This window comes from Natrialba chahannaoensis JCM 10990 (genome assembly GCF_000337135.1).
Taxonomy (GTDB): Archaea; Halobacteriota; Halobacteria; order Halobacteriales; family Natrialbaceae; genus Natrialba; species Natrialba chahannaoensis.
Window position 1 is genome coordinate 1 of the sequence record NZ_AOIN01000099.1, and the last position, 56849, is coordinate 56849.

At 61.9% G+C, this 56849-nt stretch carries 58 protein-coding genes and 2 pseudogenes (1 of these 60 running past the window's edge); 33 read left to right on the top strand and 27 right to left on the bottom strand.

Features of this window, described 5'->3' with window-relative positions; all coding sequences use genetic code 11:
• The first annotated feature begins 47 nt into the window (after window positions 1-47).
• The 5 genes from C482_RS18810 to C482_RS18830 all read left to right on the top strand — a co-directional run bounded on the left by C482_RS18810 (window position 48) and on the right by C482_RS18830 (window position 7685).
• The gene (locus C482_RS18810) at window positions 48-1250 is read left to right on the top strand and encodes a transposase (RefSeq protein WP_006169397.1); all 1203 of its coding nucleotides are present in this window, start codon (window positions 48-50) and stop codon (window positions 1248-1250) included.
• Between the two features lie 888 nt (window positions 1251-2138).
• Window positions 2139-4454 (top strand): methyl-accepting chemotaxis protein, encoded by a 2316-nt coding sequence (locus tag C482_RS18815; protein WP_006169398.1) that lies wholly within the window; start codon window positions 2139-2141, stop codon window positions 4452-4454.
• A gap of 275 nt (window positions 4455-4729) precedes the next feature.
• Window positions 4730-6430: a glutamine hydrolyzing CTP synthase gene (gene pyrG / locus C482_RS18820; protein WP_006169399.1), complete on the top strand. Its 1701-nt coding sequence runs from the start codon at window positions 4730-4732 to the stop codon at window positions 6428-6430.
• On the top strand, window positions 6430-7347 hold the full coding sequence (guaA, locus tag C482_RS18825) for a glutamine-hydrolyzing GMP synthase (RefSeq protein ID WP_006169400.1): 918 nt from the start codon (window positions 6430-6432) through the stop codon (window positions 7345-7347). Before pyrG ends, guaA begins: the two co-directional genes overlap by 1 nt.
• Window positions 7344-7685: a DUF7126 family protein gene (locus C482_RS18830; RefSeq protein ID WP_006169401.1), complete on the top strand. Its 342-nt coding sequence runs from the start codon at window positions 7344-7346 to the stop codon at window positions 7683-7685. Before guaA ends, C482_RS18830 begins: the two co-directional genes overlap by 4 nt.
• A 610-nt stretch (window positions 7686-8295) precedes the next feature.
• Here C482_RS18830 and C482_RS18835 read toward each other — a convergent pair.
• Window positions 8296-9099: a 5-formyltetrahydrofolate cyclo-ligase gene (locus C482_RS18835; RefSeq protein ID WP_006169402.1), complete on the bottom strand. Its 804-nt coding sequence runs from the start codon at window positions 9097-9099 to the stop codon at window positions 8296-8298.
• Window positions 9096-9746 (bottom strand): MogA/MoaB family molybdenum cofactor biosynthesis protein, encoded by a 651-nt coding sequence (locus C482_RS18840; protein ID WP_006169403.1) that lies wholly within the window; start codon window positions 9744-9746, stop codon window positions 9096-9098. The genes C482_RS18835 and C482_RS18840 overlap by 4 nt, the downstream gene beginning before the upstream one ends.
• Window positions 9747-9985: 239 nt before the next feature.
• On the opposite strand from C482_RS18840, the gene C482_RS18845 reads away from it, so the two are divergent.
• Both C482_RS18845 and C482_RS18850 read left to right on the top strand, forming a co-directional pair.
• Window positions 9986-11026 (top strand): zinc-binding dehydrogenase, encoded by a 1041-nt coding sequence (locus C482_RS18845; protein ID WP_006169404.1) that lies wholly within the window; start codon window positions 9986-9988, stop codon window positions 11024-11026.
• A gap of 84 nt (window positions 11027-11110) precedes the next feature.
• Complete coding sequence (locus C482_RS18850; protein ID WP_006169406.1) at window positions 11111-11443, top strand: hypothetical protein; 333 nt, start codon at window positions 11111-11113, stop codon at window positions 11441-11443.
• A gap of 128 nt (window positions 11444-11571) precedes the next feature.
• On the opposite strand, the gene C482_RS18855 is transcribed toward C482_RS18850, so the two are convergent.
• Both C482_RS18855 and C482_RS18860 read right to left on the bottom strand, forming a co-directional pair.
• Window positions 11572-11889: a DUF7853 family protein gene (locus C482_RS18855; RefSeq protein WP_006169408.1), complete on the bottom strand. Its 318-nt coding sequence runs from the start codon at window positions 11887-11889 to the stop codon at window positions 11572-11574.
• Between the two features lie 327 nt (window positions 11890-12216).
• Window positions 12217-12849 (bottom strand): NUDIX hydrolase, encoded by a 633-nt coding sequence (locus C482_RS18860; RefSeq protein WP_049897010.1) that lies wholly within the window; start codon window positions 12847-12849, stop codon window positions 12217-12219.
• A 348-nt stretch (window positions 12850-13197) separates the two neighbouring features.
• On the opposite strand from C482_RS18860, the gene C482_RS18865 reads away from it, so the two are divergent.
• On the top strand, window positions 13198-13998 hold the full coding sequence (locus C482_RS18865; RefSeq protein ID WP_006169410.1) for a CehA/McbA family metallohydrolase: 801 nt from the start codon (window positions 13198-13200) through the stop codon (window positions 13996-13998).
• A gap of 156 nt (window positions 13999-14154) precedes the next feature.
• Window positions 14155-15237 (top strand): GNAT family N-acetyltransferase, encoded by a 1083-nt coding sequence (locus C482_RS18870; protein WP_006169412.1) that lies wholly within the window; start codon window positions 14155-14157, stop codon window positions 15235-15237.
• 11 nt (window positions 15238-15248) lie between these two features.
• On the opposite strand, the gene C482_RS18875 is transcribed toward C482_RS18870, so the two are convergent.
• Window positions 15249-15662 (bottom strand): Lrp/AsnC family transcriptional regulator, encoded by a 414-nt coding sequence (locus C482_RS18875; RefSeq protein ID WP_004215005.1) that lies wholly within the window; start codon window positions 15660-15662, stop codon window positions 15249-15251.
• Between the two features lie 102 nt (window positions 15663-15764).
• Here C482_RS18875 and carA point away from each other — a divergent pair, with 102 nt between their 5' ends.
• Window positions 15765-16841, top strand: a complete 1077-nt coding sequence (gene carA, locus C482_RS18880; RefSeq protein WP_006169414.1) for a glutamine-hydrolyzing carbamoyl-phosphate synthase small subunit — start codon at window positions 15765-15767, stop codon at window positions 16839-16841.
• Window positions 16842-16955: 114 nt separating this feature from the next.
• Here the strand turns inward: carA and C482_RS18885 are convergent, their stop codons facing one another.
• Window positions 16956-17729 (bottom strand): SIMPL domain-containing protein, encoded by a 774-nt coding sequence (locus C482_RS18885; protein WP_006169417.1) that lies wholly within the window; start codon window positions 17727-17729, stop codon window positions 16956-16958.
• 84 nt (window positions 17730-17813) lie between these two features.
• Between C482_RS18885 and C482_RS18890 the strand changes: the two genes are divergently transcribed.
• Complete coding sequence (locus C482_RS18890) at window positions 17814-18752, top strand: universal stress protein (RefSeq protein WP_006169418.1); 939 nt, start codon at window positions 17814-17816, stop codon at window positions 18750-18752.
• Between the two features lie 69 nt (window positions 18753-18821).
• Here the strand turns inward: C482_RS18890 and purH are convergent, their stop codons facing one another.
• Entirely contained in the window at window positions 18822-20513 is a 1692-nt protein-coding gene (gene purH, locus C482_RS18895) for a bifunctional phosphoribosylaminoimidazolecarboxamide formyltransferase/IMP cyclohydrolase (protein ID WP_006169420.1), read from the bottom strand.
• A 176-nt stretch (window positions 20514-20689) separates the two neighbouring features.
• Between purH and purB the strand changes: the two genes are divergently transcribed.
• Entirely contained in the window at window positions 20690-22078 is a 1389-nt protein-coding gene (gene purB, locus C482_RS18900; protein ID WP_006169422.1) for an adenylosuccinate lyase, read from the top strand.
• Between the two features lie 268 nt (window positions 22079-22346).
• Here the strand turns inward: purB and C482_RS18905 are convergent, their stop codons facing one another.
• From C482_RS18905 to dapA, 6 genes are all read right to left on the bottom strand, one after another.
• A complete protein-coding gene (locus tag C482_RS18905; protein ID WP_006169426.1) occupies window positions 22347-23441 on the bottom strand; it encodes a M20 family metallopeptidase in 1095 nt (364 codons plus the stop codon).
• A gap of 1 nt (window position 23442) precedes the next feature.
• Complete coding sequence (gene lysA, locus C482_RS18910) at window positions 23443-24681, bottom strand: diaminopimelate decarboxylase (RefSeq protein ID WP_006169427.1); 1239 nt, start codon at window positions 24679-24681, stop codon at window positions 23443-23445.
• 61 nt (window positions 24682-24742) lie between these two features.
• Window positions 24743-25522 (bottom strand): aldo/keto reductase, encoded by a 780-nt coding sequence (locus C482_RS18915; protein WP_049897001.1) that lies wholly within the window; start codon window positions 25520-25522, stop codon window positions 24743-24745.
• A 74-nt stretch (window positions 25523-25596) separates the two neighbouring features.
• Window positions 25597-26433, bottom strand: coding sequence for a 2,3,4,5-tetrahydropyridine-2,6-dicarboxylate N-succinyltransferase (locus tag C482_RS18920; RefSeq protein ID WP_049897002.1), 837 nt, complete (start codon window positions 26431-26433; stop codon window positions 25597-25599).
• 2 nt (window positions 26434-26435) lie between these two features.
• Window positions 26436-27230, bottom strand: a complete 795-nt coding sequence (gene dapB / locus C482_RS18925; protein ID WP_006169431.1) for a 4-hydroxy-tetrahydrodipicolinate reductase — start codon at window positions 27228-27230, stop codon at window positions 26436-26438.
• Complete coding sequence (dapA, locus tag C482_RS18930) at window positions 27227-28156, bottom strand: 4-hydroxy-tetrahydrodipicolinate synthase (protein ID WP_006169432.1); 930 nt, start codon at window positions 28154-28156, stop codon at window positions 27227-27229. The genes dapB and dapA overlap by 4 nt, the downstream gene beginning before the upstream one ends.
• Before the next feature lie 423 nt (window positions 28157-28579).
• Here dapA and C482_RS18935 point away from each other — a divergent pair, with 423 nt between their 5' ends.
• From C482_RS18935 to C482_RS18945, 3 genes are all read left to right on the top strand, one after another.
• Complete coding sequence (locus C482_RS18935) at window positions 28580-29404, top strand: M48 family metallopeptidase (RefSeq protein WP_049897003.1); 825 nt, start codon at window positions 28580-28582, stop codon at window positions 29402-29404.
• Between the two features lie 545 nt (window positions 29405-29949).
• Window positions 29950-30921 (top strand): hypothetical protein, encoded by a 972-nt coding sequence (locus tag C482_RS18940; protein WP_152422055.1) that lies wholly within the window; start codon window positions 29950-29952, stop codon window positions 30919-30921.
• A 232-nt stretch (window positions 30922-31153) separates the two neighbouring features.
• The gene (locus C482_RS18945) at window positions 31154-31651 is read left to right on the top strand and encodes a LabA-like NYN domain-containing protein (RefSeq protein ID WP_006169435.1); all 498 of its coding nucleotides are present in this window, start codon (window positions 31154-31156) and stop codon (window positions 31649-31651) included.
• 129 nt (window positions 31652-31780) lie between these two features.
• Here the strand turns inward: C482_RS18945 and C482_RS18950 are convergent, their stop codons facing one another.
• Window positions 31781-31966, bottom strand: coding sequence for a hypothetical protein (locus C482_RS18950; RefSeq protein WP_006169436.1), 186 nt, complete (start codon window positions 31964-31966; stop codon window positions 31781-31783).
• Window positions 31967-32120: 154 nt separating this feature from the next.
• On the opposite strand from C482_RS18950, the gene C482_RS18955 reads away from it, so the two are divergent.
• The 4 genes from C482_RS18955 to C482_RS18970 all read left to right on the top strand — a co-directional run bounded on the left by C482_RS18955 (window position 32121) and on the right by C482_RS18970 (window position 34457).
• On the top strand, window positions 32121-32630 hold the full coding sequence (locus C482_RS18955) for a PUA domain-containing protein (RefSeq protein WP_006169437.1): 510 nt from the start codon (window positions 32121-32123) through the stop codon (window positions 32628-32630).
• 91 nt (window positions 32631-32721) lie between these two features.
• On the top strand, window positions 32722-33015 hold the full coding sequence (locus tag C482_RS18960; RefSeq protein WP_006169438.1) for an SPFH domain-containing protein: 294 nt from the start codon (window positions 32722-32724) through the stop codon (window positions 33013-33015).
• Window positions 33016-33155: 140 nt separating this feature from the next.
• Window positions 33156-33536, top strand: a complete 381-nt coding sequence (locus C482_RS18965; RefSeq protein ID WP_083858658.1) for a nascent polypeptide-associated complex protein — start codon at window positions 33156-33158, stop codon at window positions 33534-33536.
• 75 nt (window positions 33537-33611) lie between these two features.
• The gene (locus tag C482_RS18970) at window positions 33612-34457 is read left to right on the top strand and encodes a methyltransferase domain-containing protein (RefSeq protein WP_006169440.1); all 846 of its coding nucleotides are present in this window, start codon (window positions 33612-33614) and stop codon (window positions 34455-34457) included.
• 300 nt (window positions 34458-34757) lie between these two features.
• Here C482_RS18970 and C482_RS18975 read toward each other — a convergent pair whose 3' ends face one another.
• Together C482_RS18975 and C482_RS18980 are read right to left on the bottom strand one after the other, a co-directional pair.
• Complete coding sequence (locus C482_RS18975; protein WP_006169441.1) at window positions 34758-35066, bottom strand: transcription factor S; 309 nt, start codon at window positions 35064-35066, stop codon at window positions 34758-34760.
• Between the two features lie 85 nt (window positions 35067-35151).
• Window positions 35152-35409 (bottom strand): DUF5789 family protein, encoded by a 258-nt coding sequence (locus tag C482_RS18980; RefSeq protein WP_006169442.1) that lies wholly within the window; start codon window positions 35407-35409, stop codon window positions 35152-35154.
• Between the two features lie 124 nt (window positions 35410-35533).
• Here C482_RS18980 and C482_RS18985 point away from each other — a divergent pair, with 124 nt between their 5' ends.
• From C482_RS18985 to C482_RS18995, 3 genes are all read left to right on the top strand, one after another.
• Complete coding sequence (locus tag C482_RS18985; RefSeq protein ID WP_006169443.1) at window positions 35534-36826, top strand: MFS transporter; 1293 nt, start codon at window positions 35534-35536, stop codon at window positions 36824-36826.
• A gap of 115 nt (window positions 36827-36941) precedes the next feature.
• Window positions 36942-37445 carry a DUF5797 family protein gene (locus C482_RS18990; protein WP_006169444.1) on the top strand — a complete coding sequence of 168 codons (504 nt, stop codon included), beginning with the start codon at window positions 36942-36944 and terminating at the stop codon, window positions 37443-37445.
• A gap of 69 nt (window positions 37446-37514) precedes the next feature.
• Window positions 37515-37817, top strand: a complete 303-nt coding sequence (locus C482_RS18995) for a hypothetical protein (protein WP_006169445.1) — start codon at window positions 37515-37517, stop codon at window positions 37815-37817.
• Between the two features lie 55 nt (window positions 37818-37872).
• On the opposite strand, the gene C482_RS19000 is transcribed toward C482_RS18995, so the two are convergent.
• Together C482_RS19000 and C482_RS19005 are read right to left on the bottom strand one after the other, a co-directional pair.
• Window positions 37873-38919, bottom strand: coding sequence for a DUF5787 family protein (locus C482_RS19000; RefSeq protein ID WP_006169446.1), 1047 nt, complete (start codon window positions 38917-38919; stop codon window positions 37873-37875).
• A gap of 104 nt (window positions 38920-39023) precedes the next feature.
• Window positions 39024-39452, bottom strand: coding sequence for a bis(5'-nucleosyl)-tetraphosphatase (locus tag C482_RS19005; RefSeq protein WP_006169447.1), 429 nt, complete (start codon window positions 39450-39452; stop codon window positions 39024-39026).
• 110 nt (window positions 39453-39562) lie between these two features.
• On the opposite strand from C482_RS19005, the gene C482_RS19010 reads away from it, so the two are divergent.
• From C482_RS19010 to C482_RS19020, 3 genes are all read left to right on the top strand, one after another.
• Window positions 39563-39898, top strand: coding sequence for an uS10/mL48 family ribosomal protein (locus C482_RS19010; RefSeq protein ID WP_049897011.1), 336 nt, complete (start codon window positions 39563-39565; stop codon window positions 39896-39898).
• A gap of 110 nt (window positions 39899-40008) precedes the next feature.
• Entirely contained in the window at window positions 40009-41280 is a 1272-nt protein-coding gene (locus tag C482_RS19015) for an amidohydrolase (RefSeq protein ID WP_006169449.1), read from the top strand.
• A 165-nt stretch (window positions 41281-41445) separates the two neighbouring features.
• Window positions 41446-42717, top strand: coding sequence for a M48 family metallopeptidase (locus C482_RS19020; protein ID WP_006169450.1), 1272 nt, complete (start codon window positions 41446-41448; stop codon window positions 42715-42717).
• Window positions 42718-42977: 260 nt separating this feature from the next.
• Here C482_RS19020 and C482_RS19025 read toward each other — a convergent pair whose 3' ends face one another.
• Complete coding sequence (locus tag C482_RS19025) at window positions 42978-44393, bottom strand: geranylgeranyl reductase family protein (protein ID WP_006169451.1); 1416 nt, start codon at window positions 44391-44393, stop codon at window positions 42978-42980.
• 213 nt (window positions 44394-44606) lie between these two features.
• On the opposite strand from C482_RS19025, the gene C482_RS19030 reads away from it, so the two are divergent.
• Window positions 44607-44948, top strand: a complete 342-nt coding sequence (locus C482_RS19030; protein WP_006169452.1) for a 2Fe-2S iron-sulfur cluster-binding protein — start codon at window positions 44607-44609, stop codon at window positions 44946-44948.
• A gap of 140 nt (window positions 44949-45088) precedes the next feature.
• Here C482_RS19030 and C482_RS22540 read toward each other — a convergent pair whose 3' ends face one another.
• The 6 genes and pseudogenes from C482_RS22540 to C482_RS19050 form a co-directional block, all read right to left on the bottom strand.
• Window positions 45089-45292, bottom strand: a complete 204-nt coding sequence (locus tag C482_RS22540; RefSeq protein ID WP_241431960.1) for an SRPBCC family protein — start codon at window positions 45290-45292, stop codon at window positions 45089-45091.
• 20 nt (window positions 45293-45312) lie between these two features.
• The gene (locus C482_RS22545; protein WP_241431961.1) at window positions 45313-45567 is read right to left on the bottom strand and encodes an SRPBCC family protein; all 255 of its coding nucleotides are present in this window, start codon (window positions 45565-45567) and stop codon (window positions 45313-45315) included.
• Window positions 45568-45742: 175 nt separating this feature from the next.
• Window positions 45743-46483: pseudogene (gene ftsZ, locus C482_RS19040) on the bottom strand (cell division protein FtsZ); the annotation flags it as partial.
• Between the two features lie 35 nt (window positions 46484-46518).
• Window positions 46519-46821, bottom strand: a pseudogene (locus C482_RS22925) (cell division protein FtsZ); the annotation flags it as partial.
• A gap of 158 nt (window positions 46822-46979) precedes the next feature.
• Entirely contained in the window at window positions 46980-48326 is a 1347-nt protein-coding gene (locus C482_RS19045; protein WP_006169453.1) for a D-aminoacyl-tRNA deacylase, read from the bottom strand.
• Window positions 48327-48429: 103 nt separating this feature from the next.
• Complete coding sequence (locus C482_RS19050; protein ID WP_006169454.1) at window positions 48430-49392, bottom strand: calcium/sodium antiporter; 963 nt, start codon at window positions 49390-49392, stop codon at window positions 48430-48432.
• Between the two features lie 148 nt (window positions 49393-49540).
• Here C482_RS19050 and C482_RS19055 point away from each other — a divergent pair, with 148 nt between their 5' ends.
• The 6 genes from C482_RS19055 (at window position 49541) to C482_RS19080 (ending at window position 55611) form a co-directional block, all read left to right on the top strand.
• Window positions 49541-50377, top strand: a complete 837-nt coding sequence (locus tag C482_RS19055) for a shikimate dehydrogenase (RefSeq protein WP_006169455.1) — start codon at window positions 49541-49543, stop codon at window positions 50375-50377.
• A 153-nt stretch (window positions 50378-50530) separates the two neighbouring features.
• Window positions 50531-51316: a DUF4332 domain-containing protein gene (locus C482_RS19060; RefSeq protein ID WP_006169456.1), complete on the top strand. Its 786-nt coding sequence runs from the start codon at window positions 50531-50533 to the stop codon at window positions 51314-51316.
• Window positions 51317-51449: 133 nt separating this feature from the next.
• Window positions 51450-53285, top strand: a complete 1836-nt coding sequence (locus tag C482_RS19065) for an anthranilate synthase component I family protein (RefSeq protein ID WP_006169457.1) — start codon at window positions 51450-51452, stop codon at window positions 53283-53285.
• Window positions 53278-54060, top strand: a complete 783-nt coding sequence (locus C482_RS19070) for an anthranilate synthase component II (RefSeq protein ID WP_006169458.1) — start codon at window positions 53278-53280, stop codon at window positions 54058-54060. The genes C482_RS19065 and C482_RS19070 overlap by 8 nt, the downstream gene beginning before the upstream one ends.
• Entirely contained in the window at window positions 54057-54989 is a 933-nt protein-coding gene (locus C482_RS19075) for an aminotransferase class IV (protein ID WP_006169459.1), read from the top strand. The genes C482_RS19070 and C482_RS19075 overlap by 4 nt, the downstream gene beginning before the upstream one ends.
• Before the next feature lie 109 nt (window positions 54990-55098).
• Window positions 55099-55611: a Rieske (2Fe-2S) protein gene (locus C482_RS19080; RefSeq protein WP_006169460.1), complete on the top strand. Its 513-nt coding sequence runs from the start codon at window positions 55099-55101 to the stop codon at window positions 55609-55611.
• Window positions 55612-55656: 45 nt separating this feature from the next.
• Here the strand turns inward: C482_RS19080 and C482_RS19085 are convergent, their stop codons facing one another.
• Window positions 55657-56031, bottom strand: coding sequence for a DUF7344 domain-containing protein (locus tag C482_RS19085; RefSeq protein ID WP_006169461.1), 375 nt, complete (start codon window positions 56029-56031; stop codon window positions 55657-55659).
• Window positions 56032-56419: 388 nt separating this feature from the next.
• Entirely contained in the window at window positions 56420-56713 is a 294-nt protein-coding gene (locus C482_RS19090; RefSeq protein ID WP_006169462.1) for a transcriptional regulator, read from the bottom strand.
• A 105-nt stretch (window positions 56714-56818) separates the two neighbouring features.
• On the opposite strand from C482_RS19090, the gene C482_RS19095 reads away from it, so the two are divergent.
• Window positions 56819-56849 carry the 5' portion of a sugar phosphate nucleotidyltransferase gene (locus tag C482_RS19095; RefSeq protein ID WP_006169463.1) on the top strand. The gene runs 938 nt beyond the window's last position, so 31 of the gene's 969 nt are visible here — the first part of the coding sequence; the start codon lies at window positions 56819-56821; the stop codon falls past the right edge of the window.

A 56849-nucleotide genomic window follows, 5' to 3' on the forward strand; every position in this document is an offset into this window, starting at 1 on the left:
ACAGTAGACGCCGAACCTAATTCACGACACTGCTGGTGAGGTTGTCTATGGTCAAGACAACCGAAGCAAAACAGGCCTGTCGTGCCGCATCAACTCTTGTCTACCCAGAACTCGACTTTGACATCAAGTCGTGTGGAAAGTACACGAGAGAGGACTTTCTCGAAGTCCTCTCTCGGATCGCTTTTGATCAAGAGTTCGCCAATACAGGCGGGAAAACGTACCAGTTAGATCACAAGGAACCAGTTGACATCACGTCAACGGCTCGCAATTCGCTTGCAAAGTCACTTCTCTACCATCTTCGGAATCTGGAAGCGGACGCCATCGACGAGCAGTTCGATGGCGTCCGCGACGATCTCTTCGAGATTCTTCGGAAACGTCGGCTGTTACCGAACTGTGTCGATGTCGCGATCGATCTTCACGAGTGGCGGTTCTACGGTGCAGCCGACACAGATCACGTTCTCACCACCTACCCGGATCAAGGAACGACTCGAACGTACTGTTTTGCGACTCTCTGTATTGTGGCACCTAGAACACGATTTACGCTTGCTGTACTTCCGCTCGAAGAGAACGGCTTTCGCGCCAAGCGCGAAGCCGTTCGAACGCTGCTGGAGACCGCCCAGCAGTACATCTCGCTCAGACACGTCTATCTTGACCGTGGCTTCTATCAGGTTCACGTTGTCGCGGAACTGGAACAACTCGACGTCGATTACATCGTTCGTGCGCGTCCGAGTAAAGGGATGAAAGACCGTCTCAGCGCCGACGCTGAGACGGTCGTCGATGACTATCTCATGCAACGCAAACGGAAACCGACCGCATCAGTTCCTGTAACAGTCTTTGCTGTCCCACACCGGTCGAAAGAGGACGAACACGTGTGGTTTGTCACAAACCGAGAGATAGAGCCAGAAGCAGCACGAGCGTACGCGGCAGCATTCCGCCGCCGATGGGNAGAGGACGAACACGTGTGGTTTGTCACAAACCGAGAGATAGAGCCAGAAGCAGCACGAGCGTACGCGGCAGCATTCCGCCGCCGATGGGAGATTGAAACCTCATACCGGCAGATCGGTGACTTTCTTCCGAGAACGTCGTCGCCGACGTTCTCGGTGCGACTGTTCTACTTTCTGTTTGCGGTTGCACTGTACAATCTCTGGGTTTTAGCGAATGTTCTCGTTACAGATGGTACAATTCCAGGGAAGCCACCGATCTCAACGAAGATCTTCCAGGAATTTGTTCTTCCAACCGACTACGGATAGAACTCCACNACAGATGGTACAATTCCAGGGAAGCCACCGATCTCAACGAAGATCTTCCAGGAATTTGTTCTTCCAACCGACTACGGATAGAACTCCACTCCAGACGACCGAGCTAATCGGTTAGGAAGCACCCAATGAGTGATAACGCTACGGAGCGCCGACGAGCGGCGCTCCTTCGCTCTCTCAACCGCAGCTCCACTCACTGGATCAATTACTCCGTCACCGAAAGTGACGAAGCAATCTGTTTCAGTTTGTTCTACATCTTGGTTCGGCAACGACTGTGAACGGCGAGGCTTTGCGCCTGCTCAACCTGTAAANGTCACCGAAAGTGACGAAGCAATCTGTTTCAGTTTGTTCTACATCTTGGTTCGGCAACGACTGTGAACGGCGAGGCTTTGCGCCTGCTCAACCTGTAAACGATCCGGGGAGTTGGTCACCGAGACCGGCCACAACTTCGACTTCGAGGCCTGGGAGGGTGGCGGACATAGAGAGGACCAGACTCAGCGTTGTGCGTGTGTTTTCGACGGCGTTACGGTGATCTTCGTTTCGAAGGGGTAACCGGTGAGGCTGGTCCAGGTCCCCCGGACAGATTCCAGTCGTGGATGGGTTGTGGCATTGAATACCTCGCCACCAGTGGGTCCTCGCTGAACGGCGTCGGAAGTATATTCAACCCAGTGTTCACGTATCGCTCAGTAGAGAAATACACCACGCGAATGTTGGAACTGACATAAACTCATAGTGTTGCCCAAACGGTTTATTATAATTCAGCAGATACGAGAGTCATATGCCTCAACGAGAGTTGGATCCAACGGGGACGAAACGCCAATGAAAGTGGAACAGAGGCTTCCAAACGTCATTAGGAAAAGTTATACCCGGAAGTTCTTCGTTGTGGTTGGAGTCATTATTCTGACTGTAATCGCACTAGGTCTGCTGACACAGTCGGCAGTTACATCTCAGCTTACTGACCAACAGCGGGAAAACCTACTGACGAACGCCCATCAGGAAGCAGAATCGCTCGATCAGTGGGTCACAGCACAGCAGTCGACGGCTCGAACGCTGTCTGAACACCGGGACCTGCAGGCAGAACAACCGGGCCATGCGCGATCGATGTTGACAAACGAACTTGAGCATCTCCCGCCGGAAATAGCGCATTTGCATTATCTTGATCACGAGCAAGAAACGATCACTGCGAGTACAGACGCCCAGATCGAAGGAAACGACGTGGAAGCAACGAACATCGTCTGGCCACAGGAACAGGAGTTCGAGGCGGTTTCGTTCGATGATCCAGACACCGTCATTCAAACGTGGATGTACTCGGACGATGGGGCCCCGTCAGTCGCGTTCGTTTCACCGGTTCCCGAGACCGATCACGCATTCGTGATGGTCATTCGAACGAGTGATCGGGCAGAACAGTTCGAAAGTCCAATCAATGGAACGGCGACGACCGTGATCGGCGATACAACGGGCGATATCCTTTTTGACGAAAACGAATCTGCGTTTCTGACCGAGTTTGACTCTGCTGGCGAGGAGATCAGCACCACCGTCGAAGCAGACAGTGAGAGAACGATACTGACAGACGATTCCGTTGTCGCGTTCACACCGGTCAATCAGGCCGAGTTGAACTGGGTCGTCGTGAAAGAGGCCCCACGATCCGAAGCGCTGTTGATCGCCCAGCAAGTCAGGTCGAACCTGTGGTTGCTTCTCGGGGCTAGCTTGCTCGGGCTAGTGTCACTTGGTGTGATGGTTGAGCGCGGACCGATGCGATCGCTCCGGTCCGTATCGACACAAGCGGCCGCACTCGCCGACGGCAATCTTGACCAAGAGATTACGGACGAGAATCGGATCGATGAGGTCGGACAGGTACGAACCGCGTTTCGGGATATCGAAGACTATCTGAACGTCGTTGCTGCACAGGCTGATGCACTTTCGCGACAGAACTTTGACGATGATATCCTCGAGGAACCAGTGCCTGGACGACTCGGACACAGGTTAACCGAAATGCAGAGTGACCTCCAACAATTCATTACTGACCTCGAACAGGCTCGCGAGGAAGCAGAACGATCTCGAGTGGAGGCCGAACAGTCACAAGCGGACGCCGAACAACTTGCAACATCGCTGGAACGTCAGGCCAATGAATTTAGCACTCATCTAACAAAAGCGGCCGACGGCGACCTCACGCAGCGACTCGAGACGGACATCGACAACGACGCTCTCAGACGCATCGCGACCGCGTTCAACGAGATGATCGACGATCTTGAAGGGTTAGTCATCGAAATCCAGGCTCTCGTCGAAGACGTCGACGGAATCAGTTCCGACATGACGACCTCGACCAACGAGATCAAAACCTCAAGCGTTGCCGTTGCCGAAAGCATCGAAGAGATATCGGCCGGCGCAGAGCGGCAAAGTCAGAAGCTTACGACTGCCGCGGGGGAAATGAGTGACCTCTCAGCAACCGTCGAGGAGATCGCATCGTCGTCGGATAACGTTGCCAGCCAGTCTCGAGAGGCTGCTGAGATGGGGAAACAGGGACAGCAGGCAGCGAAACGGACTACCGAACGGATGGATGAAGTCGAGACGAAAGCGGAAGAAGCCGTCGAAGAGATGCTCACGCTGCAAGAGGAGGTAGAACAGATCGGCGAGGTCGTCAAGTTGATCGACGACATTGCATCAGAGACCAATTTACTCGCGATGAACGCGTCGATTGAAGCGGCAAACGCATCCGAGGAAGGAAGTGGGTTCGCCGTGGTTGCTGACGAGGTGAAAGCGCTTGCGGAAGAGACTGATGAAGCGACAAGCGAGGTAGAACAGTTGGTCGCTGGCGTCGAAGCGTCGACCGATGCGCTGGCAAGCGATATGTTCGAAATGCAATCGAACATCGAAACCGGTCAAAAGACGATCGACGAAACCGTATCGATCTTCGAAACGATCATTGATCGAGTCGAAGCTGCCAACGCCGGCATTCAATCGATCAACGATGCGACGGACGATCAAGCCGAATCGGCACAGGAGGTCGCACGGATGGTTGACGACGTCGCGAAGGTTAGTGATCAGACAGCGGGCGAAGCGCAGAACGTCTCGGCTGCTGCTGAAGAACAGACCAGTACGATCCAACAAATCGCATCGACTGCGGACACCCTGTCGGAACGTGCAAACGAGTTACAGTCTCAGACCGAGCGGTTCGAAACAACTGCTGGCAGGGACTGACCACACCTGTTGGTGTTGGGCGGACGTGACAAGATGTGGTGGCGAGTGGCGTTCAACCGTTACAGGAGACACGCCCCCTATCTGGCCTACCAGTTGAGACTCCACACGACAGACGAAAAGGAGAGGACAGCAACTGAGAGCAGAGTTTTCAACCGCCGCTGTATCAAGCAAAACCAGGAGATCGAAAGTTGACCTGTCACGTATCGGAATGACAGCCATTACCGGTGACGAGACGCTCCCGAAATCGTTTTCAACCGCTCACGCGGACACTCGGTATGCCGACGGAACCGGACACTCATTATGACCCCTCACTGGGGAACAAGTTCATCTTCGTCACCGGCGGCGTGATGTCAGGACTCGGAAAGGGGATTACGGCCGCGAGCACCGGCCGCCTCCTTAAAAACGCCGGGTTTGATGTCACCGCCGTAAAGATCGACCCGTACCTGAACGTCGACGCGGGGACGATGAACCCCTACCAGCACGGGGAGGTGTACGTCTTGGAGGATGGTGGCGAGGTCGACCTCGACCTGGGGAACTACGAGCGATTCCTCGATATCGACATGACCTCGGACCACAACATCACCACCGGGAAGACCTACCAGCACGTCATCGAGAAGGAGCGTGCCGGAGACTACCTGGGGAAGACGGTCCAGATCATCCCGCACATCACCGACGATATCAAGCGACGCATCCGCGAGGCCGCCGAGGGAACCGACGTCTGTATCATCGAGGTCGGCGGCACCGTTGGGGACATCGAGGGGATGCCCTACCTCGAGGCCCTGCGCCAGTTCGCCCACGAGGAAGACGAAGAGGACATTCTGTTCACGCACGTCACGCTCGTCCCCTACTCGAAAAACGGCGAACAGAAAACCAAGCCGACCCAGCACAGCGTCAAGGAGGTCCGTTCGATCGGGCTTCAGCCCGACGTGATCGTCGGCCGCTGTGAGGACAAACTCGATCCCGAGACCAAGGAGAAGATCGCGCTGTTCTGTGACATTCCGACGGAGGCTGTCTTCTCGAACCCCGACGTCGAGGACGTTTACCACGTGCCGCTGATGGTCGAAGAGGAGGGACTCGACCAGTACGTCTTAGAGCACTTCGGCCTCGCTGAGGAGGCGCTGCCGGAGGGCGAGCGCGCGAACGACTGGCGCGAAATCGTCACAACCGAGAAAGACGGCGCGGTCGACATCGCGCTGGTCGGCAAGTACGACCTGACAGACGCTTACATGTCGATTCACGAATCGCTTAAACACGCCGGTTTCGAGGTCGGTGTCGACGTGAACGTCCACTGGGTGCCGGCCGGTGAACTCGCCGACGGCCACGACGACCAACTCGAGTCGGTCGACGGCGTCATCGTCCCCGGCGGCTTCGGCATGCGGGGGACGGAAGGCAAGATCGAGGCGGTTCGGTACGCTCGCGAGAACGACGTGCCGTTTCTCGGGCTCTGTCTTGGCTTCCAGATGGCCGTCATCGAGTACGCGCGAAACGTCCTCGGCTACGCGGACGCCCACTCCGCCGAGATGGACGAGGAGACGCCACATCCGGTCATCGACATCCTGCCCGAGCAGTACGAAGTCGAAGACATGGGCGGCACGATGCGCCTCGGCGGCCACACGACCGTCATCGAACCGGAGACGCTCGCCTACGAGATTTACGGCGACACGTCCTGTTCCGAACGCCACCGTCACCGATACGAGGTCAACCCCGAGTACTTCGAGGACTTCGAGGAGGAGCCGCTGACGTTCTCCGGCACCGCGGGCAACCGGATGGAGATCCTCGAACTCGAGAACCATCCGTACTTCCTCGGGACGCAGTTCCACCCCGAGTACACGTCCCGGCCGGGGCAGCCGAGCCCACCGTTCCTCGGACTGGTCGAGGCAATCGCCGACGAGAGCAACGAAAGCACGTCGGCAGGCGCGGAGCACGATGCAGATAGCGACACTGACGCAGACACCGAAACGGAGGTTACACACTAATGGTAGACACAGAGACGTTCGTCCCGGAAGCAACCGCAGAGATTGAAGACGAAATCGGCGACGCAAACGCCGTCATCGCCCTCTCAGGCGGTGTCGACTCGTCGGTCGCCGCAGCACTCGCCTACGAGTCCATCGGCGACCAGCTCACCCCGGTCTACGTCGACACCGGCCTGATGCGCAAGGGCGAAACCGACCAGATCCGCGAGACGTTCGACTACATGGACTCGCTGCGGATCGTCGACGCGAAGGATCGGTTCCTCGAGGCCCTGGAGGGCGTGGTCGATCCCGAAAAGAAGCGCGAGATCATCGGCGAGCAGTTCATCCGCGAGTTCGAACGCGAAGCCAAAGACGCCGACGCGGACTACCTCGTCCAGGGAACGATCTACCCCGACCGTATCGAGAGCGAGGGCGGGATCAAGTCCCACCACAATGTTGGCGGACTCCCAGATGTCGTCGACTTCGACGGCATCGTCGAACCCGTCCGCGACCTCTACAAGGACGAAGTGCGCGAGGTCGCACGCCATCTCGACCTCGACGAACTCGTCGCGGAGCGAATGCCGTTCCCCGGTCCGGGTCTTGCGGTTCGCGTAATCGGCGAAGTTACCGAAGAAAAGCTCGAGGTCGCCCGCGATGCCTGCCACGTCGTCGAAGAGGAACTCGAGGAGTACGAGCCGTGGCAAGCCCTCGCCGCGGTGATCGGCAAGGCAACCGGCGTCAAAGGCGACAACCGCGTCCACGGCTGGGTCGTCTCCGTCCGCTCCGTCGAATCGCGTGACGGCATGACCGCACGCGCACAGGAGATTGACTGGGAGACCCTCCAGCGCATCCAGTCGCGCATCACCGGCCAGAACGAGAACGTGGCCCGCGTCGTCTACGACGTGACCCACAAGCCACCAGCGACGATCGAGTACGAATGAGCGAGGACACCCAGAACCGACGGGCGATCGTCGCCGGTCCCGACGAGGACGAGATCGGCGCGGCACTCGAGAACGAAGGTCTCACGGTCACCAGACTCAACGGTGTCGTCACGCGGCCACAGCTAGAGGAAGCCGGCATCGTCGACGCTGATCTATACGTGCTGACCGATATTGATCAAGCGACGACGATTCCGATCGTCTGCGATCTCACCGACGACCTGCGGACGGTCACCTACGCGCGACGGACTGTTCCCGAGTTCGTCAAGGGACAGCTCGACCTGGCGATCGATCCGCGACTGATGTCAGCCACGGTCGTCGCGGAAGAACTCGTCGAGTAAGTGACCCCGGGGCCACCCGGATCATCTTCTAGCCGACTTGTACCCGCGAGATAGCGCATATGAATCGGCAAACATTGCCGCGCTCGCCATAGGGGATCGACAAACTGGGCGAAAATCGGTTTCACCGTCTGTGAACGGTCCTCTGGTCCGAATCCAGCGATTAAATCTGGCTTAAATCGGGCGTAACTCGGTGCAAGATGGTTCGACCATCACGACAGTTCAAGTAGGTACCGGCGATACCATCCGATGGAGGTCGACGGGCTACCCTCACCCAAGGCACCCAACGCCAACTCCCGTGACTTCCAGCAATCCCACCACAGCACCCTTCCCCCCACCATTGCCACACCGTTGTGGCGCAGGCTCCGCTGCACCGGCCTGCGTCACGTCCTGTGGTTTTGGCATCTGACTCGGGACGCGATTTGTGTCCCGAGTTCGCTTCGTTCCCGAGCGACGGTCATCTCTAAACGCTGGCTCTGTATCCACAGCTCCTGCGTTGTCTCTACGCTCGTCCCTCGTCCAACGCCCTACAGTAACGATCGGGTCAGGTGGATCAACGGGGGTCAGGAGAGGAAGATGGGACAGGAGGATAGAAGGACCAGAAAGAGGCAGATTAGGACTGCGACCGGACACGCTCGAGTACCGGAATCTCCGCAAGCCGTTCCTCGGAGAGCTTGTCCCAGTCGAGTCCGTCCGGTTTCTCGCCGCCACCGGGCCGCAGCACTCGATCCGGTGTAACGACCAGATCCATCGGTACGTCGTGGTCGTCCAACTCGAGTGCCCCGGCCTCAGCAGCTGTCAGCAGTTGCCGCTCGTGAACGGTCGTCGTGACCGGCGTTTCTTCGTCGACGAGGCCGAGTTCGAAGAGGACGGCGAACTCGAGATCGCTGTAGCCCTCGCCCTTGCCGATTCGGCCGCCATTTGCGGGATCGACCTCGGGGTCGGCGCGAACGCCGACGCTTCCGGAGACGATCAGGTCGATTTCGTCGACCGCTTCGGGGCCGACCTGCTCGCCGTGTTTCGACGAGCCGGAAACTGTGGTGGCCGCGTCGTAGTCGTCCAGTTCGCTCGGATCGAGTTTCAGGAAGCACTCCTCGTCGCGCAGCCGCGGCACCGCCATGTACACGGTCTTGCCGTCCCGCAGCGCGCGCCGACGAACCGGAAGCTGTGGGGCGTCGGGATTCGCTTTGATCGTCGTCGCGTGTTCCCACTCCGGCTGGGCGGCCAGGCGCTCGGCTGCCGAGTTCGCGTCTTCGAAGTTGGGGATCCGCCCGTGCGGTGGAAACGGGAACCGCGCGACGCCGCTGTCCTCGAGTTCGTCCCAGACGCGTTCGCGGATCGTGTCTTTTGACAGTTCGTCGTCGACCTGCGACGGCTGCTCTTGCACACCGTTACCGGTGACCTGCTCGTCGCTCACACGTCCTCACCACCGTTGGCCTCGGCCGTCCCATCCGGCCCAGTAGCTGGCGATTCAGCCGACTCAGGATCAGTCTCTTCGATATCGTCCGAGCCAGCGCCATCTCGTGCGAGTTCGACGAGATGGGGGCACTCCGGAACAAGGATTTCTGTCGCCGCGAGTTCGGCCGCGTCGGCGTTCCCGGGAAGACCAAAGATGAGCGTCTCGTCGGTGACACCGCCGACCGTCCGCGCACCGACGACACGGCTGCCGTGTGCCTCATAAGAGAGGTGCGTAAACAGTTCGCTGAACGTGGTCAACGACTTTTCGATGAGTGGCTGGACCGCTTCGATCGTGATATCGTCCGGCTCGATACTCGTCGCCCCCGCCGTAATAACCACGTCCACGTCGCCGCGGTCGACCATCCGCGAGACGATCGACTGGACGGTATCGTGCTCGCGACCGACGTGCTCTCGCATCGCTACCTCGTGGCCCGCCTCGGTGAACGTCTCGGCGAGGACCTGGCCAGCGGCGTCGGACTCGAGTGTCCGGTCGTCGGCGACGGTGACGAGCCCAATGCCGAGCGTGTCGGGCGTCTCGGTGGTCGTCGATTCGGCGGCTGTGTCGGCTGGTACTGGTTCCGACGGTGAATCGCTCGACTCGTTCATGGGCCGTATTAACCGCCAGTGGGTAAAACACTGGTTCTTGTAGGCTTGAGGAGCCGACGGCGGCGGGGGACGCGCTCGCTGACGAGCGTCGCGTCCGCGTTGGAAAGTCAGTGAGGTGGGATAGCTTCTATCGAACAGATCGGCACTGTGAAGGGATCTTTCTCGATGGGTGTTGAGGAATCGGGGATGACTCACCAGGTTCACAACTGTTATGCCACTGTTTCGGATTATCTGTATCTATGCAGGCAATCAAAATCACCGCACACGGTGGGACCGACGGCATCGAGTACGGCGAGTACCCCAACCCCGAGGTGGGTCGCAACGACGTGCTCGTCGACGTCAAAGCCGGCGCACTCAACCACCTCGACGTGTGGGTTCGGCGCGGCCTGCCGACGCTCGACCTTGAGCTACCACACGTCCCCGGGAGCGACGCTGCGGGTGTCGTCGAGGCCGTCGGTGAAGATGTTTCCCGCTTCGAACCCGGCGACCGCGTCGCGGTGACAGCGGGCGTCAACTGTGGCCACTGCGAGTTCTGTCGCAGCGGCGACCCCACGCTGTGCGTGAACTTCCACCTCCTCGGTGAGCACGTGACCGGTGTCCACTCCGAGTACGCCGCCGTTCCGGAGGACAACCTGATTCCAGTCCCCGAACACGTCGACTGGATCACCGCAGGGGCATCCTCGCTCGTCTTCCAGACCGCCTGGCGGATGCTGATCGACCGCGCGGACATCGAGGCCGGCGAGAAGGTGCTCGTCCTTGGCGCGAGCGGCGGCGTCGGTCACGCTGCGCTCCAGATTGCAGACTACGCCGGTGCGGAGGTGTACGCGACAGGGAGCACCGAGGAGAAACTTCAGTACGCCCGCGAGCACGGCGCGGACCACGTGGTCAACTACGAGGAACAGAACTTCGCGGAGTGGGTCCGCAGCGAGACCGGCAACCGCGGCGTCGATGTCGTCGTCGACTACATCGGCGCTGGCACCTGGCGTGACTCGATCAAGAGCCTCGCGAAGAACGGCCGCCTCGTCACCTGCGGCGGTACGGCCGGCGGCAACCCGGAGACGGATATCCCGCGCATTTTCTGGAATCAGCTCCAGATTATCGGCTCGACGATGGGCTCGCCCGGCCAGGTCGACGACGTGATGGAACTCGTCTGGGACGGCACGTTCACGCCTGCGATCCGCGAGGTACTGCCGATGAGCCAGACCGCTCGCGCCCACGAGATCATCGAGGGCCGGGAAGGGTTCGGCAAGGTGGTTGTGCGGCCGGATAGCGAGCTCTAAGTCGAACGACCGTCAGCCCGGCACGTCAGCCGCCCACACCGGTGAACCGTGAGTGCTTTCATCACCGAGGCGAAACCCTCCACTGTGACCTCGAGCGACGACGGCGGCTACGTCCACGATCCATCGGCGTTCGACGGCGACGGGACAGCCGACACCAACAACGAGGCGGGCGACAGCGCCGCCGAAAGCGGTGCAGACTGGACCAAGAACCCGCGCAACCCTACAACGGCTGATCGAGACTTTGACTGGCGCGGGTGGGTGCTCGTCGGCGTCATCATCATCGCGTTCCTCGTCGCTCCACTCTCGATCCTGCTCTGGCCGCCGACGCTCAACTATTTCGTTGCGCTCTTGATTTTGCCGCTGTTCCCGGCGGCACTGCTCGCGATTACGGCGGTGTGGGCAACCACGCGCCCGTAGATTACGAGTCAAATCGGTACTGTGGAGCGTTCGAAACGACAACAATACAATTTCGATTCCGATTCTGATTCCGATTGGGATTCAGCGGGACACAACCCGGCTCGTTCTACTCGAGTACGGCCGGTGAATTATCCACGGGACTCGAGTACCCCGTCCAGCCGGTCGATGGCGGCCCGACCGTGCTCGACGTCTCGAGCCGGTGTCTCCTCGCGGTCGACATACTCGGTCAACAGTGTCGTGAGTCGTCGAATCTGTGCCGTGGTGAACTGTTCTGTGTCGTCGTGTGATTCGACTGTTTCGACCAAGGTGAGTGTCCACGATGGTGGCGACGAGTCCTCGTCGAGCGCATCATCGACTCGGTCGATGAGTGAGTGGTGAACGACCCATTCTTCTTCTCTGGAGAGCGTGACGTCGTGGTATTCGGTTTCCGATGGTGGGGTACTCATTGCGATACTGGACCGATTTCGTCGGCCCTCGCCCGACACTACGGGGGATGTGCTCATAAAGTTTGTCACGTGCTGTCATACAACAACCAACGGCGAAGTGAACGACAGATGTCGGCTCGAATGCACGGGAGCCAAAATCTGGTCTGTCAGAAGATGCGGACCAGCGTCTCGCCGACTGGACAGCGCGTCGGCGACCGCGCGGCGGAAACCGTCGTCGGTCGGTCGGGCGACGGACGTGGCCGAGTAGCCGGGCACCCACCTGGAGTGTAGCGAGACAGTTCATCGAGCAGTTCATTCAGCGCCAGGGGAGGAATACGCGAGAGAAAGCTACTCGAGTTCCGATGCAGTCTGTGCGGCAGCATCAGTCTGTACGTCCCGTCGCATCGCGATTTCGAACCACGGACAGAGACGGAGTTGTCGGTACCATTCGGGATGCTCGGCCAGACGTTCGTAGGGGACCCACAGCAGCCCTGCAACCTCTTCCTCGTTCGGGTCGAGGTCGCTATCAGTCAGCGTGAGCTTCAATACAGCACAGACTTCGTGTTCGACGCCTGCGTTTTCGAAGTAGCGCTTGTACTCGAAGCGGTCGGTGACCCGCAGGTCGTCGTACTGATCGGGCGTAATCCCAAGTTCCTCCTCGAGTCGCTGGCGGGTCGCCTCCTCCTGACTCTGGCCCTCAACGGGGTGGGAGGCGACAGTCCCGTCCCAGTAGGTTCCCCAGAGGCGCTTTTCTGGTGCTCGTTGTGCCAGGAGTACGTTGTCGTCCTGGTCGAATACGAGTGAGGTGAACGCCCGGTGACGGATGCCGTCGCCGGTGTGGGCCTCGAGTCGGTTGACCAACTCGAGTGCGGTGTCGGTTTCGTCGACGGCGATCACGTCCTGACGAGCGTTCTTGTGCTCGTGTTCGTGTTCGGTGTCATCATGTTCGTGATTCTCGCCCGGCGCGCCAGGTGTGCTCATGGATACACAGTCATAGCGGTGCGTGAAACCAGTTCGCCTTCTGTGGTACCCGTGGGCTGTCCAGCCGATACGCCGCTCGGACAGCTCAGTGGTCGACGCTCGAAGAATCTCCAGCGTCGCCGTCTCGAGTAACTCCCCGTCGAGTACAGCCTCGACGGGACCATCGAGACACTCAATCGTCAACAACGCCATCATCCGCCGGACGGTGTGTTCGCCACCCCGGTCGAACAGACTGTCTAGCGCCGCATCCCCGAGCAGGGCCGCGTCGCCGTTGGGACCACCGGCCGATGGCATAGACTACGGTGTCCAAACAAAGCGCAAAAGGGCACCCCCAGCGTTGGTCTCCGCATGTACACCGTCGATCTCCACACACACACCCGGTTTTTCCACGGCCGGCGGTCGTTCGGCGACCGGTACGATCCATACGGTGCGAGCATGCTCGCGAAAATCGCCCACAGACGCGGTCTCGACGGCGTCGCAACGACCAACCACGACTACTACACGCCAGTCGAGCCCGCGGCCACCGTTACAATTCCCGGTATCGAAGTATCGACCACTCACGGTCACGTCCTCGTTATCGGTCCCGACCCGCCGCGCGAGACGGTGCCACTCGAGTACACTCCGAGAGAGGTCGTCGAGAAAGCACACGAGCGCGGCTGTGCGGCGATCGTAGCCCATCCATACCGTGATAGTGATGTGCTGAGCGAGCGGTTTACCGATGTACCGTTCGACGCGATCGAGATCAACGGGAAGCATCCGCGCACGCGAACGCTCGTCGAGTCACTGGCCGCAGAGTGGGAGCTACCGATCGTCGCGGGCAGTGACGCACACTTTCCGTTCGAGGTCGGACGGGCGTACACGAGAGTCGATGCGCCGGAGCTCACACCTGCAGCGGTTGTCGAGGCGATTCGTGACGGGCGGGTCCAGCCACGCGTCGTGAACGGCCCGCTCGATTCGGCGCTTCGGCAGGGTTACCGGTGGATCCACCAGCGGAAGTATCCAGACGACGTGCTGGCCGAGTCACGGGTGGCACTCGAGCAGCGCGCGATGCAACAGGAGGACGAGGCTGAAACGGAGATGGGCATGGGGGCGGAGAGGGAGACGGAGGCTGCGACGACAGACACAACGAAGTCCACTCCTTCACAGTAATCATCCCAAACGTCGACAACGAACCCGGGTTCTGAGCCGACACCAGAACGTCCCACTCCGGCCGGACAGGGACACCGTACAGCACCAAGGCCCAGCATACGTCGCTGTACGAGAACATAACTTAATCAAGCACACCTCCGAAACCGGAGACGACAGATGTCCTCGCAAGCGACAGCCAGCACCCACTCGAGTCGATCCGAGACGACCGACTCGGAAACGGGGCTCACGGTTGCCGCCGTCGATACGATCCGGGAAATCGATCGCGATCGCTGGAACGAGGTGGTCGAACGCGCCGACCTCGGGACGGTATTTCACCGCTACGAGTGGCTTGCGGCGGTCGAACTGGGGATCGGACACCCAGCGAGACACCTGCTGGTCGAGAAGGACTCGAACCTCATCGGCGTCGTCCCGAACTTCGTCGTGCCGATCCCGAAGACGCCATTTTCCCGGCTAACCTCGATCTATCCCGGCTTCGGCGGCCCGTTACTGACGACCGACGTCGACGACTCACTCTCACTCGTACTCGAGACGATCCCAGACTGCTGTTCGCGGCGGACGATCGTCCACGGAATCCGAGCCTGCAACACGAACTTTCTCCGGTACGACGGCGCGCTGTCTGGGGCTGGCTACGAATCGAATCGCGTCGGCGGGCGATTCGTATTGCCGCTTTCGAACGGCTACGATGCGGTGTTCGATGGGATGGATAGCTCGAAGCGCCGGGCGATCAGACGGGGGCGAGAGACCGACCACGATATCGTCGAGGCGGAGCTCACGCACCAGGAACTGACGCGCTTCTACGAGCGGTACCGCCAGCACATGGAGAGCGTCGGCGGGCACGTCTATCCCCGCGCGTTCTTCGAGCAGTTGCGGGAGATGGAAGACCGCATCCTGCTCGCACAGCTCTACGTCGAGGGTGAGTACGCCGGCGGCTTCCTCGAACTCCTCAACGACGAGCGAAACACCGTTCACGGCTTCTTCGCGGCGATTCCGCCGGCGTACTTCGAGTACTACGCCTCCGAACGGCTCTACGACTACGTGTTTCAGTGGGCGATCGAAAACGGCTACGAGGCGTACGATTTCGGCGGCGGTGGCGCGGACTTCCGGGACGGTGCGTTCACCTTCAAAGAGGAGTTCGGTGGCGAGCTCGTTCCGAACGTCTACTGGGAGCGTGGCACGAATCCGGTCTGGCCGCTCGTCCGTCGAGGGCGGTCGCTCTATCAGCGCTTCGACGGCGTCTGAGAAACCCGCGTTCAGCCGAGCTGTTCGTCGAGAATCAGCCGCGTTTTCGTGCTGACGACTTCCTCCTGGTCGCGCGCCTTCGTGATTAGATCGTTCACCCCGCGCGTGTCCGCGGCGTCGACCACGAGGACGACGTCCTGTTCGCCCGAGACCATCCAGACGAAGTCGACTTCCTCCCACTCGGCCATCCGTTCGGAGATGCCCTTCGTGTCGACGTCGACCGCGACGCTGATCTCGAGCATCGCCTTCACGTTGCCCGTGTGCGTCGAAATGGTAAAGCGTTCGATGACGTCGTTGTCCATCATCCGTTCGACGCGGTTGCGCACCGTCCCCTCGCTTGTCCCGACCTCGTCTGCGATTTCCGTGTACGGCGTTCGGGAATCTCGGCGCAGGATGTTGAGGATCGATCGGTCGAGTTCGTCCATAGAGATCTGACACTACGGGGGTGGCACACTTACCCATTACGAAATTCGTAACTGAGTTTCGAAGACAACACTTATGCCGGTGTATCCAATACGTAGTTCGTAATGACAGCAGCCTACGTGGCGCTGGAGGGCGGACACGTACTCGAGGGACGTGGTCGTGCTTCAGGAACGGCTCGCGGCGAGCTGGTTTTCACCACCGCATACACCGGCTACGAGGAGAGCCTGACCGATCCATCCTACGAGGAACAGATCCTCACCTTTTCCTACCCACTGATCGGCAACTACGGCGTGCGAGAAGAACGATTCGAGGACGACCGCGTCCACCCACGCGCCGTGCTCGCAAAGGAACTCACCGAGGATGTCGCCAACTGGCTCGAAACGGAGGGCGTGCCGGCGGTCGACCACCTCGACACGCGAGATGTCGTCACTGACATCCGCGACGGCGGCGCGATGAAGTGCGGCATCGCCGTCGGCGAGGACGCGACTGAGGAGGACGCACTCGAGCAACTCGAACAGTGCAAGGCGATGAGCGACCACACGGACATCGGCGCACAGGTCAGCGTCGACGAACCGACCGTCTACGGCGCTGACAACGACGGCGAAACCGTCGCACTCGTCGACTGCGGTGCGAAAGGATCGATCGTCGACTCCCTGCTCGCCCGCGACGCGACGGTTCACGTGCTGCCATACGACGCAGCCGTAAGCGATGTCGAAGCCGCCGATCCGGACATTCTGTTCATCTCGAACGGCCCGGGTGACCCGGCAAACTACGAGCAGGCAATCGCGCTCGTCGAGGCATTCGTCGAGGACACGCCGGTCGCTGGCATCTGTCTCGGCCAGCAGATCGTCGCCGAAGCGCTCGGCGGCACGACCGCGAAGATGGACTTCGGCCACCGCGGCGTCAACCAGCCGGTGCTCGATCTCGACTCCGGTCAGGTCGTCATGACGACCCAGAATCACGGCTACACCGTCGACGAACCCGGCGACTACCTCGAAGTCACCCAGATCAACGTCAACGACGACACGCCGGAGGGGCTCGACGGCGTCGACCACGATATCATCACCCGCCAGTACCACCCCGAAGCGAACCCTGGCCCGGAAGATACCCTCGACTTCTTCGACAGTGTTCTCGGTATGGCATCGAACACGTCACAGCGAGCGGTTCCGGCAGACGACTAAGCTGGGCTACCAGCGTTCACACTCAAGTCGCTTCGGTCGTATCTCAGTCCCATTTCTCTCACTACTGCACTTACTGGCGGCAATATCGATGAAAATGTGCTACCTCATTCGTCCTTATTCTCCGGTGCCTGAGAATCCGTATTCCACCGTTGCACTCGCCGTAATACTCACCGGATCCGCGTCAATCTCGGTCTCGGGTGCGGCGTCGGCAGCGTCATCCGTTTCGTAGGCCACGTCGTGGCGAACCGTACTCACCCGCACGTCGCTCGTCGTCACCGCCGTCGTGCCGGTAAGTTCGACGCCACGATTCGAGGCGATGTGTTCGGCCTCCTCGTCAGCCATCGCCAACGCGTCATCGATCGCATCCTTTCGAAGTTCGGCACGGGTCTCGTCTTGGACCGTGAAGTTCACCCGACCGACATCGTCAGCGCCGGCGTCGACTGCGGCGTCGATCACTTCACCGACACGTTCGACATCGTCAAGTGTCACCTGATAGGAGTGCGTTCCGACAAACTCCTCGACCCCTTCCTCACGCCTCGCCGCCCGCGAAGGTCGGACGCTGTACCGTCCTTCCTCAATGTTATCCTCGGGAATCCCCAGGTCGTCGAACGCTTCCCGTAGCTGTTCCGAGCGGGTCGCCAGGTCGTCGCTCACCGCGTCGGCCGACTCGTCGACGCTTTCGACGCCGAGACTCATTGTCGCCCGGTCGGGTTCCGTTTCGACCTCACCGTCGGCGGCGACGGTAATCGTGTTGTCTACGCTGGCTGTGCTCGTCCCTTCCTCCGCTTGCTCGGGCTCGTCCGTACTCGAGAGCACGTTGCCGAGACATCCTGCCGTCGTCGCTGCGACACCGACGGTCGATGCCGCGAGGAACTGTCGTCGATCCATACGCTCTCGAGACGTGCCAGTCAAATAATGATTCGTCAAGGTCAAATCACTCTTTCAGTGTGCTGTGGGTTTCGGGCGTCATACATGCCGATCTCTACCGTCTCGCACGAACTGGAACGCCGCCGAGCGTTCTTGGCGGTTGGCGGTGTGTGTCGACTCGACCGTATGGCTGACAGGCTGCTCGTTCCCATCGCGAACCCCGAAACCGCCGACCGACTGCTCGATACTGCCGTCGACCTCGCACACGACCGCGACCTCGAACTCGTCGTCCTGTCGGTGGTTACCGTCCCGATGCAGTTGTCACTCGAGCACGCTCGGGACACGCTCGACATCGAGGATGAGGAGACACTACTTGCGGACGTGGTCGAGCGGGCGCGCGGTTACGGCGTGAACGCAACCGGTCGGATTCGGTTCGGTCGCGATATCGCGGACGGAATCTGCCATGTCGCCGCGGAACTCGACGCCGCTGCAGTGCTGGTCGGCTGGCGCGGCCGGCCCCGGCGTCGCGACGTCGTACTCGGGAGCCACATCGACGCGGTGCTCGCCAACGCGCCGTGTGACGTGCTGGTGAAGCGGATCGATCGAACCGTGACCGACATCGAATCAATCCTCGTTCCCGTCGCTGGTGGCCCGAACACCGAACTCGCAGCCGAAACTGCCGGTTCACTTGCTCGCGCCTACGATGCACGAGTCGAACTGCTGACGGTGGTTCCAACTCGAGACGACGAGCAACTGACCGATGCGCGCGGAATGCTCACGGAAACGAGTCCGTCGCTCGGCGTCGTCGACTCGGTGACGGAGACGGTACTCGAGGGCGACGTAACTGAGACGATTCTTGCGCAGGCGACAGCGCACGACGCGGTGGTTATCGGTGCCGCAGAGAACGGCCTTCTCAGGAGTGTGCTCGTCGGTGACGTACCCGAGACGATAGGTCGAGAGGCCGAGAGCACGGTTATCATGGCGAAACGCCACCAGGGCGTGCCGAAGACGGTGTGGCGGCGAGTTCGTGACCGGTTCCGATAGCGGCTGGCGGAAAATAAAAGAACAGTCAATAGCCATCCAGAACGCGCTGCTCGCAGTTTCGACAGGGAGTCAGTCGTGTCGGAACGACCGCTGACCCGTAAACGCCATCGCGATTCCGTGCTCGTCCGCCGCCTCGATCACGTCGTCGTCGTTAACCGACCCGCCGGGCTGGACGACCGCCTCGATACCCGCCTCGGCCGCCTCTTCGATCCCATCCGGGAACGGGAAGAACGCGTCCGAAGCCATGACCGCGCCCTCAGCATCCTTCCCCTGGGCGTGCTCGTCCGCCTTCATCGCCGCCAGTCGAACGGCGTCGACACGGGACACCTGCCCCATCCCGATACCGACTGTCTCCGTGCCGTCCGCGAAGAGAACCCCGTTCGACTTCACGTGCTTTAGCGTCTGCCACGCGAACACCATGGACTCGAGTTCCTCCGCCGTCGGCTCGTGTTCGGTGACGATTTCGAGGTCGTCGACCGAGATGGTTTGCAGGTCGCGTTCCTGGACGAGTCGGCCGCCGACGAGCGGCTTCTCGGTGAATCTCCCGGTCGGTTCGTCGGACAGTTCACCAACGTCCAGAACGCGCAGGTTCTCCTTCTCGAAGAGCACGTCGAGCGCATCGTCGGTGTAACCCGGCGCGACGACGATCTCCTTGAACGAGTCGGTGATCTGCTCGGCGGTGGCTGCGTCACACTCCCGGTTCAGGGCGACGATCCCGCCGAATGCGCTCTGGGGGTCCGTTGCAAGAGCCTTCTCGTAGGCTGCAGCGAGGGAGTCGGCTGTGGCGCAGCCGGCCGGGTTCGTGTGCTTGATCACTGCGGCGGCGGGTTCGTCGAACTCCTTGATCAGGTTCAACGCGCCGTCGGCGTCGTTGTAGTTGTTGTACGAGAGGGCCTTCGCACCCTCGTTCAACTGGTCGGCGTGGACGACGCTGGCCTCGTCGCAAGTGTAGTCCGCGTAGACGGCGGCGTCCTGGTGTGGGTTCTCTCCGTAGCGGAGGGTATCGAGTCGGTCGCTCGAGACGAGTCGGCGACCAGGCAGGCCGTCTCGCGGCTTCGCCGCTCGACTGTCCGAGGCGCGTGGCCCCTCGCTTCCATCGTGGTCCGCGTCGTTGACGGTCGCCACGTCGGCGTCGACCGTCACTGTTCCGGCGGCTTCGTCGACAGTCGCAGCACCCTCGGCGAACCACTTCACTGCACGCGGGTACGCGCGAAACTCGCCCTCATAGAGCACGCGCTCTTTCAAACTCTCTGGATCGTCGCCCTCATACACCGGAATCGGCTCCTGGGTGACGATCGGGCCAGCGTCGACCTCACTCTCGACGACCTCGCCATCCCCATCGGTGGCGTCAGTAACCACGTGGACCGTACAGCCCGTCATCGAGACGCCCGCCTCAAGCGCGTCGCCCCAGGCGTCCATTCCCGGGAACGACGGCAGCAGCGACGGGTGGACGTTCAGCGTCGTCGGTGCTGCCTCGAGGAACGTACTCGAGAGGATGCGCATGTAGCCGTCGAGACAAACCAGATCGAACTCGTAGTCCGACAGGGCCTCGAGGACTGCCTCCTCGTGTTCCGTTCGGCTCATGCCGTCTGCGAGCGGGACGACCTCGGTCGGAATCCCGCGCTCTGCGGCGGACTCGAGTACCGGTGCGTCTGCACTAGTCGCAAGCACGACGGCCAGTTCCGCGCCGCCTGGTCGTCGGTCGGCGATGTTCAACAGGTTGCGCCCTCGGTTGCCGGCCATCCCGGCGATTCGCGTCATGGGTGTACGGCCACCCGCGAGGGGCAAAGTGGTTGCGGTCTTCATCCGCAATGTATGCATATGTGTGTATCAAAAACTACCTATATCGAGTTTTGTTCGAGGAGGTATACACAGTCGTGTCCGAACCGCACTCGCGTTTCGACACTCTTTTGCACGGCGCTGGAAACTCTCGGACAATGACCGACACCGACGCACTGTACGCGGTCTCGCCGCTCGATGGGCGCTACGGAAACCGAACGGAACGGCTCTCGCCGTACGCCAGCGAGGCCGCGCTCATGCGCGCCCGCGTCCGCGTCGAAGTCGAGTACCTGATCGCCCTAGCTGACCTCGAGGCGACGCCACTCGAACTCGACCTCACCGAGCGCGAGGAACTACGCGGGCTGTACAAGCACTTCGCGGAAGAGGACGCCCGGCTGATCAAGAAACTTGAAACCACGGGCCACGAGGAGTTCGAGGCGACGAACCACGACGTGAAAGCCGTCGAGTACTTCGTCCGCCACCGGCTGCCCGAAGACAGTGACGCCTCCGCGTGGATCCACTTCGGACTGACCAGCGAGGACGTGAACAACCTCGCCCACCGGCTGCTCGTCCGCGACGCCGTCGATGAGGTGCTGCTGCCGGCACTGTACGACGTGCAGGATACGCTCGCCGAGATGGCCAGAGAGTACCGCGACCTGCCGATGCTCGCTCGTACCCACGGCCAGCCCGCGACGCCGACGACCTTCGGCAAGGAACTTGCCGTCTATGCCGCCCGACTCGGGAAAGCGACCGGCCAGATCCGCACGGCGACCGACGACCTCTCGGGCAAGCTCGGCGGTGCCTCGGGAACCTACGCGGCCCACGTCGCGGCCTACCCCGACGTCGACTGGCAGTCCTTTGCCGTCGACTTCGTCACCGGTCTCGGGCTCGAGTTCACCGAACTCACGACGCAGGTCAATCCTTGCGACGACCTCGCGGCGCTGTTCGACGCGTTCGGACGCGCAAACAGCGTGCTCCTCGACCTCGATCTGGACATGTGGTTGTACGTCTCCGACCGCTACCTCGGCCAGGAGGCCGTCGAAGGTGAGACGGGGTCGTCGACGATGCCCCACAAGGTCAACCCGATCGACTTCGAAAACAGCGAGGGCAACCTCTCGAAGGCCAACTCCGATCTCACGTTCCTCGGCAACTACGTCACCACCTCGCGGCTCCAGCGTGACCTCTCCGATTCGACCGTCAAGCGCAATATCGGTGCTGCCTTCGCTCACTGTCTGATCGGCTACTCGAAGACCGCCGCCGGCCTCGAGAAGGTCGTCCCCAACGAGCACGTCATGCGCGAGGCACTCGAGTCCACCCCGGAAATTATCGGCGAGGCCGTCCAGACGATTCTCCGCCGCGAGGGCCAGGAAGACGCCTACGAACAGGTGAAGGCGCTCACCCGCGGGAAGGACGTGACACTCGCAGACTTCCAGGAGTTGTTTACGGATCTCGACGTGGACGAGGACGTGCGCGAGGAACTCGCCGCGCTAACGCCGGCGGGATACACCGGTATTGCGGCTGGGCTGGTCGACGACATCGAGAACTGACGGTACGGTGTTGCCATCCCCGGCAGTAGTTATCTTCTCGTCGATTGGGGTTCATCCCCGACAATAGCTGTTCTCAGCGGCGGGAGCTATCGCTACCAGACTTCAGCGCAACCAGTACCGATTTGAGCCTCGACTCCGAACGCTCGACTATGGTCGAGCGTCTCTTCCCCGAAATCGCTACTGCGCTCCTCTTTCTGATCGCGATCCTGTGCATGATTGCGCTGTTGTACATCTCGACGAAGTGGTGAGCAGCGTTCTGCGGTACCACTCAGCCGACGAGTACAGCCAGCGTCTCCTCGACTGCGTCAGCCGCAGCCTCAATCGCTGAGAGCCGCACGTACTCGCGCTCGGCGTGTGCGACAGCACCCGCTTCGTCTGCGAGGACGCCCGGACCAAAGACGACCGTCGGCGCGTCGGCCGCGAAGAAGCCAGCCTCGGTCGCCGCCCCGAACGGCCGCACCTCGCCGCCGCTTGCATCCTGCAGCGTTCGCACCAACTCTGCCTCCCCGTCGGTCACGAACGCCTGCGGAAACGGCGTATCGGGGCGGATGAGATCCACCGAGACATCGACTGCGTGATCGCTCGGTAGCCGATCCGCGAGAAACCTCTCCAGATCCGCACGGAATGACTCGCTCGTCTCCGGCGGGACGCTCCGGCGATCGAACGTGAGCCGACAACGATCAGGAACGCGATTCGACGCCTCGCCGCCCTCGAGTACGGTCGGCGTCAGCTTCGGCTCGCCGAGCACGTCGTCCGCGCCGGGACCCGCGGCGTCGTCGTACTCGCGGAGGGACTCGAGTACGTGCGAGAGCGCGGCGATCGAGTTGTGTTCTGTGGGGACGCTCGCGGCGTGGCCGCTCTCGCCCTCGATGGTGACGGTGCCCTCGCACTGCCCGCGGGCGGCGATACAGACGTCGAGGTCGGTGGGTTCACCGACGATGTAGCCGTCCGCCGAGAGGAGCTCTTGGAGCGCCTCAGCGCCGGTCATCAGTGTTTCCTCGTCGGTGGTGATCGCCAGCGTGAGCGTCCCGGTTTCGGGTTCGGTTCGCAGGAAGGCGGCGAGTAGTGCGGCGAGTGGTCCCTTCGCGTCGCAGGTCCCGCGTCCACGGACGATGTCGCCGTCGCGCTCGTAGGGGACGTGTGGCGGAACGGTGTCGATGTGGGTGTTGAGGACGATGTGCGTATCACCGCCTGTGTCATCTCCGCGCGTCGCCAGCACGTTCCCGAGGTCGTCCACCTCCGGCTCGATCCCGGTATCCCGAAGCGTCTCGAGCAGGAACTCACGCATCTCGGCGACATCCTCGTGGGACGGAATCTGTACCGCGTCGGTGTGGAACGAAGCGATGTCGAACACGGTTACCATCTCAGTGCTGCTCGACGCGAGTCACGTCCTCGAGCGTCTCCCGCCGGCGCACGACGCGCGCCTCACCGTTCTCGAGTGCTACCTCTGCTGGCCGGGGCTGGGAGTGGAACTGGCTCGCGAGTTCGTAGCCGTAGGAGCCCGCGTTCCCGATGGCAATGATGTCCTCGCGCTCCGGGCGGGCGATCGGCCGGTCGTGTGCGAAGACGTCCGCGCTGGTACAGACCGGGCCGCCGACGGTGACTTCGTGTGGCTCGCGGTCGGGCGCACTGACGTTGTACATCGGGTGGTAGGAACCGAACATCGCAGGTCGGATCAGCGTCGCCAGGCTGGCATCAATACCGACGACCGTGGTGTCTGGTGCCTCTTTGATCGTGTTCACCTCGCTCAGGATGACCGAGGCGTCGGCGACGACGTAGCGGCCCGGCTCGAGTTTGAGTGTGGCCTCGAGGTCACCCACAGCGTCGCGGACCATATTCGAGGTTTTCTCGAGATCGAGTGGCTCGTCGTCCTCGCGGTAGGGAACACCGTACCCGCCGCCGACGTCGACGAACTCGAGTTCATCGTCGCCGACGCGACGAGCCATCTCGCCGACGCGTTCGATTGCGCGGCAGTGCTCCTCGAGTCCCTCCGTCAGAACGCCACTACCTGCGTGGGCGTGGAGGCCGACGAGGTCGAACTCCTCGCGGACGCGGTCTGCGACCTCGGGGACGCGCTCGTAGGGAATACCGAACTTCGCGTCCGCGCCGGTGGCAACCTTCTCGTGGTGGCCCGTCCCAATTCCGGGGTTGATTCGGATAGCGATCCGGCCGTCGTAGCCCCGATCTTGCAGGCGGTCGAGGGTGTCGGTCGCGCCGATGGTGATCGTCAGGCCCGGGTTCTCGGCGGCAAGATCGGTCGCGTAGTCCAGGTCGTGATCCGGCGGATTGACGGCGGTGTACTGCAGCGTGTTCGGGTCAGCGCCGGCATCGATCGATCGCTGTAGTTCCCCCCAGGCTGCACACTCGATCTCGCCGCCGGCCTCGAGAACAGCTTCGAGAACCGCCTTCCCCGTGTGCGCCTTCGCGGCGTACATGACCTCGGCGTCGGGGAACGCCGACGCGAAGCGGGTGTAGTTCGCTTTCACCCGGTCGAGGTCGGTCACGTACAGCGGCGTGTCGTACTCCTCGGCAAGGGATACGAGTCGCCCGTGATCCCAGTCAGCGAGCAGGCGAACAGCCGGTGAATCCACGAAATCGGTCATTGGTCACCACAAGTGACCGGGAGCAGTCAAGGGTTTGGGTTCGGGCAGTCGTGGACCACGCTCACTCCGGAAACAGTTCTTCAGTTCGGTCGATTGCGTCGATGCGCTCGCGCTCGTCAAGCGAGAGGTTGAGCTCCTGCGCCTCGAGATTCGCCCGGAGGTGGTCGACGCTGCTCGATTTCGGAATCATCACGACGCCATCTTTCGCCAGCAGCCACGCGAGACAGACCGCTTCGGGCGTCGTATCGTGAGCCTCGGCGATGTCGACTACCGTGTCGATCTCTCGCGTGCGGCCGTTCGCCAGCGGCGAGTACGCCACGAGCGGATAGCCGTGCTCACGGGCGTGAGCGAGCAACTCGTCGGGCTGGAACAGTGGGTGGAACTCAACCTGATGGGCCGCGATGGGCGCGTCGAGGGTGTCCCGTGCGGTTTCAAGTTCTGATACGGAAAAGTTGCTCAGCCCTACGCCACCGATCGTCCTCTCTTTGTAGAGTTCGTCGAACGCGGACAGCGTTCGATCGGGCTCATACGCTTCGATCGGGCGGTGGACGTACAGCAAATCGACCGCATCGAGTCCCAGTCTGTCGAGACTCTCCGCAGTCGTGCGGTGCACGTCGTCCGGCGCGAGGCTGTCGGCCCAGACCTTCGTCGCGACGGTTACGTCCTCGCGCGGGACAGCACTTTGGGCCAGTCCGTCGCCAACGACGGCCTCGTTGCCGTATATCTGTGCCGTGTCGAGATGTCTGTAGCCGTACTCGAGTGCCGTCTCGATTACGTCGGGGTCGTCGATCCCCATTGTGCCGAGGCCGACGGGCGGTAAGGAAAGATGCATCCGCGTCATACACACCGTTCACGGCGCGAGGGGAAGTGAACTCCGACGAGAGAATGTGTCGTTGAAACGGGTCGGCTCTCGGATTATTCGCGCAGTGCGTCCTCGCGCTCGGTCGCCTCGATCGTCTCCGTCTCGAGGTCAGTGGCGACGACGGCGGGTTTGTACGCGCCGCCCTCGAAGAGGTCGTGGTCGCTGACCGAGGATTCGACGAAGCGGGTGAACGCACGGCGGTTCGCGGGCAGTTCGCCGTACAGCACGTCTTCCTCGACGAGGTCGTAGACCGGGATCCGCGGCGTCAGGAGCGTGTTCTCGCCGACGACGCTGTTCTCGCCGACGACGAAGCCGCTGGTGACGCGACAGCCGGCACCGAGGGAGACGTTGTCCTCGACGATGACCGGCGCGCTCTCGACCGGCTCCAGCACGCCGCCGATGAGCGTGTTCGCGCCGAGTTTGACGTCTTCGCCGATCTGGGCACACGAGCCGACGGTGTCACAGGAGTCGACGAGCGTGCCGTCGCCGATGTGTGCGCCGATGTTGACGAAGCTCGGGCTCATCATGATGCAGTCCGAGCCGAGATAGGCCCCGCGGCGGATCGTGGTTCCGTCCGGCGTGTTGCGGGTGCCGCGCGCGCCGAGGTCATCGGTTTCGCGCAACGGCAGCACGTCGTAGTGGTCGACACCGCCGTACTCGTAGCTTCGGTTCTCCCGGAGGCCGAAGTTGAGCAGGATCCCCTGCTTGACCCACTGGTTGGCCTCCCACTCGCCGTCAGTCTTCTCTGCGGCGCGGATGTCGCCGTCCTCCAGCGCCGAGAGGAACGCCTCAAGCGTGTCGAGGGCATCCTCACCGGCTGAGTCGGCGTCGATCTCGCCGCGCTGTTTTTGATCCCACAGCTCGTTGATTTCGGTTTCGAGTGTATTCATGCTCATGCGTCGATCACGTCCACAAAGTCGTAGTTTCCTGCCTTTGCTCCTGCGATCCAAACTGCCGCGTCGACCGCGCCCACGGCGAAGACACCCCGATCTTCGGCGCGGTGGGTCAGGCGAACCTCCTCGTGGTTGCTCGCGAGAATGATCTCATGCTCACCGGTGATGTTGCCCGCGCGGATGGCGTGGACGCCGATCTCGTCCTCCTCGCGTGGGGCTTCGCCTTCGCGGCCATGGGTCCGGTCGCCGAACTCTCCGTTCGCCTCAATCTCATCCAACAGCCGGTTCGCCGTTCCGCTCGGTGCGTCTCGCTTCGCGTTGTGGTGGGCCTCGACAAGTTCGACGTCGTAGCCCGGCAGATTCTGGACGGCATCGCCAACGACGTTCACCAGTGCCTGCACGCCGCGCGCGAAGTTGGGCGCGTGGAGAACCGGAATCGACTCAGCGGCGGACTCGAGTACGGCGAGCTGATCGTCGTCGAAGCCGGTGGTCCCGGTGACGAAGGCAGTCGTAGTGGTGTCACCGCCAGCGTCGGCGTCAGCACAGGCCTGTACGTACTCGGTGGCCGACTCGGGACCGGTGAAGTCGATGACTGCGTCGGGCTCGCGCGAGGTGAGTAGCGAACCGAACTCGGCTGCGGGTTCGACCGCAACGCCGTCGACAGTCTCGCCGTCGGGCTCGCGGTTGACCGCGAACGCGACCGCACAGTCATCGCGGTCTGTGGCCGCGGCGATAACCTCACGGCCCATGCGGCCGGTTGCACCGGTGACGCCGATGTGGATTGGCTCCGTCATCGATCGCCCTCTGGTTCGGCGTTTGCTACATCAGTTGTCTCACGCTCGAGGTCGTCGAGAACGGTCTCGAGGTCGTCGTGGTACTCCTCGGCGAGACGGGTGAGCGGCGGCCGCATCCGGGCTGGACCGTAGCCGCGGATCTGCATAGCTTCCTTGACCGGAATCGGGTTCGTCTCGACGAACAGTTCGCGGAAGAGCGGTCCGAGTTCGTGGTGGAGATTCTGTGCGCGTGCGTAGTCGCCGTCGAGCGCCGCGCCGACCATCGCGCAGGTCCGCTCGGGTTCGATGTTCGCGGCGACGCTGATCGTTCCCGTGCCGCCGACCGAGAGTATCGGCAGCGTCATCGCGTCGTCACCCGAGAGGACGGCGAACTCCTCGTCCATCGTGCGCTCTGCGATCTCGCCGATCACGCCGAGATCGCCGCTCGCGGCCTTGTAGCCCGCGATGTTCTCGTGGCTCGCGAGTTCGACGGCGGTGTCGGGTTCGATCGTCTGCCCCGTTCGCGAGGGAACGTTGTAGACGATCTGTGGCAGGTCGACTGCGTCAGCGATCGTCCGATAGTGCTCGACCAGCCCGCGCTGTTCTGGCTTGTTGTAGTACGGCGAGATCAGCAGGAGGCCGTCAGCGCCGGCGTCGGCCGAGCGCTCCGAGAGTTCCAGGGCCTCACGCGTGTTGTTTGATCCGGAGCCAGCGATGACGGGCACGTCGTCGACGGCGTCGATGACCGCTTCGACGACGCGGACGTGTTCGTCGTGGGTCAGGGTCGCGGATTCGCCGGTGGAGCCGACGGGAACGAGGCCGTCGACGCCAGCGGCCTCGAGTCGCTGTGCGTCCTGCTGAAGTGTTTCGAAGTCGATGCGTTCGTCTTCGTCGAACGGCGTACACATTGCGGGAAAGACGCCGGTAAGGTCGAGTTCTTGTGTCATGGACCGATAGTGTCAGTTGGTCAGTCAAACGAGCCGAAGTCAACGCCGGAAGCGCGCCCGAGACGAGGTCGCCACGCTCGCCTCGAGCACTACTGGGCGCATTTTTTCGCAGATTTAGCAAGAGAAACCGAACAACCCCCGCTCGCCGCAACGCGACCGCCGAACGGAGGGGAACGAAGCATACACGATAGCGCGTGTGGAACAAACTTATTCTTTGCGACCCCAACCAATTTGGCCTCGATTGGTCGGTCAGCGGTGGTCTCGGACACGACTCGAGTCGGTTCGTCGCGTGTCCTGACTCGCTAGAGACGGTTCGTATCGGAAACGGGACCAACATTCGAGGGCAATCACGCCGCGCCGTCGGGCGGTCCTCCGTCGTCCTATCCCACGAAATTTATACCTCCTGATTGCTTACGCATACCTATGACAGACTTTGGATTGAAGCTGCGAATGTTCGTTGTCGGTTCGCTCCTGGCGGCGCTGTACCTGTTTGTTGGGGCCGTCGGGCTGGCGTTCCTGGGCACGGGTGCCTGGCCGATCGTCCTCCTGCTTTTGATTACGTTCCCCTTCGTCCAGTACAAGTTCGGCGTCTGGAGGGCGACCAGAAAGGCCAAAGAGATGCCAGAGAACGCCCAATATAAAGAGATTCATCGAATGACGGAGTCGCTCTCCCGCGATATGGCCATCGACAAGCCCAAACTGATGGTCCAGCAGATGGGCGTTCCCAACGCCTTCGCGACTGGCCGGAAGGGCAACGGCGTCGTCGTCGTCAGCGAGGAGCTCATCCGCCTGCTGGATCGTGACGAACTCGAGGGCGTCATCGCCCACGAACTCGCTCACATCAAGAACCGCGACGTGTTGATGATGACGGTCGGGAGTTCTATCGGGATGATGGTCGGCTACGCCGTCTACTTCGTCTACGCGTTCGCGGGCGAGGACAACCCCGGGGGCTTCATTGTGGGGCTGATCCTCTCGATGTTCGCCCAGATGCTCGTCACGGTGCTGGTGATGGCAATCTCGCGCTACCGCGAATACATCGCCGATGACGACGCGCGCCAGTATATCGGCAATGGCGACCCGCTCGCTCGAGCACTCGAGAAGATATCGAAAGGCGCTGAGAACCGCGAATCAACCATTGACGACGGCCAGGCCGCACTTTGTATCTTCAACTCCGAGCGCGGGCTGCTTGAGTCGGTGTTTGCGAGCCACCCGCCGACGGAAAAGCGCATCGAGAAGCTCCGAAGCTGATTCCTCATTTCTACGCTGTAACCGCGAGGATTCTCGGGTGATCGGAACCCAGTAATCCTCGAGCCGGTAACCTGAGAGGCAGCTCAACAGTGGAACACCCGATCACTCTGAACATGACCGCCCCCCTTTGAGGGGGGACGGTCACGCTACTGTCTTTTGGATACTGTCGTTCGAGCGACGACACCTCCCGAAATTTGACCAAATCTCTGATTCGTGAGGTCTACAAGACCGTCAGTCTCTATCGGTCACGAAATATATTTATTTCCGACAAATCTTGTGCTATTGGCGGACCGCCGACCTTCACTGGACGGTCCAAAATCCGTTCTGTTCCGGTCTACACCTCCCATTAAATATTCTGTGTTCCATAACCCTATCGACCTAAAAGAAAAGTATTTAATCAATTATCGAAGTAATTCGACCTATATATTCGTGTTATCAGATTTATGCACTAGTCGGACTACTGTTTCATGACACTTCGAAAGTAGGATCTCCAATAGATTAATAGAAACGAAAAGTATATGAAAAAGAGGTAAGGATTTAGAAATATGAACAGAAACAGCAACAGATCAAAAGGGTTGAATCGACGAGATATTTTGAAAAAAGGAGGGTTTTCCGGGGTTGCAGGGATTACCATCCTGGGCCAAACTGTCTCGGCGAGACGGAACGAATCCAACGATGTGCTTCACGATGTCGAAGCGATCTCGGAAGTCCAGTCAGTCCTTGATGAACTCGGTTACGAGAATATCCCGAGGAAGTACTCGGCGGCGAAAACAGACTTTGGACCCGAGCCTAACGACGCCACGGTCACCTCCGTTGATTTCGAGTACGGAGCATTACAGGTCATGGAAGCTGGTGGTTCGGTTCTCGTGAATTTCACGTTCGAGTCTGTGGAGGACGTCCCCAGCAGTGAATACCGAAGCATACCGATAGAGTCAATCCCGGCAGAGTCCGACGCGTGGCTGTACGGGCACGAAAACGGTACGCTCCTTTACCGAACGGCTACTCCTGACGAGCGCGATAACGTTCAGTCACTGTTCCCGGATGGGGATTTAAGTGAGGCATCTATCTATACACACGAAGACACAGATCGTTTCTTCGTTGAACGAACTGACGAAAAATCACTTGAGAGCGATGAAACCGATCCGACCAGTTATCATGTTTCGATAGAAAACGAATTGGTTACACCTGCCCCTGAATCCTCAGACGGTATTGGCACCCGGGTTGTTTCTGGAAACCCGGTCAAGGAAGCTGCTGAGCGTATCGCGAGACAGTTTGCCAAATCACTCGGTTGGAACAGCCTTGATGGAGTGACCGACGAATGTGCCGCAGCAATCGGTGGTTGTCTTGATGGTCTGTGGTCTACCGTCGATTGTTATAAGTGCCGTCCCGTTTGCGCCCTGGGGTTGACCGGTAAAGCAGCAGTCGTCTGTTTCCTATGTGTCGGAGCAACCTGTGTAAATCTCAAGTCTGCAAGTGGCTGTGCGACCGCGGCGAGGTGTGTTGACCGTAACGAGTAACTATGGAATCGAGCGACCTGATCAGTTCGCTCAACAGGCTGAACGAATCGTTTGATCCGAACGGACCACCAACATTGACATCCTCCTCCGCGTTCACGCGGAGGAATCCCACGGCACCGCACCGCTGGATTGGGATATAAATGATTGACCGGGTCGATTGTTCAATTCGACCCGTCTCATTCCCAGTCCGTCGAGCGACGCGATTTTTACATTTGCTCGCGTACCTCCATTTGTGACCGAAATCCATCCGGACCAACGCGTCGCGGTGCTCGTCGACGCGCAGAACCTGTATCACTCGGCGCAGAGTCTCCACAGCCGTAACATCGATTATTCGGCACTCCTCTCGAAGGCCGTGCAGGATCGCCAGCTTACGCGCGCTATCGCCTACGTGATTCGCGCGGAGGCACCCGAAGAAGAGAGCTTCTTCGATGCACTGGTAGATATCGGCTTCGAGACGAAGATCAAGGACATCAAGACGTTCTCCGATGGCACCAAGAAGGCCGACTGGGACGTCGGCATGAGCCTCGACGCGGTGACACTCGCAAATCACGTCGATACGGTTGTCCTCTGTACGGGCGACGGCGACTTCTCGCGACTCTGTTCGCACCTGCGACACGAGGGCGTACGTGTTGAAGTGATGGCGTTCGAGTCCTCAACGGCCGACGAACTAATCGACGCAGCGGATGCGTTCCTCGACCTCGACGAACGCCACGACACGTTCTTGCTCTGACCGCTGACTCCGCAGTTCTTACTTTTCACTTCCGATTTTCAAGCGGAATAGAACAGAATCGAGTAGCCATGCACTCGGGTTCGAGTCCGCGCTGACAGACACCGCTTGCCACCGGCCGGACCTGTACGCTTACGACGGCGTCGATTGCGCGAGATCAAGTACGACAGCAATCGCGCCGACGGCGAGCGCCGCCCCTGCGACGACGCCAGCGACGGGGTAGCCGCCTGCGTTCGTCTGGAGAATCGATGGGCTGGCAAGAACGAGCCCACTCACCGCGAGCAGTATCGTCCCGAGCGCAATCTGAACAACGTCCATTCACGCGCCATTACCAAGTCGGAGTATATAATAGTCGTGATCGATGGCTGTACCCGGTCATCTCGTTGCGTTCCCGTAGACGTGCTCGCCGGCTGTGATCGGTACCCAACGGGGCATCGAAGGGCTTTCGACCCAGCGGACGAAATCACGCCCAATGAGCGAGTCAGTCGACGGTAACGCGGATCTCTCGACGCTGCGGACCATCGCGGACTATCAGTTCGGTGCGGGTGCTGGCACGGCGCTCTTTCCCGATATGTCCAGCTCCGACGCCTCCGCAGACGAACTCACCATCAAACGAACCTCCTCCGGCCGCCCCCAGCAGGTCCACGCCGAGGCCGGCCGTATCGTCTCGTTCGGCATTGACGGCCAATTTACTCTCGGGCTCGAGGGCGGCCGCCGACTGGCAGCGGTACTCGAGTCCCCGGCCTATCGCGTGGTCGTCGACGACGAGAGCGAACCGTTCGTGCGCGACGAGAAAAACGTCTTTACGAAGTTCGTGGTCGATGTGGGCGAGGAGATTCGGCCGGGCGACGAGGTCCTGGTGGTCCACGAACGCGGCGAGTTGCTCGCGGTCGGTCGCGCGGAGTTAGACGCAGCGTCGATCGCGGATTTCGAGACGGGGATGGCAGTCAACGTGCGCGAGGGTGCGCCCGCGCCAGAGTAGGAACGTTACTACGCACTTACGCCAACTTCACTACCCACTCACGCCAGCCAGCTTTCGTATTCTTTTTGACGGATCGCTCGAGTGCCCCGGTATGGTGTCAACACTCTTTCTCACTGTCGTCTTACTGCCCATCGTGCTTCTGGGCGTCGTCTGGTCGTCGGCTCAGTACGTTCCAGACGGGGAGGGTCGACTGTTGGTCGTCAACGGCGAAATCCGTGGCGTACTCGAGCCAGGCATCTACTTCGCACCGCCGTTCGTCTCGGAGACGTATCCGATCGACTTCGAGACGATGCAGTACGAAACACCGGAGCCACATCCACTCCCGCCGGAACTCAGAGCCGACGCCGAGCAGATTGCGCCGTCGGAGACGGCCGCTGCGGACTGAGACGGATCGTTGCCGCGTGGCAACGGTGATCACTCCGACGGGCCGGTGACCACCGATACCGAACGACAATGGACCGATGAGCGCAGCGCCACAGCCGACGAACGACAAAGTAAAAGGTCGCGGGAGGCGACGTGTCGGGTATGTTTGGAGGAGGCGGCGGACTCAATCCGCGAAAGATGGAACAGATGATGCAGCAGATGGGTATCGACGTCGAGGACGTCGACGCCGAAGAGGTCATCATCCGCACCGACGAGTACGACCTCGTCTTCAACGACGCCGAAGTCACGAAGATGGACGCTCGCGGCCAGGAAACCTACCAGATCATCGGCTCACCCGAACAGGTCGAGTCCGGTTCCGCTGGTGGCAGCGCTGACGCCGGTGCAGGCGGCTCGGAGCCCGAAATCCCTGCGGGTGACATCGAAATGGTTGCGACCCGAACCGGCGCTAGCGAAGAGGATGCCCGCGCCGCACTCGAAGCCAACGACGGCGACCTGGCCGCAGCGGTCGAGGAACTCGAGTGAGTCGAGTCGTGCATCGATGCGGAGACAGAGACGGGAACAGCAACACGAACGGCAACACGAACGGAGTGAGCGCCCGTGAGTGACGGCGATAGCGACCAGAGCGTCGAAGCGGGAGCGGAAGCAGAAACAGAGACAGAAGAGGAGACGGACGCGGAGACGCAACCGGACGAGGAAACACCAGACCAGCCACCCGTCCTGCTCGTTCGCGACGACCGCGAGTTCCTCGTCCAACCCGGCGAGGAGATGGGAACCGACCTCGGCATCCTCGAGGTCCCCGCGGATGTCGAACCAGGTGACACCGTCGAAACGCACCTGGACGAAGCGTTCCACGTCCGTCGACTCCGTGGCCCGGACCTCTTTCATCACTTCGAGCGCACGGGCGCACCGATGGTCCCCCGCGATATCGGACTCATCATCGGCGAAACCGGCATCGCGCGCGGTGACCGCGTCCTCGACACCGGCACCGGAACCGGCGTCCTCTCGGCCACGATGGCCCGTGCCGGCGCGACAGTAGTAACGTACGAACGAGACCCCGACTTCGCCGATGTCGCCCGCGAGAACATGGTTCTCGGCGGCATCTCGGACGCCGTCGATGTTCGAACCGGCGACCTGACCGAAGAACTGGAGACGGGAGCACTCGAGTCCGCGCCGTTCGACGTACTCACCCTCGATACGGGTGACGCGGCCGAAATCGTCACGCATGCACCAGAGTTGCTTGTCGAGGGTGGCTTCGTCGCGGTCTACGGCCCGTTCATCGAGTCGACGCGCGACGTCGTCGAGGCGGCCCGCGAGGCCGGGTTGTCGAATATCCGGACGCGAGAGACGATTCAGCGCGAGATGCAGTTCGACGACCGCGGTTCGCGGCCGTCGACGGCACCCGTGGGGCACACGGGGTATCTGACGATCGCCCGGAACGAGTAGTTCTCCCTCTCTCCGTTACGTCCCATGTGGATCCGTCCACAAGAGAGGTGTCATCGAGCGAGAGGTTCGAAGAACCCGAGAGATGCGCGGTTCGGAGCCTGGAGGGTGAGAACCGCGGGTATGCGAACGGGCAAAGCCCGTGAGCACGACTGTTTACCGCGTGTGAACGGAGTGAGCGCGCGGGCCGACGACTGATGTGGAGACTCGCGAAGCGAGTCGGAACGGAAGGAGGAGTGTTTTTCATCGAAGTTTTTCCGAGTGTGGTCGCGAAGCGACCGCACGCAGAGAAAAAGTTCGGTTCTAGTTATCGTCTTCGCGCCACTTGTGCTCACACTCAGAACAGATGAAAAAGCGCGTCTCGGACTCGTCGGCCGAACGAATCTGCTGCATATACCAGTACGCGCGGTCGTGGCCACACTCGGGACAGTGGGCATCGGTCTCGGGCAGCGAGGTCTCGTCGGAGGACTCGATAACCTCGGTCGCCTCTTGACTGTCCGTGACGACGTATTCGTCGGCGTCGCCCTTGGGTTTCGTATAGCCACAGCTTCCGCACTCCCACAGACCGTCATCGGCTTTCATCATCGAACCGCATTCGTCGCAGAATTCCATCGTTGTCCGGGCTACGTCGGTCGAGCGACTTAAGCGACCCGTTTGGATTCGGCGACGCTCTCACCGCTCGTGCTGACGCAGCGGCTCAACCCTCTCCTTCCGACTGAAACGGCTCGCCCACAGCCTCCCGCGGCAACGCGTTGTGTAATGCCGCCTCGAGTTCACCCGCCGACTCGTATCGCTCCTCCTGTGTCTCACCGAGAAGCGACCCCAGATTCCGCTCGCCGTCTGCAAGCACCAGCGTCGTTGCCTCGAACGCGCCCGCTGCCTCGGCTTTCGTGACGGGGTACTCGAGTTCCTCGAAGGTGGACTCGAGTTCGTTCAGTTTCAGTGTGCGGTCCATACAGGAGTAAACGCGGCGTGAGGGCTTGTAGGTGTATATCGTCGTATCGAGGCCCAAAACAGTCAATTTAGACAATACTTCGTTTCGAAATGTTAATCGGGCGCGACGCCGCAGAGGTATATCGATGCGGAATCTGGGACGACGTGTCGCGGCGCAGTTCGCCGTCGACCGGCGGGTACTGGCGCTCGCGTTCGCCCGGATGGCAGACGGGATTGGGAACTCGTTTCTGGTGATCGTGATCCCGCTGTACGTGGCCAGTGATGTCGTTGGGGGGCCGACGTTCGGACTGGCGGAGTCGATGATCATCGGGATCATCCTCTCGATTTTTGGCTTTCTCAACAGCAGCTTTCAGCCGCTGACGGGGCGGTTCTCGGACCGTGCGGGGAAGCGGAAGCTGTTCGTTCTGATCGGACTCGCCGGACTCGCGACGATGAACGTCGCATATCTCTTCGCCGAGTCGTACCTCTCGCTGCTCGTCATCCGCGGCCTGCAGGGTATCAGTGTCGCGTTCATCATCCCCGCGTCGGTCGCGCTGGTCAACGAACTCGCGACGACGGACGACCGCGGCGGAAACATGGGTGTCTACAACACGTTCCGGCTGATCGGCTTCGGTGCCGGCCCAGTTGTCGCGGGTGCAGTGGTCAACGCAGGCCCCTACACGCTTCCGATTGGGGAGTTGTCCATCTCCGGCTTCGACGCCGCGTTCTATATCGCGGCGATCACGGCGATCATCAGCTTCCTGCTCGTGACCGTACTGATCACCGATCCCGAGTCGACACGGGCGAACGCGAGCGCGGATCTCGCCATCCCAGTCTGGGACCGAACGGGGCCGAACCTGCTCGATCCGATCTTCACGCTCGGCGTCGCGTCGCTGTTCATGGCGACCGCAATCGCCCTCTTCGCGACGATCCAGCCGCAGGTCAACGCCCACCTCGAGCAGGGAGCAACCTGGTTCGGGCTCCAGTTCGCGGCGTTCATCGTTGCCCAGATTCTCCTCCAGACGCCGATCGGGCGCGCTTGCGACCGCTACGGCCGGCGGCCGTTCATCGTCGTCGGGATGGTGCTGTTGATCCCAACGACGCTCGTGCAAGGGTACGTCCCATCCTCCGAGACGATGTTTGTCGCGCGACTCCTGCAAGGGATCGCCGGCGCAATGGTGTTCGCGCCGTCGCTCGCGCTCGCGGGAGACCTCGCGGGCGAGGGTGAGTCCGGTTCGAAGCTCTCGGTTCTCACGATGGCCTTCGGCTTCGGGATCGCCATCGGACCTCTTTCTTCGGGTGCGCTGGTCGGCTACGGCTTCGAGGTGCCGTTCATCTTCGGTACCGCGCTCGCCGTGATCGGCACGATCCTCGTCTACACGCAGATTGAGGAGACCGTAGAGCAGACACAGCCGGTGCCGCTTGTCGGGAGTGACTGAGCCGTCACTGGGCCGCAAGTGCCATGCCAGGATGAGGAGAGAGGCTAACGGGCGGGAGTACGGCAGACGAGACGTGACGCAACGCAAAAGTACCACATGCCCGTACGATGCGACGATGACGCTCTCGGAGGAGGCCACGGAACGGCTAGCCGACGTGGTGGAGCTACAGCCGACGAAAAATTCCGAGTTGCAAGACCGGTGGGAGATGGAAAGCGGCAGCGAGGTCCACCAGTACTTGGAAAACGAACTCGGCGACTACTACTTTCGCGACGACAACAGCCTGATCCGGGCGACCGCCGAAGCCGCGGATCTTGTCGACGTCGAGCCGGGGATCGAGAGCGACCCCGACGCGGAGGGGGCACCCTCCCGCGTCCGCGTGCCAGAACTGCAGGTACAGATCGTCGACGTGCTCGCCGGTCCCGACGAGAAATCAGAGAGCGTGGTCTCGGTGTTACACGCACTCCGAGACGAATTCGACGTGGACCCAGATGCGGAAGACGTTCGCTCTGGCCTCCAGAGTCTGCGCCGGAAGGGTGTTGTTGAGGTAGAGTACCGGACGGTTCCGACGTTCCGACTAGCAGCGCCGCGAGACGAAATCGAAGTCGAAGCGGCGAACTGATCTGTCTCGTTTTCTTCGATAGAGCGTTGGATAGAAAGACAGTTTTGGAGCCACCAACGAGTGGCCAGTATGGCTACGCGCCCCACCCTCCGGGAGTACGCGCTCTCACTCGACAGGTTCGCCCTCTGCTTCGCCGCCGGACTGTTGCTGATGGGCCACGCCGCCCTCTCGTTCTGGGAGGTCACATACACCGCAGCAGACCCATCGATGCCGACGATCACGATGGGAACCGGGAGCACGATCTATTACACAGCAGTGTTCGTCGTCGGTGCGGTACTCGCGTTCGTCGCAGTCATGACTGCTCTCTACAGAGTCATTCGAGACGCGACCGGCGCAGCAGACCCAGCTGACGTACAACCGGAACGAAACTGACCGTCGGCCGACCCGAGTACACCCGTTCACGTCACCCCACTACCGACACCAACACTCACTCCTGTCCTAGTCGTCGCCGTCGCCGGCGCGCTGCGAGCAGTTGCTGACAGCGCTTCCCTGGCCCACCCTCGATCGGCCACCCCTTCGTCCGCCAGACCGGCGGCTCGGGTTCGAACGCCGAACAGGAACCCGAACACTCGGCTGCCGTCGGCTGACACGACTTGGCGCTGCAGTACGGCACGAGCTGTGGTCCCTCCCGTGTGCGCAGTTCGAAGTGACGACAGTCCGGACGCATCGTCTCGACGAACGACCGCCAGCCGCGCTCGTAGGCGCGTTCCGCGAGTGCGAGTCGTTTCTCGGCTTTCGTCGCTGGCTCGATGTACTCGAATCGCGCCGCCGAGCCGTCGTGGTCGCCGCCATCAGGTCGCTCGAGTATCCGCGTTCCCGGCTCGTCGACTGTGAGTTGTCTGGGATGCCAGGCTACCTCGGCCGCGAGTACATCCGGATCGAGCGCGAGAATGCCCGCCGCCACCGGCAGCCCCTCGAACAGCGCCGGCGTGATCGTCTCGTCCGTCGCCTGGGTCGCCACCCAGACCTCGTCCGCCAGCGCCATCGCCACGTCGAACTCGAGTTGCGGCCCGAGCGCGCGGGCGGCGCTCGCGTCGAGGTCGGGCTTGTTCTCGATGGCGACGATGCGCTCGACCCAGTCGGGGTAGGGCCACTTGCGGCGGATCTGGATGCGGTTGCCTTGCTTGCGCGTTTCTATAATCCCGCGGTCGTCGGCCTGATGAATCGCCTCGCGGACGTAGCGCCACGGGTAGCCGGGATGGGGCAGCGCGTCGCGGTAGTACTCCCACTCAGCGGGTGCGTTGCGGACGATGTGCAAGAGGTCGCTGTCGAGGCGCTTCGCCCCGAATCGTGCCCGGTCCCGGAGGCCGGCGGGGTTGCACTCGAGTACGATGGTGTCCCAGCGGCGGCGTTTGGTGCCGAGTTGGCGGGCGACGATGTGGTGGGTGTCGTCGTGACTGTGTTCGGGAGGCCACTCGCGTTCGGCCCAGCGACAGGTTCGGAGTTCGAAGGCGAACTCGGAGTCAGGAGTCATGTGGCTGGTCCAGAGTAGAGTGTGTGAGTGGAGTAGATGCGTCTGGTGTGCCGGTGTCCCTACTGGTGGGCCGGCGGTACGGTGGCGTCGGGTTCGGAGCCCACTCAGACCGACTCGAGTTCGTCGAGGAACTCGTTGGCGTCCTCGAGAATCTCTCGGGGGCCATCCTGCGTGACGGTGTTGACCGCCTGCTCGTAGTCACGCCACTGGAGGTCTCGATGCTCGTTCGAGAGCTCGGCGCTCGCCTCGAACGACTTCGCCACGAAGAGGTGAACGGTCTTGTGGATCGTCTTGCCGTTGGCCTCGAAGACGTAGTCGTAGTCCTTGCGAAAGCCATCGAGTAGTCTGAACTGATCGATACCTGCCTCTTCCTTTATTTCGCGGATCGCCGTCTGTTGTAGCTCTTCATCTCCTTCGACACCGCCCTTCGGAAACTCCCAGTCGCCCGGGCGGCTCTTGAGTAGAAGATACTCGCGCCGGCCCCGCGTGTCGCGGAAGAGGATCGCGCCTGCGCTCGTAGCTTCGACTGCCATTAACAGGGCTAATAGATGAGACGTTAAGAGAATATCGGACTGTTCGTCGCGCGTAGACGTATCTCAGCAGGTTTTTACGCGACGACCGTGGAAGAATGAACAACACTGCTATGACCTTCGTCACCCGTCTCACACTCCAGAGCGGCGATCGCGCCGCCCTCGACGGTATCGTTTCTGACATCAAATCCACTGCCGAGCGAAAGGGCGCTGCCCTCAAGGGCCCTCACTCTCATCCGCCACGGAAAATCTCGGTCCCCCAGCTGTGTCGACTACACGCCGACGACGACCGCCACTTCGACTCCTGGGAGTACACCGTTTTTACCCGAGAACTCGAGATCCACGGCCACGACAATCTCGCGCGCAACATCGCCTCGCAGAACTTCCCTGACTCGGTGCATATCGAGGCTGAAGTCGAACAGATCCACGGCGCAGGTCGCGGGAACTGACGAAGGAGGGGCTGTCCGACCGTTTTACGTCGTCCTCGTCGCACAACAGACAACAGTGTGACAGCTCCCCAAGTCGGCACGTCTTTGGCACACCCCGACAATACCTACCTATGGTCACGAGCGACCTCGTCACACTCCGGCGAGATCTGCACCGCAAGCCCGAACCAGCCTGGCGCGAGTTCTACACCACCGGACGCATCGTCGAGGAAATCCAGTCCCGTGTCGAGCTGGACGAACTCCACGTCGGCCCCGACGCCATCGTCGGTGAACACCGGCTGGCCGTCCCCGACGACACGGAGATCGCCGAGTGGTACGAGCAAGCCAGCGAGTACGATATCGACGACTCAATTCTGTCCCAACTCGAGGGCGGCTACACGGGAGCCGTTGCAGTCCTCGAACGTGGTGAGGGACCGACAGTCGGTCTGCGGGTCGATATCGACGGCCTGCCACAGCCCGAATCTGAGGCCGACGAGCACGCACCCGTCACCGAGGGGTTCCGGTCGGAACACGACGGCGCGATGCACGCCTGCGGACACGACGCCCACGCGACGATCGGTGTCGGCGTGCTCGAAGCAATCGCCGAAAGCGACTTTTCGGGGACCTTCAAGGTATTCTTCCAGCCCGCAGAGGAAGTTATCGGCGGCGGGAAGTCAATGGCGACGAGCGAGCACATCCAGGATGTCGACGCGCTGCTCGCTGCCCACATCGGCCTCGATCATCCGACTGGCGAGATTGTCGCCGGCATCGATGGCTTCCTCGCCGTTTCCCACCTCGATGCGACGTTCACCGGTGCGCCCTCTCACGCGGGCGGCCACCCCGAGGAGGGACGAAACGCCGTCCAGGCGATGGCGACAGCGGTCCAGAACCTCTACAGCATCCCGCGACACAGTGACGGTCCGACGCGGATCAACGCCGGCGTCGTCGAGGGCGGCACTGCGGCGAACGTCATCCCCGAGGTGGCCCACATCGAGGCCGAAGTTCGGGGCAAGACGACCGAACTGATGGAGTACATGCGCTCGAACGCGCGCCGAGTGATTCGGAACGCCGCCGAGATGCACGACTGCGAGGTCGAGATCGAACTCGGTGCAGAAGCGCCGAGTGCGACCAGTGATCAGGACCTCGTCTCGATCGTCAGCGAGGTCGCAGGCGAGACGGCAGGCGTCGAAAACGTCATGGAGCGCGACGAACTCGGCGGCAGCGAGGACGCAACCTTCCTGATGCAGACAGTCCAGGACAACGGCGGCTCTGCCTGCTACATCGGCGTCGGCACGGACCATCCCGGCGGCCACCACACCGCGACGTTCGACGTGGACGAGGAGAGTCTCCAGCACGGCGTCGACGTACTCGCTGGCGCGGTCGAGCAGATTAGCCGGGACTGGTAGACAAGCCGGTTGACTCCTGAAAACCGACAACTCGGGGCGTCGCCCCACCACTTCGGTATCTACTTGTCCTCGGGATCTGTACGGATGGCTGACAGTGTCTCGGAGTGAATCGTCATCCCGTATTGACACACGGTGTCGTCACACTCTCACGACGGTGAGTGAAGAGTGACGCTGCCGACGCGACTGCAACTTGGGCTCTGGCTTCGGATGGCCGTCGCCGGTATCATCGCCAGCTGTGGCATGATCGCTTTGCTCTTCCTCGAAGTCGTCGGAGTCGCGCTGGTGATCGTAGTCCTACTCGAGTTGATCCTCTGGGTGATCGTCATCTGCCTTCCCGTGTTTATCGCCTGGCACGTCATCGCAGGGATGTATCGACGTGTGATGCCCGTGCCGCTCGTCGTCGGACGGATTTCTCACGACGGGATGGCCAGCGCCGTCGAGACAGTTGCACACGGCCTCCTACAGCCACAGACGCATCTTCCGAGACGAGTGCTCGGCGGTGCGGTCGTCGTTCTTCTCGGCTGGCTTCTCGGCTACGTGCTGGTCTGGACACAGTCGCCGTGGACACCGGTGCGGACTGCCGGTGCCATCGGTCTCGTCGTTGGCGTCGTGGCGACCAGCTACTATACGGTACGAACCATCGTCGACGAACTGGGTGCTGGTGGCTCCGTCGAACGGTACCTCGAGGACGACCTCAAGATCATCGACTCGACCGAGGACTTACTACCCGATAGTGCTGATAGCGACATCGACATCGACATCGACATCGACAACGATACCAGGGAACTGCAAGCGCGCGTCAATCGACTCGCGAGTCAGGCGAATCTGCCGGCACCGACCGTCAAAGTCGGCCGCAAGCGGGTCCCACTCGCGGCCACGATTGGACTCCGCCCCGAAACGTCGACGATCATCGTCTCGACTGGACTGGTTGATCTACTCACAGACCGCGAACTCGAGTCGGTCCTCGCACACGAACTCGCACACGTCAGCAACCGCGATGCAGCGATGCTAACCGTACTCTCGCTCCCCGTCGCGAAAGTCAGGCTCATAATGGCGGCAGTCGATGAAGAATCGTCTCGACAGGCACCCCTCCACGGGGGGTTCGCGGCGGTTGCACCGATTGTTGCCGGTGTCTGTCGCTGGGCGGTCATCGTCGTGGCTCGATACCGTGAGTACGTCGCAGACCGCGGTGCCGTCGCGATCACTGGCGATCCGGCTGCCCTCGTGAGCGCACTGGAGAAACTCGACGCCGAACTCGAGGACCAGCCCTTGAGTGACCTCCGGCAGCGTCGGTCGACAATAGCGTTCTCGATCGTTCCGCCGCCGTGGGAAGAACGACGGTTCTTCGACCGACCGCGGCGGTACATCGCCCGCACCATCTTTGGAACACATCCCCGAACAGAACGGCGGATCAAACGGCTTCGGTCCGACGCCTGAACGGGCACTAGACTCAGACTACGGCGGACTGGCTCCAGCTGACAGCCGGTAGTGGTCGGCGTGGAAAGACAGTGTCTGGATCGTGTGAGAGACAGCGGTACTCGAGTCCACCTCGCGGCCATAGCGTCTCCATCTCGGTCGTACCCACAGGGCACTCGTTTCTTTACGTATCTCTGGTCACAAGATGTAGATACGACGGGTTACCGACGCGACGATCGATATTTTCCTCGCGTGGATCACTTGTTCGTGAGTGAGAGCGACTAGTACTTCGGATCTGCGCCGGTCGCCTCGTATACGTCGTCCATCACGTCGTCGCGGCGCTGCTGCCAGTGTTCGAGTGCGGCGGGATGGTCTGGGTAGTGTTCGTAGAGGTCGAGCAGGTCGTCGGCACAGCGTTTCGTCTGGAAGAGTGTCCAGATAGTGCCCCAGTGACCGCGGCTGTTGAGTAGGCTCTCGAACGCGAGCTTCGGGCCGACGCTGGTGCTGCCCTCGTAGAGGGCCTCGGCGAGTTTCTCGCCGGGCATCGCGGCGAGCAGCCCCATCAGGTCGTCGACGTCGATGGCCGTCGAGAGGATGTTGTAGACGTCGAGTGCGGCGTAGCGAGCGCCGAAGTGGTCCATGACGCGCTGGTTGTACTCCCAGAGGGCCTTCTCGCTGACATCGCCCGTCTCGAGTCCCTCGATAGCCTGCTCGGCGGCGTACTTGCCCGCGTAGGCTGCGCCGGCGATACCGCCCCCGGTGGTGGGGTTGACATGACCTGCAGCGTCGCCGACGGCCATGTAACCGGGGTGGACGGCCGAGTCGTAGGGCCGGCGAGTCGGCAGTGCAGCGCCAAGTTTGTCGTCGATCTCGGCACCGTCGAACTCGGGACGGTTCTCGAGGTCGTGTTTGAGGTCGTCGACGAGTTTCATCGGCTCCTCAGTCATCTGGAAGCCGAGGCCCGCGTTGATCTCAGTCTCCGTCCGCGGGAAGTACCAGAGGTAGCCTGCGGCGCGCTCGGTCGGCTTGAAGACGAGCGCGTCCGACCACTCGACCGGGTCCTCGACGTGGACGACCTCGCGGTAGGCCGAACAGAAGTGCGAGTAGTTGACGTTGGTGTCGAACATTGAGGTCGAGAAGTCGACGTTGTCCTGCAACACCGAGAGCGCGCCCGCAGCGTCGATAACGAGGTCTGCCTCGTAGGTGAGCGGCTGGCCCTTCCTGATCGCCTCGACGCCGGTGACCTGTCCGCCGTCGTCTTTCTGGGTGACATTCTGAACGACAGTGTCGTAATGGAAGTCCGCGCCTGCCTCGGCCGCTCCCTCGATAATGCGTCGGCCGTACTCCCAGCGGTCGATGACGGCGAGTTCGCCGGGAACCGGGATTTCGAGAACGGTATCCTCCTGTGGAATCTCGAAGCGGCCGTGATCAACGCCGGTGTTGGTGAACGCGGGTTCGAGTTTGGACTTCGGAATCGCATCGGGGAACGCGTCGGCTCCCTTGAGCGCGTCACCACAGGCGATGTGGCCCGCTTCCTCCTCGGTCTTTCGCTCGAGGACGACGACCTCATAGCCCGCTTGCGCGATTGTCGCTGCCGCGTAACAACCCGAGGTCCCCGCGCCGACGACGACCACGTCGGGTGATCGGGTTTCGGCCTCGGATGTCGACCCGGCAGCCGACTGTTCCTGTGTGCTCATATCAACAGTGTGGACACCGTGGTAAGAAAACGTTTTATGGTCACTCCGTCCTCGACCGACGGACAAAATGGGTGCCAGCGTCGGCTCCAGCCTCGGTCGACCGCACAGTAGAGTGGTTCGGACATGGATACGTTTCCCACCGTGAGTTTCGTCCTATCCTCGAGGACAGATCTGTAATAAAGAGTTTTAGTGTCGTTCTTCGTAGCACCCCGTATGACCGAATATACGATCGAGTTCGTCGGCACGGGCGAGACGATCACCTGCTCAGACAAGGAAACCATTCTGAGCCGCTGTCTCGAGGAGGGCATCGCCCAGGAGTACTCCTGCCGTGTTGGCATGTGTTTGGCCTGCTCGGCCGAGATCATCGAGGGTGAGGTCACTCAGCCAGCGGCCCGCGGGTTCACCGAGGAGGAGGCAGAAGCCTACGCCCTGACCTGCATGGCGCGCCCGCAGTCAGACCTCAAACTCGAGCGCGGCAAGTACCCACCGAGCATCGAATCGGATCTCGAGGCCGGAAGTGCAGATGGCGGTGACACTGCTGCGGCTGACGACTGAGTCGGTCTTCTGTACCTGCAACTGTACCTGTACCTGTACCTGTACCTGGACTTGGACTGCGACTGTTTGCCGGAGTACCAGCCGGGTGCACTTTCACCGAAACGACTGCTAGCAGTGGACCAGCGTTCGTTCGAAAGCCGTTACTCGGCGAGCAACGCACGTGTCCGTCGATGTCGATACCACAACATCCCCGCAAGCAGCGGCGACGCGAGCGGTAAGTTGCCCGCCGACGGAACGCGGTACTCGATTCGATCACGAACGAGCGTCTCCTCGCCGAGGTCGACGAACTGGTGGATGTGACGCCATGTGTCGTACGGTCCCCGATCACCAATCTGCTCGTCCACGAAGCGTGCCCGGTCCGTCGCTACCTCTCGACGATTTCGACAACCCACTCGCTCTCGGGAACCCAGCCGATGCCGAGTGGCTGCAACTCGAGATGGACTTCAGTTCCGACACGGTAGCCGTCCGGATCGGGTTCACCGTCCGGCCCAACGGCGTGAGAGACTGACATCCCGGTCCAGTCGGGCGTCAGCACCGTTAGTTCCTCGACACCGTCGTAGAACTCCCAGACGGTCTCGAACGCGACCGGGAACACTAAACACCGTTCACAGGTTGGCATACAAAAGCTGATGGCGTACTGATGTAATTACATTACTCTGTCGCCGTCGTGCTGTACTCAGCGGACGCGGGACAAATAGGAGGTGTCTCAGGTCAAAAAGAGATTACCAGAACCGTGGCGGTGAAGTGGTAGTCTGCTTACTCAGCCGTCGACAGGAACTGTCGAACCCTGCCAATCAGTCGACGAAGTCGATATCGTCGGCGTCCATCTCGGGCTGGACCGTCTCACCCTCCGGTCGCCCGTAGATCTGTGGCGACTGGACGCCGGTGACGACGATCATCGTCCGCATGCTGCCCTCAAGTGTCTCGTCGATCGAGGTCCCCCAGATGATGCGTGCGTCGGGGTCGATCCGGTCGTAGATCTCTTCGACGACGCCCTCGGCTTCCTCGATAGACATGTCGTTACCACCGGTGACGTTGACCAGCGCGGAGCTGGCACCGGAGATGTCGACGTCGAGCAGGGGCGATCGCAGGGCGGTTTTGACCGAGTCCTCGGCCTTCGCTTCGGAGTCGGACTCGCCGAGTCCGATCATCGCGACGCCGCCGCGTTCCATCACGGTACGAACGTCTGCGAAGTCCAGGTTGACGAGACCCGGCTTCGTGATCAGTTCGGTAATGCCCTTCACCGAGCGCATCAGCACCTCGTCGCTGACTTTGAACGCCTGGCGGACGGGCAGCTTGCCGACGGAGTCGAGCAGTCGGTCGTTCGGGACGACGATGACGGTGTCAGAAACGTCGCGCAGGCGCTCGAGTCCCGCCTCGGCGTTGGTTCGGCGGACCTCTCCCTCCGCGGTGAAGGGCGTCGTGACGATCGAAATCGTTAGCGCGCCCGACTCGCGGGCCGCCTTCGCGACGACGGGTGCCGAGCCGGTGCCGGTACCGCCACCGAGTCCGGCGGTGACGAAGACCATGTCCTGTCTCTTATACACATCNAGATGTGTATAAGAGACAGCATCAGGATCTTGGTGTCGGCTTCGATTTCCACGAGGTGCTGAACGTCGGTGTTCGCGGCGACGAGCTTCGCGCCGTGGATACCTTCCTCGTGCATCCGGTTGATGGTGTTCCCGCCGGCACCGCCGCAGCCGACGACGGTGATGTCGGTCTGGAGGTCCTGCAGAACGTCCTCCAGCTCGTCGTCTGTCATCGTCCCGGTTTGTCTACTCTCTGACCCGTCTGCCGACTGACCGTCCGCGGGGGCGTCGGCCGGCTCCCCCTCCTCGGCCTCGTCGATGGCGTCGTCGATGAGTGAGTCCATTCTTGGCCCCTTCTAAACGATGGAGCATAATTACCTTTCCCCTACACGTCAGCCACCTGGCTGACATGTTACTAGGATATTACCTGTCGGACCGTGCTTGCATAACAATCAACTCCCGTAATTGGGTAATTACTACTTATACTCTCCCTCCAAATAACTCAAATCTCGAACCTATCGATCTGCTGGCGCTCGACGCGGCCGGGCGTAATCTCCTCGCCATCAACGGTTACCGACTCGCCGCTCGCGAGCGCGCCGAACTTCGGCCCCTCCGGCACGCCTGACTTCTGTGCAAGCGCTGGATCGAACGCTGTCTTTTCGGCCACGACTGCGTCAGCTTCGACCGTGACCGTCTCATAGGCGGACTCGAGTACCTCCGCCAATTCCTCGACGAGTTCGAGTCGCCCGACACCCTCCGGCAGCGCGAACTGGGTACCGACGCGGCTGCCGCCGTTTTCCGTCGTGAACGCGACGGTGTGGGCCTCGATGATGGCTCGGACGCGCTCGGGGTCGATTCCCTCCGCAGTGTCGATCAGGTCACCTGGCAGGTCGACGAGGGTGAACGACGGCTCCCGGTGCTCGCCGAAGCGGACGCCCTCCTCGACCGTCCCCAACGTCGATTCAACCGCGTCGATGAGGTCGAACTGCCGGTCGCCGACCTCCCGGAGCCACGTCTCGCTCACCACGCGGTGGCCCGCCTCGTCCAGGGTGGACTCAAGTACCGGCCACTCGCCGTCGAGCAGTGCGACGTCCGCCTGGCTGGCCTCGAAGGCAGCGTCGATGACCGCTCGATGGGCCGTCGGATGGCCCATGGACTCGAGTGCCCAGTCGGCCGCGATGTGGCCCACGGCCCAGGGTGTTTCGCGGACGACGCGTTCGAAGCGCGGCGCGTAGTGGTTGCCGCCGAAGCCGACGAGTTGTCGATCTCGGTGGGGCGCGACGCTGTCGCGTGCGATTTCGAGAATTCCGCGGGCGACGGCGCGTGCGCCTTCGGGATCGTCCCACTGTTCGTCGTCGCTGCCGAGTTCGGCGAACAGCGACGGACAACCAACGTCGGTCGGGCCGTGGTGGGTACACTCCATCCCAACCTCGTAGCCATCGGGCGCGAACTTGTCGAACGCGGCGAGCAGTTCCGCGAGCGCGTTCGGACAGGCCTCGGCGACTGCGTCGTCGTCGCCGCCGTACTCGGCCGGGCCGAAGTTGCCCGTGAAGTGGCCGGTCAGCAGCGCGCCCGTATCGCCGGAGTGGCGGGAAGCGAAGACGAGCAGGTCCGGGTCGCAGTCGAACGCGTTGGCGGGGGACTCGAGTTCGATGTGCAGCGTTTCGAAGGATCGGAGTTCGACGCCGTCGAGGTCAGCGAGGGTGTAGTAGGTACCGCCGCCGTCGGCATCCGGGCGGACCTCGTCCCGGTGTTCGGTCCAGTCTGCGAGTTCGCGAAGCTGGTCGCAGATGTGCACCGACGCCCGATCGGCGCGGCTCTCGACGATCGCAACGTCCGTCTCGGTCATATTCGTGCTGGCGTGCTGGGTGTCGTTAATGCTGTCGAACAGCAGTCCGTATGAGACGTCGAGTAGTTCTGTTCGACAGGAGAACTCGTCCGCTTTCGGCCGGTTACGGCAACAGGAGGTAGATGAAACCCGCATAGCCGGCGAGCAAAATCGCGCCGTCGAGCCGACTCAGCCGCCGGCCATGAGCCATCAGCCCAACCAGCAGCAGGGTGAACCCGAGCAGGTAGGGGAACTCGAGACGGAGTGTCTCTGGGGCAACTTGGATCGGCGTGATGACGGCGACGATGCCGAGGACGGCGAGGATGTTGTAGATGTTCGAGCCGACGACGTTGCCGATGGCGAAGCCGGTTTCGTCGCGGATCGCGCCGACGGTGGAAGCCGCGAGTTCGGGCAGCGAGGTACCGAGTGCAAGCACCGTGAGTCCGATGAAGAGGTCAGAGAAGCCAAGCGCCGAAAGGAGGTCGGTGCCACCGGAGATGAGCCAGCGCGAGCCGAGGACGAGCGCGAGGAGGCCGGCGAGGACGAGGCCAATGTCTCGGAGGGAGACACCGTCGCGGCTGCCCTCATCAGTTTCCGGGGCGTCGTCCAGCGGCACCGAGTCCGCGTTGGCCGCATACAGCAGGTAGCTGGTGAAGACGGCAAGTACGAGGAGGAAGACAACACCTTCGAGTCGTCCGAGAGTACCGTCGACCCCGAGGACGACGAGCAAGACCGCGGCGAGCACCATCGTTGGAACGTGTCGGCGCATGACGAGATCGCCGACCGGGAGCGGGCGGATGAGCGCTGCAACGCCAAGCACGAGGCCAATATTTGCGATATTCGAGCCGAGGACCGCACCAAGCCCGATGTCCGTCGAGACGTCGAGCGCGCCGATCGTCGCGACGAACAGTTCGGGCGCGGTCGTCGCGAACGCGATCACAGTGACACCGACGGTCGCCGCCCGGAGCCCGATACCGAGCGCGAGCCGGCCGGCACCGGCAACGAGGAGTTCAGCACCAGCATAGAGAGCGACGACGCCGGCGACGAGGAGGAGGACGGCAAATCCGAGTCCGAAGTCGACGGGCATACACGCCGATACTCGGAATTGTCGTATAAGCAACGCGAAACAAGAAGAGCAGAATCTGTGGCAGGTTCCTGAATGATGACCGACGGGAAACCCTGCCGGAGTCACACCCGTTATGTCGCCCCCGCGTCGACTACGAGCCAACATGGCTATGAACGTCTTCGGACTGCTCGGCAACCCCGTCGGGCACTCCCGCTCGCCGCCGATGCACGAAGCCGCCTACGACGAACTCACATACGACGCGCGCTACGTCACCTTCGAACCCGACCCGTCCGATCTCGAGGCCGCAGTCGCCGGCGCTGACGCGCTCGGCATCACGGGGCTGAACGTAACGATCCCGTTCAAGCAGGACGTGCTCGAGCTGGACCTCGTCGAGGCCGACGAGTTGGCCACCCGAATCGGTGCGGTGAACACCATCGATTTCGAGCCGGACTCAAGTCGGTCGAACTCGTCGGGACGAGCGACCGGACATAATACCGACGCCGCCGGCGCGCTGCGCGCGCTGCGCGAACACGACGTGACCGTGGCGGGCGCTGACGCAGTCGTCGTTGGTGCCGGCGGTGCCGGCCGCGCTATCTCGTTCGCGCTCGCCGACGCGGGCGCAACCGTCGCCATTGCGAACCGGACGGAATCGACCGCACACGAACTCGCGGCGGACGTGCCGGACGCGACGGGGCACGGGCTGGACGAGGGAGTACTCGAGTCCCTGCTGGCTGACGCCGATATCTTGGTCAACGCGACGAGCGTCGGGATGGAAGCGGACGAGACGCCGGTGCCGGCGGACGCGCTCCACGGCGACCTAGCGGTGATGGACGCGGTGTATCAGCCACTGGAGACGAGATTGTTACGTGATGCGACCGACGCTGGGGCGACGACGGTCGACGGTGCGTGGATGTTGCTGTATCAGGGCGTCGAGGCGTTCGAGCTGTGGACTGGCCGCGAGGCTCCGGTCGATGTGATGAACGAGGCGCTACGGGCGCAGTTGTAGCCGTCTTGCCGGGGCCAGAGCGTAGTGACGAGTGGCACAGTTGATCGATGACAGCGTACACTGGCTATTGCCATCGAAAGTGTGGGCGCAAACCCGGTTTCAGGGCCATCGTATCAGGCGAATTTAAGTGACAGAGAAGACTATGTCGGACTAATGGCAATCCTCGACAAGCTGAAGTCGTTGTTGGGACTCGACGACTCGAGTTCGGAGCGCCGGGGGTCTCGGGACGTTGGTGTGACAGTCGAACGCGAACGGTCGGACAGCGACCAGGGTGAGGCGGCTACCGACGAGGAGTCGTCGGCACAGGGCACGCCGGCACCTGCGTCAGCGACCTCGTCGCAGGACCAAGACCAAGAGCAGGAAGCGGACCAGAAACAGGAGCAAGAGCAAGACGCAACAGACACAACCGACTCCGACGACGAACCGACGATCGAAGAGGCGGAACCCGAGACTGACGCTGCCGCAGCGGGCACCAGCGCAGCCGGGTCGACCGGATCAGTGACCGAGACGACCGACGACCCGAAAGCGGCAGCAGAGCCCGCCGAAGCAACCGGGCCGTCGGAGACTGACGCCGCACCGACCGAAGAGAAGACGCCGGATATCGACGAACAAGAACAGGTCGAGTCCGCGACCGAGCCGGATGATGAGGCGGACGAGGCCGACACTGACGAGGGCGACGAAGCTGCCGCCGACGAAACCGAGGAATCGGACAGCGACGAGACAGCAGTCGAATCTGGATCCGAGTCCGAGTCCGAGTCCGAAGCCGAATCCGTCACCGAAATCAAGGGGATCGGACCGGCCTACGCCGACCGCCTCGAAGGTGCCGGCGTCGAAACCGTCGCCGAACTCGCCGAGGCCGATGCGGCCGAGCTCGCCGAGGGAACGGATATCTCCGAAACCCGCATTCAGGGCTGGATCGACCGCGCCGAGGTCCGGTAACCCACGCTGCTTTTAACGGCGATGAGCACAGCCCCAGAACCACAACATAAACGAACGCGATTCCTCCTCGTGCTAAAGCACGGGTTTCCTCGCTACCGTAAGATGATTAGGGAACTGGTTCCTCTCGACGCCTATGAGCGAGCCGCGCGTCGTCACATCCTTCGAATCGTTCCGAGCCGCCCTCGAGTCAGCCGACGGTGAAACTGGGCGTTCGGACGGAACGGCGCGCGGACCGATTCGCGTCCCGGTCGAGGTCACCACGACAGTCACCGATCCGTTTCTGGCGTACCGCCGCGCCCGAGTAGGGCGTTCGCGAGACGCGATCACGGGTGAGCAAACGGACGGATTCGACACGAACGGCGCATTTCTCGAAACGACGGGCGGCCAGCCCGGCTGGGGCTACTTCGGCGTCGAGCCGGTCGACCGCCTGCGAGTCACCCCCGACGCAGTTACGCGCCAGCGTTCGGACGAGACAGACGAAGCCACCGGCGCTAGCGCACCGACACTCGCCGCACTCGAGGGACTCCTCGAAACAGACGGCCTCGCCCGCGGCAACTGTACGGTCCCGTACCCGTGTGGTGTGATCGGGTGGCTCTCCTACGACGTGGCACGGGAACTGGAGGACCTCCCCGAATCGGCGGTCGACGACCGGGGACTGCCACAGCTCGAAGTCGCGACGTACGATCGGCTGGTGTCGTGGGAGGAACCAATCGAGGGCGACGAGGTGACGCTGCGAATTACGGCGTGTCCGCGGGTTCGCGGTTTGTCGAACGCTGCCTCGGCTGATCCGTCCACCGCCTCCACAGCACTTGCCGCCGACCCTGTCTACAGTCGGGACGACCTCGAAGCCGCCTACGAACACGGCCGCGACCGCGCACTCGAGTTGGCCCGGCGCGTACAGGACGGCGACGCCACGATCGGTGAGCCACCGATCGACACCACGGAGTCAACGTTCGAAAGCACCTGCGGCCGCGAGACGTTTGCCGAGCGCGTTCGGCGAGTCAAGGAGTACATCCGCGACGGCGACACGTTCCAGGCGAACATCTCCCAGCGACTGGTCGCCCCCGCGGCGGTCCACCCCGTCGCGGCCTACGACGCGCTCCGGCGTGTGAATCCCGCGCCATACTCGTGCCTACTCGAGTTCGGGGCGGCGGATCTGGTGAGTGCGAGTCCGGAGTTGCTGCTCGAGCGCGAAGTGGCACACACCTCGACGGCCGATCGCGGCCACCGGTCGAGAGCGCACGCCAACGATTACGTCAGAACCGAGCCCATTGCAGGCACTCGACCACGCGGTGGGACACCAGAACAGGACGCCGAACTCGAGGCCGACCTGCTGGCAGACGAGAAGGAACGCGCCGAGCACGCAATGTTAGTCGACCTCGAGCGAAACGATCTCGGAAAGGTCTGTGAATACGGCTCCGTCGAAGTCTCGGAGTACCGCCGGGTCGACCGCTACGCCGAGGTGATGCACCTCGTCTCGGACGTGACTGGCCGGCTTCGAGCCGACGAGACGCTCGCCGACGCCATCGCGGCGGTGTTCCCCGGGGGGACGATCACTGGTGCACCCAAGCCGCGGACGATGGAGATCATCGACGAACTCGAGTCCACTCGACGCGGCCCGTACACGGGCAGCGTCGGGATCTTCGGCTTCGACGGGCGGGCAACGCTCAACATCGTGATCCGAACCCTGGTCCGTCAGGACGCGGAATATCACCTCCGGGTTGGTGCCGGGATCGTCCACGATTCGGAGCCGGAACTCGAGTACGACGAGACGCTGGCCAAGGCGCGTGCGTTGGTGAACGCGGTCGACGATGCGCTGGGTGAGCGGGCTGAGATGGGTGTCGACGGGGACGGGGAACGCGATGGCGTGAGTGAGGACGGAGAACGTGATGGAATGAGTGGGAACGGAGAGTGTGATGGAGTGAGCGGGGAGCGAAACGAGATGAACGGAGGTGATCCCGATGAGTAACCAGGAGCCGACGCGATTGCTTGTCGTGGACAACTACGACTCGTTCGTCTACAACCTCGTCCAGTATGTGGGAGAGGTTGCAGACGAGGTGATCGTCCGCCGGAACGACGAACTCGACCTCGCGGCGGTTCGAGAGCTCGACCCAACGGGAATCATCGTCTCACCGGGACCGGGAACACCCGAAGAAGCCGGTGTTTCGATTCCGCTGTTCGCTGAGACCGAGTACCCGATCCTCGGTGTTTGTCTCGGCCACCAGGCACTGTGTGCGGCTAACGGCGCACCGGTGGGCCACGCGCCCGATGTCGTCCACGGGAAGCCCTCGACGATCAGCCACGACGGCGAGGGTGTGTTCGCCGGCCTCCCGGACCACTTCCAGGTCGGGCGGTATCACTCGCTTGCGGTCGAACGCGACGACCTGCCAGCGTCGGTGGTCGAGACGGCTCGGACGACGGACGAGCGGGAAATCTCGATGGCGGTTCGCCACCGAGAGAAACCACACATCGGCGTCCAGTTCCATCCGGAAAGTATTCTGACACGGGCGCTCGATTCGGAGCACGAACGGAGAGGGCACGATGAAACAGGGGCTACAGCGACGGACGAGACGGACGGCACGGATGACACAGACGGCATCGAACTCACATTGGGCAAACAGATGATCGGCAACTTCTGCGAGTTCGCCGCGGACACCACGCAGACGGGCGCTACTGAGGCGGACACGACCGAAATGGACACGAGCAAAACGGACACGACTCGGACTGATGGTGAGCGGCGATGACGAACGGTATCGATAGAGCGGACGAACTCATCAGTTCGACCGACAGCGAACTGCGCTACCACGTCAACGGTGACCTCGTCCCCGCGAGCGAGGCCACCGTCAGCGTCGACGACCGCGGCTTTCGCTACGGCGATGGTGCGTTCGAAACGCTTCGCGCCTACGGCGGCACTATCTTCGGCTGGAACCGCCACATGCGCCGCCTCGCGGAGACCTGCGAGGCGCTCTCACTCGATCATGGACTCTCGCCGGACGACCTCCACCAACGAATCGATGAGACACTGTCGGCGAACGACATCGAGGACGCCTACGTGCGCCTCTCGATCACGCGCGGCGTCCAACCCGGGAAACTCACACCCCAGCCCGCCGACGATCCCACTGTCGTCGTCTACGTCAAGCCGCTCCCCCGTGGTGGCTTCCAGGGCGAGACCGTCTGGGACCGACCCGCCGTCCTCCAGAGCGTCGAAACGCGGCGAATCCCCGACGAATCGCTTCCCGCGGGCGCGAAGACACACAACTACCTCAACGGCATTCTGGCCCGCACCGAACTCGACCGAGCCACCGACGAGGCGCTCATGTACGATACTGACGGTATGGTCGCCGAAGGCGCGACAAGCAACCTGTTTTTCGTCCGCGACGAGACGCTCTACACCCCCGCAGCCGACGGCTCCGTGCTCCCCGGGATCACGCGCGAGTTCGTCCTCGAGTTGGCTGCCGAAACGGATGTCCCGGTCCAGACGGGATCGTACGAACTCGAGTTCGTTACGGGGGCGGATGAGGCGTTTCTCACGAACAGGACGTGGGAGTTGCGACCGGTGGCGAGTCTGGATGGAACACCGATCGGCGGTGGGCCGATCACGGCGCAGTTGTCGGGGCTGTACGACGAGTTGGTCGAACGGACGTGTTATTCGCGGACGGGTGATTGGCTGTGACCAGCCGGTAGTGGTCGGACTGCTTGACAGAGCTGGGGTGACGGCTCGTCGTGACACACCCAAAGCGCAGTCGAAACGTTGACCAGCCGCGACTCAAAACTGCGTGGCGATGGGGACAGACGCTGACGGACGAATTGCACCGCTTTCTGCCGTGCCGACCGACTCGACGCTTCTGTTTCGAGTTGCAGAACGAGATCAGTGTGAGGAACGGGGCAGTGACAACAGCGAGGAAGTGATGACGACTTGTAGCGACGGCGGTGTCGACTGCAAGGACGAACGGGAGGCACTCCTCGTCGCCACCGAAACCGACGACACCGACACCGCAACCGCCGTCTCCTGCTGGCTCAACTTTTGTCAGCACTTTACGCACATCAAACTCGACAAGGGCTCGGGGGCGGCCATGCGAGACGACGAACTCATTTGCGAGAATCACGGCGCGTACTTCGAAGCTGACTCCGGACTGTGTACGTACGGTCCCTGCGAGGGCGCGACGCTTGCCGCACTCGAGACGACCGTCGTCGACGGTGATGTCTACCTGGCGGATGACGACTACGAGTTCGTCGGTCGTGGTCCAGTCGAGACGGACGGCGATCTGACGTCGACATCGAACGTCGAGTTCTGAAGTGATGGTATCGACGAAACCACTGCCGAGTGAGTCCCCGAGCCGTTAGTGGTCGCGAACCGCTGCCGGCTGAACGAGGTCACGCTCCTGATCATACGTGATGAGCCCCGCATCGACGAGTCGCGGGAGATGGTCGTGATACAGCGAGATGTAGACGTTTGCGACGCATTGGGCCGACAGCTCGGTCACGGGCTCGCCCGTTTCGCGGACGGCGACTTCCTCCGCAACATCGGGCAGAGTAATCGCCTCCTCGTGGGTCATCATTACGGTGAGGAACTGCCGGCGGCGCTCGCTCGCGAGGAGGTCGAACGCCGAATCGACCGCCTCCGGATCGAGGCCGTGCTCGCACTGGTCAAGCCACTCGAGTGCCGCGAGAATAAACGCGGCGCGGTCGGTCGTCGTGTGTGAGGTCGCAGTCATCGTGGTGGGGGTGTGGGGTGGGTGTGGTGGAGTATGGTAGAGTGTGGCGGGACACGATCTCGGTTTCGGCTTCGGTTTCGATTTCGGCTTCGGTTTGAGTTTGGATCTCGGTCTCGGTCGAAGGTGAGACGGCGAACGAATTCAGCAGCGTGTGTCTCGAGCCGGTGACCGGTAGTACCGTCCGGAGATATCGAAATCGGCTGGAGTCTGAATCCGAGCCGGAATCGCCGAAACGGCCTGGGACCACATTCTGGGCAGTCACCACCTGCGAGTACGTACCGGTTTCTCGGTGCCACGATAAATATTAGTGTCGAATCCGCCTCAGTTTTATCATACATTCTTACCTGTTCGCGGCTTTCCGATCGGTGGACGGGCGACAATCCGGTCCTTACTCGATCGTGAACGTTGGCTCCTCGATGGACTCGCTCTTACAGGAGGGACACCGCGAGGGGCGGTTCACGAGGTCGTCGAACGACTCGAAACCGCAGTCGCGACACCGTGGCGGGGCGACGAGTAACTGTTCGTCTGCCGCCGCATCGACCGATCGGGAGACGTGTTCGACGTGGCGCAACACCGCTTGCGGTGTGAGATCCAGTTCGACTGCGAGTTCGCTCGGTGTCGCCGGCTCGGCACGCAGCGCGTCTGCGAGTCGCTGGCGCGTCGTTTCGTCGGCTTCTCGCATGATCGGGTGTATCACCGCGACCGTTATCCGTTTGCCGCTCCGCCCGCCGCAGTCGAGACCTGTGAAAGGGCAAGTGACTTACATCCTGCTGGTGAATCACGGGCCATGAAGGCCGTGGTCCTTGCAGGTGGCTATG

Coding starts and splice junctions, on each gene's coding strand:
- C482_RS19070 (WP_006169458.1), top strand. CDS start 53,278: ATGAGTAACCAGGAGCCGACGCGATTGCTTGTCGTGGACAACTACGAC.
- C482_RS19090 (WP_006169462.1), bottom strand. CDS start 56,713: ATGCGAGAAGCCGACGAAACGACGCGCCAGCGACTCGCAGACGCGCTG.
- C482_RS18940 (WP_152422055.1), top strand. CDS start 29,950: ATGAACAGAAACAGCAACAGATCAAAAGGGTTGAATCGACGAGATATT.
- C482_RS19030 (WP_006169452.1), top strand. CDS start 44,607: ATGACCGAATATACGATCGAGTTCGTCGGCACGGGCGAGACGATCACC.
- carA (WP_006169414.1), top strand. CDS start 15,765: ATGACAGCAGCCTACGTGGCGCTGGAGGGCGGACACGTACTCGAGGGA.
- C482_RS19000 (WP_006169446.1), bottom strand. CDS start 38,919: ATGACTCCTGACTCCGAGTTCGCCTTCGAACTCCGAACCTGTCGCTGG.
- C482_RS19025 (WP_006169451.1), bottom strand. CDS start 44,393: ATGAGCACACAGGAACAGTCGGCTGCCGGGTCGACATCCGAGGCCGAA.
- C482_RS18905 (WP_006169426.1), bottom strand. CDS start 23,441: ATGGTAACCGTGTTCGACATCGCTTCGTTCCACACCGACGCGGTACAG.
- C482_RS18855 (WP_006169408.1), bottom strand. CDS start 11,889: ATGAGTACCCCACCATCGGAAACCGAATACCACGACGTCACGCTCTCC.
- C482_RS18975 (WP_006169441.1), bottom strand. CDS start 35,066: ATGGAATTCTGCGACGAATGCGGTTCGATGATGAAAGCCGATGACGGT.
- C482_RS19065 (WP_006169457.1), top strand. CDS start 51,450: ATGAGCGAGCCGCGCGTCGTCACATCCTTCGAATCGTTCCGAGCCGCC.
- C482_RS18915 (WP_049897001.1), bottom strand. CDS start 25,522: ATGACGCGGATGCATCTTTCCTTACCGCCCGTCGGCCTCGGCACAATG.
- C482_RS18920 (WP_049897002.1), bottom strand. CDS start 26,433: ATGAATACACTCGAAACCGAAATCAACGAGCTGTGGGATCAAAAACAG.
- C482_RS19060 (WP_006169456.1), top strand. CDS start 50,531: ATGGCAATCCTCGACAAGCTGAAGTCGTTGTTGGGACTCGACGACTCG.
- pyrG (WP_006169399.1), top strand. CDS start 4,730: ATGCCGACGGAACCGGACACTCATTATGACCCCTCACTGGGGAACAAG.
- C482_RS18885 (WP_006169417.1), bottom strand. CDS start 17,729: ATGGATCGACGACAGTTCCTCGCGGCATCGACCGTCGGTGTCGCAGCG.
- purH (WP_006169420.1), bottom strand. CDS start 20,513: ATGACGCGAATCGCCGGGATGGCCGGCAACCGAGGGCGCAACCTGTTG.
- C482_RS18870 (WP_006169412.1), top strand. CDS start 14,155: ATGTCCTCGCAAGCGACAGCCAGCACCCACTCGAGTCGATCCGAGACG.
- C482_RS19080 (WP_006169460.1), top strand. CDS start 55,099: ATGGGGACAGACGCTGACGGACGAATTGCACCGCTTTCTGCCGTGCCG.
- C482_RS18950 (WP_006169436.1), bottom strand. CDS start 31,966: ATGGACGTTGTTCAGATTGCGCTCGGGACGATACTGCTCGCGGTGAGT.
- C482_RS19045 (WP_006169453.1), bottom strand. CDS start 48,326: ATGACCGAGACGGACGTTGCGATCGTCGAGAGCCGCGCCGATCGGGCG.
- C482_RS18860 (WP_049897010.1), bottom strand. CDS start 12,849: ATGAGCACACCTGGCGCGCCGGGCGAGAATCACGAACATGATGACACC.
- C482_RS18985 (WP_006169443.1), top strand. CDS start 35,534: ATGCGGAATCTGGGACGACGTGTCGCGGCGCAGTTCGCCGTCGACCGG.
- C482_RS18830 (WP_006169401.1), top strand. CDS start 7,344: ATGAGCGAGGACACCCAGAACCGACGGGCGATCGTCGCCGGTCCCGAC.
- lysA (WP_006169427.1), bottom strand. CDS start 24,681: ATGACCGATTTCGTGGATTCACCGGCTGTTCGCCTGCTCGCTGACTGG.
- C482_RS18875 (WP_004215005.1), bottom strand. CDS start 15,662: ATGGACGAACTCGACCGATCGATCCTCAACATCCTGCGCCGAGATTCC.
- dapA (WP_006169432.1), bottom strand. CDS start 28,156: ATGACACAAGAACTCGACCTTACCGGCGTCTTTCCCGCAATGTGTACG.
- C482_RS19005 (WP_006169447.1), bottom strand. CDS start 39,452: ATGGCAGTCGAAGCTACGAGCGCAGGCGCGATCCTCTTCCGCGACACG.
- C482_RS18960 (WP_006169438.1), top strand. CDS start 32,722: ATGGTGTCAACACTCTTTCTCACTGTCGTCTTACTGCCCATCGTGCTT.
- purB (WP_006169422.1), top strand. CDS start 20,690: ATGACCGACACCGACGCACTGTACGCGGTCTCGCCGCTCGATGGGCGC.
- guaA (WP_006169400.1), top strand. CDS start 6,430: ATGGTAGACACAGAGACGTTCGTCCCGGAAGCAACCGCAGAGATTGAA.
- C482_RS18845 (WP_006169404.1), top strand. CDS start 9,986: ATGCAGGCAATCAAAATCACCGCACACGGTGGGACCGACGGCATCGAG.
- dapB (WP_006169431.1), bottom strand. CDS start 27,230: ATGACGGAGCCAATCCACATCGGCGTCACCGGTGCAACCGGCCGCATG.
- C482_RS19055 (WP_006169455.1), top strand. CDS start 49,541: ATGAACGTCTTCGGACTGCTCGGCAACCCCGTCGGGCACTCCCGCTCG.
- C482_RS22545 (WP_241431961.1), bottom strand. CDS start 45,567: ATGCCAACCTGTGAACGGTGTTTAGTGTTCCCGGTCGCGTTCGAGACC.
- C482_RS19075 (WP_006169459.1), top strand. CDS start 54,057: ATGACGAACGGTATCGATAGAGCGGACGAACTCATCAGTTCGACCGAC.
- C482_RS18965 (WP_083858658.1), top strand. CDS start 33,156: ATGTTTGGAGGAGGCGGCGGACTCAATCCGCGAAAGATGGAACAGATG.
- C482_RS18995 (WP_006169445.1), top strand. CDS start 37,515: ATGGCTACGCGCCCCACCCTCCGGGAGTACGCGCTCTCACTCGACAGG.
- C482_RS18935 (WP_049897003.1), top strand. CDS start 28,580: ATGACAGACTTTGGATTGAAGCTGCGAATGTTCGTTGTCGGTTCGCTC.
- C482_RS19050 (WP_006169454.1), bottom strand. CDS start 49,392: ATGCCCGTCGACTTCGGACTCGGATTTGCCGTCCTCCTCCTCGTCGCC.
- C482_RS18840 (WP_006169403.1), bottom strand. CDS start 9,746: ATGAACGAGTCGAGCGATTCACCGTCGGAACCAGTACCAGCCGACACA.
- C482_RS18980 (WP_006169442.1), bottom strand. CDS start 35,409: ATGGACCGCACACTGAAACTGAACGAACTCGAGTCCACCTTCGAGGAA.
- C482_RS18955 (WP_006169437.1), top strand. CDS start 32,121: ATGAGCGAGTCAGTCGACGGTAACGCGGATCTCTCGACGCTGCGGACC.
- C482_RS19085 (WP_006169461.1), bottom strand. CDS start 56,031: ATGACTGCGACCTCACACACGACGACCGACCGCGCCGCGTTTATTCTC.
- C482_RS18890 (WP_006169418.1), top strand. CDS start 17,814: ATGCCGATCTCTACCGTCTCGCACGAACTGGAACGCCGCCGAGCGTTC.
- C482_RS18990 (WP_006169444.1), top strand. CDS start 36,942: ATGACGCTCTCGGAGGAGGCCACGGAACGGCTAGCCGACGTGGTGGAG.
- C482_RS19010 (WP_049897011.1), top strand. CDS start 39,563: ATGACCTTCGTCACCCGTCTCACACTCCAGAGCGGCGATCGCGCCGCC.
- C482_RS19015 (WP_006169449.1), top strand. CDS start 40,009: ATGGTCACGAGCGACCTCGTCACACTCCGGCGAGATCTGCACCGCAAG.
- C482_RS18865 (WP_006169410.1), top strand. CDS start 13,198: ATGTACACCGTCGATCTCCACACACACACCCGGTTTTTCCACGGCCGG.